Here is a 56,697-nt window from a genome sequence, read left to right as displayed (position 1 = left end):
CCCAGAGCCTGATGCGTGTAGTCGTCTTGATTAACTGCTACGCAATAGCGTCACAACGAAGAGAAGCAGCGTAAACCTGGATCAAGCTGCCGAAGTTTTCAGTTTCGGCCACAAGCATCTTGAGGAGTTTTCGCCAGCTTCCCGCCCTTTGTACTGGACGTTCATGCCAGGTCAGTTTCATCAATCTGCCTTGTGGGCAGTACACATCCGGGTTAACAGCTCGGCGGTCAGACGAGCTTGCTCATAACACCTTTGCCACGTCTCCCGATCGGGGAGACGCCTGCATCATGCAAGGGCAAATTCGCCTCGTCAACGGTTTTGTAGTGAAAATTTTCAAGCACTACATATTGTCCGACAAAACCTTTCGGCACATGAGCGGAACGGGCTATCGCGACCGAGGACAGGTAGAATCGAGGCCTTGAAACAGGTGCTTGAGGTTGCAGTGGTGGATTTACAGCAGGGCTTCGTCCTGACCCGGCATTGGCGTGACACGCCGGCAGGCACGGAAGTCGAGTTCTGGTTGGCGACCGATGCCGGGCCGCGCCAGATCCGCTTGCCGGTGCAGACCTCCGTGGCCTTCATTCCCGCCGAACAGCAGGAACAGGCCCGGCGCCTGCTGGCCGACGATCGCGATGTGCAATTGCGCCCCCTGGACCTGTGCGACTTCCAGCACCGCCCGGTGCTCGGCCTGTACTGCCCGCAGCACAATCAATTGATCCGCCTCGACAAGACCCTGCGCCGCGCCGGGGTCGAGGTGCTCGAGGCCGATGTGCGGCCGCCCGAGCGCTACCTGATGGAGCGTTTCATCACCGCGCCGGTGTGGTTTGGCGGCACCCAGGGCGAGGGCGGGGTACTGCTGGAGGCGCAGATGAAACCGGCGCCGGACTACCGGCCGGCGTTGAAGCTGGTGTCGCTGGATATCGAGACCAGCGAGACCGGCGAGCTGTATTCCATCGCTCTGGAAGGCTGCGGGCAGCGCCAGGTGTACATGCTCGGCCGCGCTCGCGAGGACGACAGCGCGGTGGATTTCGACCTGGAGTTCTGCGCCAGCCGCGAGCAGTTGCTCGAACGCCTCAACCAGTGGCTGGCGCGGCACGATCCGGATGCGATCATCGGCTGGAACCTGGTGCAGTTCGATCTGCGGGTGCTGCACGAGCACGCGCGGCGCCTGGCGGTGCCCTTGCGCCTGGGGCGCGGCGGCGAAGAGATGCAGTGGCGCGAACACGGCAGCCGTACCCATTATTTCGCTGCGGCCGCCGGGCGCCTGATCATCGACGGCATCGAGGCCCTGCGCTCGGCGACCTGGAGCTTCCCGTCGTTCAGCCTGGAAAACGTCGCCCAGACCCTGCTTGGCGAAGGCAAGTCGATCGACAACCCTTACCAGCGCATGGACGAAATCAACCGCATGTTCGCCGAGGACAAGCCCGCCCTGGCGCGTTACAACCTCAAGGACTGCGAGCTGGTGACGCGGATTTTCGCCAAGACCGAGCTGCTCACCTTTCTTCTCGAACGGGCCACCGTCACCGGGCTGCCGGCCGACCGCAACGGCGGCTCGGTGGCGGCCTTCACCCACCTGTACATGCCGCTGATGCACCGCCAGGGTTTCGTCGCGCCGAACCTGGGCGAGAAGCCGCCGCAAGCCAGCCCCGGCGGCTTTGTCATGGACTCGCGGCCCGGTCTCTACGAGTCGGTGCTGGTGCTGGACTACAAGAGCCTGTACCCGTCGATCATCCGCAGCTTCCTGATCGATCCGGTGGGGCTGGTGGAAGGCTTGCGCCACCCAACGGACGAGCAATCGGTGCCGGGCTTTCGCGGCGCGCGGTTTTCCCGCACCCGGCATTGCCTGCCCTCGATCGTCGCCCGGGTCGCCGAGAGCCGCGAAGTGGCGAAACGCGAACACAACGCGCCGCTGTCCCAGGCGCTGAAGATCATCATGAACGCCTTCTACGGTGTGCTCGGTTCCAGCGGCTGCCGCTTCTTCGATCCGCGCCTGGCGTCGTCGATCACTATGCGCGGCCACGAAATCATGCGCCGCACCCGCCAACTGATCGAGGCGCAGGGGCACAAGGTGATCTACGGCGACACCGACTCGACCTTCGTCTGGCTCGGCAGCGCCCACGCCGAGGCGGACGCCACGCGCATCGGCCGCGCGCTGGTGGCGCACGTCAACCAGTGGTGGCGCGATCACCTGCGCGATGAGTACGGCCTGGAAAGCGCCCTGGAGCTGCAATTCGAAACCCACTTCTGCCGCTTCCTGATGCCGACCATTCGTGGCGCGGAGGAGGGCAGCAAGAAGCGCTACGCCGGCCTGGTGACCCGCGCCGACGGCACCCAGGACATGGTCTACAAGGGCCTGGAAGCGGTGCGCACCGACTGGTCGCCGCTGGCACAGCAGTTCCAGCAGGAGCTGTACCAGCGGATCTTCCACCGCCAGCCGTACCAGGACTATGTGCGCGACTACGTGCGGCGCACCCTGGCCGGCGAACTGGACGAGCAACTGGTGTACCGCAAGCGCCTGCGCCGCCAACTGGACGATTACGAACGCAACGTGCCGCCCCATGTGCGCGCCGCGCGCCTGGCCGACGAATACAACCAGCGGCAGGGCCGGCCCCAGCGCTATCAGAACGGTGGCTGGATCAGCTACGTGATCACCCTGGCCGGTCCCGAACCCCTGGAAAACCGTACCGCGGCCATCGATTACGATCACTACGTGACCCGCCAATTGCAGCCGGTGGCGGATGCCATCCTGCCGTTCGTGCAGGACGACTTCAGCACCCTGGTGGGTGGGCAGATGGGGTTGTTCTAGGAGGCGTCTCGTCGTAGCCGCTGCCGAGCACGCGAGGCTGCGATCGGCAGCGCAGCGGCCGCAGCAGGGGCATCGCGGTTACCCTGACTCAATGCATTCTCAGGTTTTGCGCCTGCTGCGTCGGAATGCCGCCCAAGTCGTTCGCAGCCTCGCGTGCTCGGCAGCGGCTACAGGGAAGGGCTCAGTCGTCGACCGAGGTGCAAATGCCGCTGGCACCCTGTTTGCCGCTGTAGGTCACGACCACCGAGTCGTCGTCCTCCACGCTGATGTCCACCGTGATGCCCGAGCCCTTGGCCTCGAAATAACGCTCGTTGACGGTCTTGGTCTGGGCCTCTTTGCCGTTGATGAACACCGGTCCCCCTTCCTCCGCGCTGACCGGAATATTGCCCGGACAGTCGACGTTGAACAGCGGGATGCCTTCGGCGTGGGCGGCACTGGCAATGATCGACAGGGCGCAGCTCAGGAGGATTTTTTTCATTGTGGACTCCTTCGGGAAACAGGCAGAAGCACGAGTGTGGCAGTGGTTCCATTAGCGCTGAAGCTTAGCGTATGGCACGCCGGGGCAGGGGCTGGGTAGCGATTTTAATGAGGCGCAAAGTCGCCCGGGCATATTGTCGGACAATAAAAATCGTGGACGCCACGCCAGGGTCTGTGTCAGTTTTTCCCCGCCTTGAATAGGGCGAGTGATAGGACGATCTCGCTAACAGGTCGCCGTGGTCTATCGGAAATTTTCAGCGTTGAACAAGGACGTAAATGATGTCAAAAGCCAAAGAAAATGCCGGTTTTTCGGCAGCTCCGGGCAGCGATGCCTACCAACTGATCACTGCCTTCAGCCATGCCTATGACCGTGGTGGCGCGGAGCTGGTGAATGGCAAGCCGTCGTACACCGCGGACCAGGCCGCCGAGCAGATCCTGCGCAAGGGCCTGTCCTGGCACGACCAGAACGGCGACGGCAAGGTCGAGCTCAGCTACAGCTTCCTCACCAGCAAGCCGGCCAACTACAACCCGAACCTGGGCAGCTTCAGCGAGTTCAGCGCCTTGCAGAAAGCCCAGGCGTTCCTGGCCCTGCAATCCTGGTCGGACGTGGCCAATGTGCGCTTCAACGAAGCCGCGAGCGGCGGCGACGGGCACCTGAGTTTCGGCAACTACAGCGTCAGCACCGGTGGCGCGGCCTTCGCCTACCTGCCTTCGGGCGGCAGCTATGACGGCCAGTCCTGGTACCTGATCAACGATCAGTACCGGGTCAACGAAACCCCGGGCAACGGCAACTATGGCCGCCAGACCCTGACCCACGAAATCGGCCACAGCCTGGGCCTGTCCCATCCGGGCACCTACAACGCCGGCAACGGCAACCCGACCTACAACGATGCCACCTACGCCCAGGACACGCGCGGCTACAGCCTGATGAGCTACTGGAGCGAGAGCAACACCGGGCAGGACTTCAGTAAGGACGGCGGTGGCGCCTACGCCTCGGCGCCGCTGATGGACGATATCGTCGCGGTGCAGAAACTCTACGGCGCCAACCACGAGACCCGCGCCGACGACACCGTGTACGGCTTCAACTCCAACACCGGGCGCGACTTCTACAGCGCCAGCTCATCTGCCTCCAAGCTGGTGTTCTCGGTGTGGGACGGCGGCGGCAACGACACCCTGGACTTCTCCGGCTTCACCCAGAACCAGAAGATCAACCTCAACGAGGGCTCGTTCTCCGACGTCGGCGGCCTGGTGGGCAACGTATCCGTGGCCCATGGTGTGACCCTGGAAAATGCCATCGGTGGTGCGGGCAACGACCTGCTGATCGGCAACGCCGCGGCCAACATCCTCGAAGGCGGTGCCGGCAACGACATCCTCTACGGTGGCGGCGGTCGCGACACGCTATGGGGCGGGGCGGGGGCGGACACCTTCGTGTTCGGCGCGGCATCCGATTCGACCTTCGACGAGCCCGACTGGATCATGGATTTCACCAGTGGCCAGGACAAGATCGACCTCAGCGGCCTGGCGCCGTTCGCCTCGGGGCAGGCGACCCTGAACTTCGTCAGCGGCTTCACCGGCCATGCCGGCGACGCGATCCTGACCTACTACGCCGAGACCGACCAGACCAGCCTGCTGGTCGACCTCACCGGTCTGGGCGCGGTGGACTTCGCCGTGGGCACCGTTGGCCAGGCGGCGACCACCGATATCGTGGCCTGATCGACAACAACGGAAGCGGCGCGCCATGGCGCGCCGTTTTTTTTGCCAGGTGCCCTTGGCTGACGCCTTGGGCCCCAAGGCCTGCAACCCTGCTTGGGGCGCTACCGTCAGCCGGGCTTTTCAGTTCTTGTCGATATCGACGTTGCGGGTCTCGCGCAGGCAGATCAGGCCGACGAGCAGGCTGACCCCGGTGATCACCACTGGGTACCACAGGCCGTAGAAGATATCGCCGGTGTACACCACCAGGGCGAAGGACACGGTGGGCAGGAAGCCGCCGAACCAGCCGTTGCCGATGTGGTAGGGCAGGGACATGGAGGTGTAGCGGATGCGGGTCGGGAACAGCTCGACCATCAGCGCCGCCAGCGGGCCGTAGCACATGGCGGCGATCAGGATCAGCGCGACGATCAGCACCACCACCATGGTTTTGTTGACGTTCTGGGTGTCGGCCTGTTGCGGGTAGCCGGCCAGGGTCACGGCACCGCGCAGGGCCGCTTCGTCGAAACCGTCGATCTGCACGTCGCCGACGCTGACCTGCACCGGGCTGCCGGCGGGCGCGGCGACGCTGGTGTAGGGCAGGCCCTGCTTGACCAGGAAGGTCTTGACCTTGTCGCACGGGCTGTCGAAACGCGCCTTGCCCACCGGGTCGAACTGGAAGGTACAGGTGGCGGGGTCGGCCAGCACGCTGATCGGCGCCTGGCGGCTGGCCTGGTCGATGGCCGGGTTGGCGTAGTGGGCCAGGGACTTGAAGATCGGGAAGTACAGCGCGGTGGCCAACAGCAGGCCGACCATCAGCACCGGCTTGCGGCCGATCTTGTCCGACAGCCAGCCGAAGAAGATGAAGAACGGCGCGCCGATCACCACGCTGATGATCAGCAGCATATTGGCCAGGGCCGGGTCCATCTTGAGGAACTGGGTGAGGAAAAACAGCACGTAGAACTGCGCGGCGTAGAAGGTCACCGCCTGCCCGGCGTTGATGCTGAACAGGGCGATCAGCACCACCTTGAGGTTTTCCCATTTGCCGAAGGACTCGCGGATCGGCGCCTTGCTGGCGCGGCCTTCTTCTTTCATCTTCAGGAAGGCCGGCGACTCGTGCAGGCTCAGGCGGATCCAGGTGGAAATGCCCAGCAGCACGATCGACAGCAGGAACGGCAGGCGCCAGCCCCAGACTTCGAACTGATCGCCGGTGAAGTAGCGGCAGCCCAGCACCACCAGCAGCGACAGCAGCAGGCCGAGGGTCGCGGTGGACTGGATCCAGCTGGTATGGAAACCGCGCTTGCCCTGGGGGGCGTGCTCGGCGACGTAGGTCGCGGCGCCACCGTATTCACCGCCCAGGGCCAGGCCCTGGAGCATGCGCAGGGCGACCAGGATGATCGGCGCGGCGATGCCGATGCTCGAGTAGGTCGGCAGCAGGCCCACGGCGAAGGTCGCCAGGCCCATGAGGACGATGGTGGCGAGGAAGGTGTACTTGCGCCCGATCATGTCCCCCAGGCGGCCGAACACCAGCGCGCCGAAGGGCCGCACCACGAAGCCGGCGGCGAATGCCATCAGGGCGAAGATAAAGGCGGTGGTGTCGTTGACCCCGGCGAAGAACTGCTTGCTGATGACCGCCGCGAGGGCGCCGTAGAGGAAAAAGTCGTACCACTCGAACACCGTCCCCAGGGACGAGGCGAAGATGACTTTCTGGCTTTCCTGGCTGGTGGGCGCGGCGACCGCCGTGTCCATCGATTGAGCATGTTCCGACATATCGATATCCCTCACAGTGATTGTTTTTGTTGTTCCACTGTCGGCGCCAGCGTGGCGTCGCTATCTGCATCTTGTCGCTGTGCATCTGTAGGTGTAGGAGCGAGCTTGCTCGCGATAATTCCTTGAGCCTTGCACCGCCCTTCAGGTCGTTATCGCCAGCAAGCTGGCTCCTACATGGATCTCATCGTTGCTGCTCCTGTGCGGATCAGGCCGGGGTGACGCTTGGTTTTTCGGCCGCAGGGCTCCTGGTCGAGGTGGCGAGAATCAGCTCGGCGGCCTTCTCGGCGATCATCAGCGTCGGCGAACAGGTATTGCCGGAGGTGATGTACGGCATGATCGAGGCATCGGCGATGCGCAGGCCGGGGATACCATGCACCCGCAGCTCGGCATCGACCACCGCCTCCGGCCCCTGGCCCATGCGGCAGGTGCCCACCGGATGGAAGATGGTGGTGCCGATACGCGCGGCGGCTTCGTGCAGCTGTTCTTCGCTGCGCAACTCGGCCCCGGGCAGGTACTCGGTCGGCTTGAAAGCTTGCAGGGCTGGCGCGGCGACGATGCGCCGGGTCAGGCGAATGGCGTCGGCGGCAACCCGCAGATCCTCCGGGTGGCTCAGGTAGTTGGGCTGGATCAGCGGCGCCGCCTGCGGGTCGGCGGAGCGGATTTGCACCCGGCCACGGCTTTGCGGGCGCAGGTCGCAGACCGACGCGGTAAAGGCCGGGAAGGCGTGCAGCGGTTCGCCGAAGCGCTCCAGCGACAGCGGCTGCACGTGATATTCGAGGTTGGCCGAAGTCTGTTCCGGTCCGGAGCGGGCAAACGCCCCCAGCTGGCTCGGCGCCATGGACAGCGGGCCGCTGCGGTCGTACAGGTAGCGCAGGCCCATGCCCAGCTTGCCCCACAGACTGCCGGCGATCTGGTTCAGGGTGCGGGCGTTTTCCAGTTTGTAGATCAGCCGCAGTTGCAGGTGGTCCTGCAGGTTGCCGCCGACCCCCGGCAGTTCGTGGGCGACGCCTATGCCCAAGCGTTGCAGCAGGGCGGCGGGGCCGATTCCCGAACGCTGCAGGATGCTCGGCGAGCCGATGGAACCGGCGCTGAGGATGATTTCGCGACGCGCCTTGAAGGTCTGCGGCTGGCCCTGGTAGCGGGCGCTGAGCGCCGCCGCGCGGCCGTTTTCCAGGAGCACCCGATCGACCTCGACCCCGGTCAGCACCGTGAGGTTGGGCCGCTGGCGAATCGGCTTGAGGAAGGCCTTGGCGGCATTCCAGCGCACCCCGGCTTTCTGGTTGACTTGGAAGTAACCGCAGCCTTCGTTGTCGCCGCCGTTGAAGTCGTCGACGCTGGCGATGCCGCTCTGTTCGGCGGCGCTGCGGAAGGCATCGAGGATCGGCCACGACAGGCGTTGGCGCTCGACCCGCCATTCGCCGGCGGCGCCATGGAATTGCGAGTCGCCGGCAAAGTGGTTTTCGCTTTTGCGAAACAGCGGCAGCACATCCTGCCAGTTCCAGCCGGGGTTGCCGGCGGCGGCCCAGCGCTGATAGTCGCCGGCCTGGCCGCGCATGTAGATCATGCCGTTGATCGACGAGCAGCCGCCCAGCACCTTGCCGCGCGGGTAGCTCAGGCTGCGGCCTTGCAGGCCGGGTTCGGCTTCGGTCTTGAAGCACCAGTCGGTGCGCGGGTTGCCGATGCAGAACAGGTAGCCGACGGGGATGTGGATCCAGGGGTAGTTGTCGCGGCCTCCGGCTTCCAGCAGCAGGACGCGGTGGGCCGGGTTGGCGGACAGCCGATTGGCCAGCAGGCACCCGGCGGGACCGGCACCGACCACTATGTAGTCGTAGGGATCAAAGGCAGGCAGCATCCATGACCTCGTTTTATCGTTCTTGTTGCGGCTCATCCTAGTTGTTAGCTTTCGTTAAAAGAATGTTAGTTTTTGCTCAGCCGCTGTGCGTTTTTAAACAGCGGCTTCCCCCCGGCATCTGCGAGGAAGAGTCATGTTCGACTGGAACGACCTGCGGTTTTTTCTCGAGCTGCAACGCAGCGGCCGCCTGCTGACCGCGGCCCAGCGGTTGAAGACCACCCACGCCACGGTGGCCCGGCATATCGAGGCGATCGAGAAAAGCCTGGGCACCGCGCTGTTCGTCCAGCATGCCCAGGGCTATGAATTGACGCCGGCCGGGGAGGCCTTGCTCAAGCACGCCGAAGCCATGGAGAACGTGGCCTTGCTGGCCCAGGAGGAAATCACCCAGTCCACGGCGCCCCTGGGCAAGATCCGCGTGGGCGTCACCGAGGGCCTGGGCATCATGTTTCTCGCCAGCCGCATGCGCGGCCTGTTCGAGCGTTATCCGGGGCTGGAGGTGGAGCTGGTGGCGGTGCCGCGTTTTGTCAGCATCCTCAACCGCGAGGCGGAAATCAGCATCCACCTGGAGCGGCCCAACGCTGACATGCTGGTGACCCGCAAGCTCACCGACTACCGCCTGGCCCTGTACGCCAGCCAGGATTACCTGGACCGCGCACCGCCCTTGCGCAGCCGCGAGGACCTGGGGCGGCATGCCTGGATCGGCTATGTCGACGACCTGCTGTTCAGCCAGGAGCTGATCTTCCTCACCAGCTTCTGCCGCAACCCTCAGGTGGTGTTCCACAGCACCAGCGTGATCGCCCAGCAACAGGCCGCGCGCTCCGGCCTGGGGATTGCCGTGCTGCCGTGCTACATGGCCGCCGGCGATCCGCAGCTGGTGCCCTTGCTGCCCAGCGAGAGCATCCAGCGCGCCTACTGGATCAGCACCCGCCGCGAGCTGCACAAGTCCGTGCGCCTGCGGGTGGTGTGGGATTACGTGGTCGAGCTGTGCGCGGCCGAGCAGGGCTTGCTGCTCGCCGAGCCGGCCTGATCGCAGCAAACACTGGCGTGCCTTTGTAGGAGCGAGCTTGCTCGCGATGGCCGCGAGAACGACGCGTTCATCCAGGCGATAGGCGTCATCGTTGACGTTTATCGCGAGCAAGCTGCGCTCCTACATGGACTGCGCCGAACTTGCAGGAGCCCAGCTTGCTGGCGGTGCAGGCGCCGCTGTGGCTCAGGCTTTCTTTGTGCCCTTGAGCTGGACCAGTTGCCGCGTTTGCTCGGCGCACGCCTTGGCCTGGCTGACCATGGCGTCGAACGGCGCGCTGACGATATCGTCATGGCTCAGCCAGCGTTTTTTCTGGCTCAGGCGGTAGTGATAGCGGTACTCGCCCTTGACCCGTTCGCTGCTCAGGTCCATGTCGAACCAGGGCGAGCGCACGTTGCAGGCCTTGATGTCCTTGTCCAGCCGGGCACCGGAGAGGGTGAAGGTGTAGCGCAGGGTGTTGGCGTCGCCGATGTACAGGTCCGCCAACTGGCCGTTGCGGCGGTAGTTGACCAGGAAGTCCCAGTCGCCCTCCAGGGCCGGGGCCTTGTAGAAGTAGTTGCCGGAGATGTTTTCCAGGGGCTTGAGGTCGGTCAGGGAGGCCTTGATCCGGTAGGTCGCGGGCGCGACGAAGGCGGTCGGCTCGCGGCTGATCTGGCAGTCGCGCAGTTCCCGGGTGAAACGCTCGCACAGGCCCTGGTCGTTGCTGGCGATACCGTTCTGGTTGTCGGAGACCATCAGCCGCATCAGCTCCATATGGCTGAACTCGATACGCGCGTTGACCCGGGCCTGGCCGTTGCTGTCGAAGTGCTCCTGCTTGTCCAGCACGAGGCTGGTGTCCGGGGTTTCCAGGGGGATGTAGTCCTTGCGCACCTGGCCCTTGGCGTCGCTGACAAAGGCCCAGCGCTCCTGGATGTCGGGCATGCTGCGGCCCGGGTCGAACACCGGGTTGGTCGGGTCCAGCCACCACACTTTGCCATCGACCTCGGCCCGCACGATGGCGTGGTTCGGCGCGTGGGTGCCGGGGATCAACAGCGGCGCGACGACGTTCTCGCGGCTGACCCAGGCCGTCTCGGCCTTGATCCCGCTGGCCTTGAGCATGGCGGCCAGGAGCACTGCCAGGTCCTTGCAGTCGCCATAGCCGCGCTGCTCGATCTGCTTGAGCTCGAAGGGCAGGTAACCGCGCTCGGTGGCGCGCCAGTCGCCCAGGTAGCGGTAGTTGTCGTTGATGTGCTGCATCAGCCCGGCCACTTTCCGGGCTGGCGGCAGGTCGCGCAGGCCGGCCACGGCCTTGGCGCTGGCCGGCGGCAGGGGCGCGGCGAGGATCTGCTGGTAGCGCTGGGCCAGGGGGCCGAAGTAGTCCTGCACCTCGGTGCTGCTGCCCAGCTCGACCCGCGGCACCCGCTGGATAAAGCCGATCGAGGGTTCATTGATGTAGTTGAGGAAGACCGGCGCCTTCTGCTCGATGGTCAGTTTTTTGCGGTCGCTGCTGGCGGTAAAACGGTAGTCGTCCATCTGCTCGCTGCGCCAGACGATCGGGCGCGTGGCGCGGTAGGTGATCTTGAAGCTGTCCTGGCGCACCGGCTTGGGACCGAACTGCAGCACCGAGTGGAACTGCCCCAGCAGCGGTTTGGCCGCGTAGTGCTGCTGCACGGTGTAGCTGAGCCGGGTGCCGACCCGCAGGTTGGGGAAGGCCAGGGACGTCTGTTTCTCGCGCAGGAAACCCTGTTCCGGATTCGGCGCGGTGCGCGTATCGATCTGCGCCGGCGCCAGCGCCACGGGCTTGCCGCCCGGCTGGGTGAATTCGGCCTTGCGCAGTTCGAAGCTGTCGGTTTCGGCATAGCTGAAGTCGATGCGCGAAAGCATGTCCCGGCCCGCCGGGGTGAGGATGGTGTAGTGCTGGCTGGTGGTGCAGTCGCTGCTGTGGTCGGCGTTGAACTGGCATTCCATTTCGGAATCGGCGGCCAGGGCGGCTTCCGATTGCGGTTGATAGGCAGCAAAGGCTTGCCAGGAGAGCAGTCCGAGACCGGCGCAGATCAGGGGACGGTAAAGCGGAAAACGGTACATGAGCGCCTCGGGTGAATCATTGAAATCAGCCACGTCGCACCGGTCGAATCACCTGTGCCAGGGGCGTGGCTGGCGGGGGAGGCGCCAAATGATAATTTATCGCAATACGGATTTATACCATTGTCTGACAATTTGTCTTGGCTGAAAGGTCCGAGATAGAGCGGTTTCTTTGGATTGGTCGAGATTGTTGGACGGCTGGGGAGGGTGTCCGCAGTGCTGGGATTTTTCCTCGAAATAGCGTTTTGTCCCCGTAGATATGGCGCAACGCCATATCTGCGGGCTGAACAGTTCCAGGCGGCTTTCCGTTGTTTCTGCAAGAAGTGGCTTGGCTGATTTTGAGAAACAATTTGTTACGAGATCGCCGCCCGCTGGCTCAGTCGTCGAGCAGGTCGGTGCCGTAGGAATTGTCGATCACACAGCGCCAGCCATCCGCCGGCTCATGGCGAAAAACATAAGTGGCGCGCCGTTCGAGGGTGCTGGCGATGCCGTCCCGATCCAGGGTGTCGAGCAGGGTATGCATGATCACCAGTGCAGTGCCGGCGCCTTCGATGACCTGCATCGCGCCTTGCCGGACCACCATGCTGTGGTTGAAGTGCTCGGCGATGGCCACGAAGGCCCGGCGGATCTGTTCCTTGCCCCGGGCTTCCAGGCCCGGCTTGACCACCAGCGTGGCGTCCTCGGCGTAGAAATCCATCAGGCTGTCGAAGTCTTCGGCGGTGATGGCGCGGTCGGCGGCTTCGATCAGAATTTTCAGCGGATGGGCCGGCATGTTCGCTCCTTGCGGTTTCAGTTATGGATATCGAACGCCGTGCTGCCCAGGCGTTCGCCGTTGACCAGGATATGCAGCTCATGGCGCCCGGGATAGTGACGGCGGGTGCTCAGTTCGCGGATGTGCTGGGCGCGGCCAAGTTGCTCCCGGGCCTTGGCCGGCAGGGTGAAGGCCTTGAGCTTGAACACCTTGGCGCGGGTGCCGCCCGAAGCCTTGACGTAGTCGATGGCGTAATCCACCACCAGGCGCTGGCTGGCGTCGGCAGTGGACTCCAGGGCAAAGGACAGGTTGATCCGTTCGCCCAGGCGAATCACCGCCGGCTCGACCCGCAGGCCATGCAACTTCACCTGCGGCACATGGCCGGCGCCGACGATCGCCAGCGCCCGGCGATGGCCCTGCTTGATCAGGCTGCGCAGGGCGTGGCGGGCGATCCAGGCGGTGTGCGGGTGGTCCAGCGGCCAGCCTTCGAGCAACCCCAGCAGCCAGTCGGGGTGGTCCTTGCTGATGTCGTTGAGGTGGTTGGCCACCGACTTGCGCACGTACAGGCTGGGGTCGGCCTTGAGGCATTCGAGGATAGGCACAGCCAGGGTCGGGTCGGCCTGGATCCGTTCCAGGCGGAACGACCAGGGCAGGCGCGAGCGGCTGCCTTCGCTGGCCAGGCGGCGCACATGCTCGTTGTCGTCCCGGGCCCAGTCCTGCAGCACCGCCAGGGTGCGCGACAGGTCGCTGGCGAGGAACGGGCGGATGGCGAATTCCGAGGAGCCGAAGGCGGTGAAATACTTGAGCGCCGCCATCGAGCGCTCGAAGGCATGGCCGCCATAACTGGCCACGTAGTGCGGCAGGAACATGCAGACGAAGCGGCTGTCCAGGCGCGGCGCGAGATCGTACAGCCGTGCGAGGTTGGCATCGTAGTCCGCCGGCAGCACCGCGTGCAGGCTCTCGCTGACCCGCGCCAGGCGCTGCATCACCGACAACTCGGCGAGGCCCTTGTTCGCGTGGTCGAGAAAGCCGCGGTGGTCGAACGCCGGGTACACCGCGAGCATTTCTTCAGCGATGTGTTCCAGGCGTTCGGCGTTGAAGATTTCCTTGAGGGCAGGGGTGTTGCTGGTGGCGGTCATCGGCGTATCCATTCGGGACGGGGCGCCGGGCACTGTAGCGCAGCGAGCTGACAGATTGTGTCAGGAGCGCCCCGGCAAGCCCCGCTTCTGTAGGAGCGAGGCTTGCCCGCGAAAGGCCGCAGCGCGCGGCCCGAGGTTCAGCGCGGCGCCGGCAACACGCCTTCGGCCTGCTCGTCCTCGGCGTCCGCCTCGAACAGCCGCGCCAGCTCGGCCCGGGCTTCCTGGGCCGATTGCAGGATCTTGGCGTGGTCGTCGTAGATCGCGTGCTGGGCTTCGAGCACCTGTTCGTCGTGGGCGGTGAAGCGCTTGATCCGCGAGTCGGCCTGGGCGTGGGTCAGGCCCAGGCCGATCAGCGCCTTGCGGCTCATTTCCAGGCTGGAGTAGTAGGTTTCCCGCACCGCTTCGGCCCCCAGGTCCACCAGCTTGTGCACGTGCTGGCGGTTACGGGCGCGGGCGATGATCTTGATGTGCGGGTAGAGCTTGCGCACCACCGCCGCGGTGTTGATGTTGGTCTGCGGGTCGTCGGTGGCGATCACGAAGTACTCCGCCTCGCCGACCTTGGCCGCCTTGAGGATCTCCGCGCGCATCGGGTCGCCGTAGAACACCGGCATGCCGCCGAAGCTGCGGGTCAGCTCGATGGTGTCGACCGAGGTGTCGAGGGCCACGAAGGGGATGTTCTGCGCCCGCAGGATCCGCGCGACGATCTGGCCCATCCGGCCCATGCCGGCGATCACCACCCGTGGCGCGTCGGTTTCGATCTCACGGTATTCGGCGGGCATCTCCACGGGCTTGGCCTTGGGCTGCAAGAAGCGCGCGCAGGCCAGGAGCAGCAGCGGGGTCACGGCCATGGACAGGGTGATGGTCAGCACCAGCAGGTCATACAGGCGCGCCTCGAACAGGCCCTGGTCGCGGCCGATCTTGAACACCACGAAGGCGAATTCGCCGCCGGCCGCCAGCACCACGCCCAGGCGCACCGCGCTCAAGCGCCCCAGGCCACCGGCCAGGCGCCCGACCACGAACAACAGCGGCAACTTGATGGCGATCAGCAGCAGGGTCAGGCCCAGCACCGCGATCGGCGCGCTGAACAGCAGGCCGATATTGGCGCCCATGCCGACGCTGATGAAAAACAGCCCCAGCAGCAGGCCCTTGAAGGGTTCGATCTGCGCTTCCAGTTCGTGGCGATATTCCGAGTCCGCCAGCAGCAGGCCGGCGAGGAAGGCGCCGAGGGCCATGGACACGCCAACCATGTCCATCAGCCAGGCGGTGCCGATCACCACCAGCAAGGCAGTGGCGGTGGACACTTCCGGCAGGCCGGTGCGCGCCACCACCCGGAACACCGGGCGCAACAGGTAGCGCCCGCCGATCACCACCACGGCGATGCTGCCCAGCACTTGCAGGCCATGGCGCAGGTCTTCGGCGCTGCTGGTGTTGTGGTCGGCCCCGGCCAATACCGGGACCATGGCGATCAACGGAATCGCCGCGATGTCCTGGAACAGCAGGATGGCGAACGCCAGGCGCCCGTGGGGGCTGGTCAGCTCCTTGCGTTCGGCCAGGCTTTGCAGGCCGAAGGCGGTGGACGACAACGCCAGGCCCAGGCCCAGCACGATCGCGCTGTTGAGCGGCTGGCCAAACAGGAACAGGGCCACGCAGCCGATCACCACCCCGGTCAGCAGCACCTGGGCCAGGCCGACGCCGAACACCGCTTTGCGCATCACCCACAAGCGCCGTGGCGACAGCTCCAGGCCGATGATGAACAGCAGCAACACCACGCCCAGCTCCGACACATGGCTGATGCTCTGCGGGTTGCCCACCAGCCCCAGCACCGCCGGGCCGATGATCACTCCGGCCAGCAGATAACCGAGCACGGCTCCCAGTTGCAGGCGCTTGGCCAGGGGAACGGTCAGCACCGCCGCGAACAGGAACACGACAGCGGCTTGCAACAGGTTGCCTTCATGGGGCATGGGCTTACTCCTGGGAAAACGGGTATTGGGTGGTGCGCGGAAAACAACGGCTGCGCCTCAGGCAACCGTTTGGCCCGCAGGTTCCATGGGGGGATGGCTGTGCAGCATAAAGTCTGGGGCTGGCGCAGTCAGCCGTTAATGGCCGATACGCCGCAGGTTGTCAGGCGCAGGTTGCAGGCGTTCGTGCTCTTCGATACTGGCGTGCCTGCACCATCGACCGTCAATGCGGCCATTGCTCGAGCAGGATCGACACGAACTTTTCCGCGGCCGGCGACAGCGAGGCGCCGCGCCGGTAGACCAGGCCCAGGGTGCGGTTGACCACCGGTTCGCTCAGCGGAATGCTCACCAGGGTCGGATGGTCGGCCGCGGGCATGGCCAGGCTGGGCATGGCCGACACCCCGAGCCCGGCCTCGACCATGCCCAGTGAGGTGGACAGGTGCTGCACCTCGTAGAACCACTGGGGACGCCAGCTCAGGCCGGACAGGGCGTGGTCCAGCAGCATCCGGTTGCCGCTCAGGCGGCCGACGCCGATCAGTCGGTAATCGCTGAGTTCCGACCAGGTGACCGAGGCCTTTTTCGCCAGTTCATGGTCACGCCGGCACGCCAGTACGAAAGGTTCGTTGACCAGGGGCACGAACTCGATGTCCGGGTGCTGCCCGCTCATCATGTTGATGCCGAAATCCGCTTCGCCGCGCAGCACGGCTTCCAGCCCTTCATTGGCGCTGAGGTCGAGCAGGCGGATACGGATTTTCGGATAGCGCTCGTTGTAGAGACGGATCACCGACGGCAGGAAGTAGAAGGCCGCGGTGGGAATGCAGGCCAGGGTCACCTGGCCGATCTGCCGTTCCGCCAGTTCGCGGATATTGAGGATCGAGTCGTCGAAGTCATCCAGCAGGCGCCGGGCCTTGGGCAGGAAGTCCCGGCCGACGCTGGTCAGGCTGACCTTGCGCGTGGTGCGGTCGAGCAGGGCGGTGCCCAGGCCTTCCTCCAGCTTCTTGATCCGGCGGCTCAGGGCCGGCTGGGACAAGTGCAGGGCATCGGCCGCCTCGTGGAAACTTCCAAGTTCGGCGATTTTCACGAAGGATCTTATGTCCTGGAGCTCATATTCCATGTTTTTCGTCTCAAGCGGGGGCGGGAAGGCAGGCGCTGTTCACCTTAAATTTTTCATGTGTGAAACGCAATAATCGCTACGATCTTTGCATTGGAAACATGATTTATTCCCTGACACTCTTGTGCCCAGAACATCAATTAACCCGATTGATTAACAAGAGTCTGTGTCCATGCAACGAATTCCTTGTGTGCTCATGCGCGGCGGTACCTCCAAGGGGCCGGTGTTTCTCGCCTGGGATCTGCCGGTGTCCATCGAACAGCGTGATGAGCTGCTGCTCGACCTGATGGGCTCGGGACATGAACTGGAGATCGACGGCATTGGCGGTGGCAGCCCGCAGACCAGCAAGGTCGCGATCGTCAGCCCGTCGCTGCACCCCGAGGCCGATGTCGATTACCTGTTCGTGCAGGTGATGGTGTCCCAGCGCCGGGTCGATACGGCGCCCAACTGCGGCAACATGCTGTGCGCGGTCGGCCCCTTCGCCGTCGAGCAAGGCCTGGTCAAGGCCACGGGCGAGCAGACCCAGGTGCGGATCCGCAATCTCAATACCGGCACCTTCGTCAATTCCCTGGTGCAGACGCCGGCGGGCAAGGTCAGCTACGAAGGCGATACCGCCATCGATGGCGTGCCCGGCACCGCCGCTCCGGTGCAACTGACGTTCCTCGACGCCGCCGGCAGCAAGACCGGCAAACTCTTCCCCACCGGGAACACCCGGGACCTGATCGATGGCGTACCGGTGACCTGCATCGACATGGCCATGCCGCTGCTGATCGTCGAGGCCGGTCAATTGGGCAAGCGCGGGGATGAAACCCCAGCCGAGCTGGACGCCGACAAGGACTTCCTGCGGCGGCTGGAGGCCTTGCGCTTGCAGGCGGGCCTGGCCATGGGCCTGGGTGACGTCAGCGACAAGGTGATTCCCAAGCCGGTGTTGATTTCCCCGGCCAAGGCGGGCGGTACCTTGCAGGCGCGTTACTTCATGCCGCACAGCTGCCATCGCGCGCTGGCCATCACCGGCGCCATCGGCCTGGCCACCGCCTGTGTCAGCGAGGGCAGCGTCGCCGCGCAACTGCTGGGCGACATCGGCCCCGCACGTTTGCAGCAGGTGCGCCTGGAACACCCCAGTGGCGCAATCGATATCGTATTGTCCTACTCCGGCAACCAGGGGCAGACCATTCGCGCCTCGGTGGTGCGCACCGCGCGACGGCTGTTCTCCGGTTTTGTCTACGCCCCGGCTGCACAACGCCTGGCCGGCTAATGCCGGACTCGCAGTGACGGTCGCTTGCATCAGAACAATTCTAAAAATGGGTGATGCCATGAAAGTCGTTAAATCGCTCTACTTCCAGATCATCTGTGCCGTGCTGCTGGGCGTGGTGGTCGGGCACTTCTGGGCCCAGCAGGCCATCGCCCTCAAGCCCCTGGGTGATGCCTTCATCAAGCTGGTCAAGATGATGATCGCGCCGGTGGTGTTCTGCACCATCGTCACCGGGATCGCCGGGATGAACGACAAGCGTTCCCTGGGCCGCCTGCTGAGCAAGACCCTGCTGTTGTTCCTGGCGCTGACGGTGGTCAGCCTGATCATCGGCCTGGTGGCGGTCTACCTGTTCAAGCCCGGCGCGGGCATGAACATCGACCCCACTCACCTGAGTACCCAGGGCTTGTCGCAGTACACCGAGTCGGCGGCGAAGCTGGGGGTGGTGGAGTTCTTCATGCACATCATTCCCGAGACCTTTATCGGCGCCTTCACCAAGGGCGAAGTGCTGCCGGTGCTGTTCATCGCGGTGCTCTGCGGTTTTGCCCTGTCGTCCCTGGGCGAGCGCGGCAAGCCCGTGCTGGATGTGCTGGAAGCCGCCTCGCACATGGTGTTCAAGATCTTTTCCTACCTGATGCGCTTTGCCCCGATCGGTGCGTTCGGCGCGCTGGCCTTCACGGTCGGCCAGTACGGCATCACCTCCCTGGGCGCCCTGGCCAAGCTGATCATGACCCTCTACATCGCCTGCGGATTCTTCGTCTTCGTGGTGCTGGGGGGGATTTGTCGCGCCCATGGGTTCAGCCTGTGGAAGCTGTTGCGCTACCTGCGTGAAGAGTTCCTGGTGGTGCTGGGCACCTCATCCACCGAGCCGGTGATGCCGCGCATGCTGGAGAAGCTCCAGGCCCTGGGTTGCAAGAAAGGCGTGGTGGGCCTGGTGCTGCCCACCGGCTATTCGTTCAACCTCGACGGCACGGCCATCTACCTGTCGCTGGCGGCGATTTTCATTGCTCAGGCCTGCAACATCGACTTGAGCCTGGGGCAGGTGATGACGATGCTGGCGATCATGCTGTTGTCGTCCAAGGGCGCGGCGGGAGTGACTGGCAGCGGCTTCGTCGCCCTGGCCTCGACCCTGACGGTGATCCACGACATCCCCTTGGCGGGGCTGGCGCTGTTGATCGGCATCGACCGCTTCATGTCCGAGGCCCGTGCGCTCACCAGCCTGGCCAGCAATGCCGTGGCCACGGTGGTGATCTCGCTGTCGGAAAACGCCTGCGATCGCCAGGTGCTGCTACAGACCCTGGATGGCAAGGCGACGCCCAACGCCCAGGCCAGTGACCCAGCCTGGGAGCCGGCGCAGGCCGGCAAACACCTCTAGCCGCTTGCGGCTCCCTCCACCTTCCGTTTCTGACCCCGGTTGAAACCCTCGCCAGGCCCCGCCTGGCGGGTAGGGGGCCGTGCGCCTGGGCGTCGGCCATGCTTGTCCATAACAACAAGAGAATCCCTCATGCTTGCATTACTCGGCCTGGCCATGGTGGTCGTGTTCACCTTCCTGATCATGACCAAACGCTTGTCCCCGATCGTTGCCCTGACCCTGGTGCCGATTGTCTTCGCGGTGATCGGCGGGTTTGCCGGCAGCACCGGAAAAATGATGCTCGACGGCCTGAAAATGGTCGCCCCCTCCGCGGCGCTGCTGCTGTTCGCGATTCTGTTCTTCGGCCTGATGATCGACGCGGGCCTGTTCGACCCGTTGATCCGCAAGATCCTCAAGCGGGTCAACGGCGACCCGGTGAAGATCGCCGTCGGCACCGCGTTGCTGTCGCTGCTGGTGGCCCTGGACGGCGACGGCACCACCACCTACATGATCACTTGCGCGGCGATGCTGCCGCTGTACAAGCGCATCGGCATGAACCCGATGATCCTCGCCACCATCGCCATGCTGTCCCTGAGCATCATGAGCGGCATGACCCCCTGGGGCGGGCCGGCCACCCGGGCTATCGCCGCCCTGGGGCTGGATGCCGGCGAGTACTTCGTGCCGTTGCTGCCAACCATGATCGGCGGTGCGGTCTGGGTGGTGTTCAGCGCTTTCCTGCTGGGCCGCGCCGAGCGCAAGCGTATCGGCAACACCCAGCTGCAGAGCGGTGGCGGCAACTGCTACATCAAGGCCATTGTCGAAGACACGCCCTGCAAGCGACCGAAGCTGGCCTACGTCAATCTGTTGCTGGTGGTGGCGGTGATGGTGGCGCTGGTGATGGGCCTGATGCATTCGGCGATCCTGTTCCTGATCGGCTTCGTGCTGGCACTGATGATCAACTACCCGCAACTGGAGATGCAGAAAGAGCGGATCCTCGCCCATTCGGGCAATGCCATGACCGTGGTGCTGCTGGTGTTCGCCGCCGGCATCTTTGCCGGGATCTTCTCCGGTACCAAGATGGTCGATGCCCTGGCGCAGACCCTGGTGGACTGGATTCCGCCGTCGTGGGGGCATTTGTTCCCGCTGGTGGTGGCCATCACCAGCATGCCGCTGACCTTCGTACTGTCCAACGATGCCTACTACTTCGGCGTGGTGCCGATCCTCGCCAATGCCGCGGCGGCCTATGGCATCGATCCGCTGGAGATCGCCCGGGCCTCGATCCTCGGCCAGCCGGTGCACCTGATGAGCCCGCTGGTGGCCTCGACCCTGCTGCTGGTGGGGATGGTCGACCGCGACATCGGCGACTTCCAGAAAGCCACCGTCAAATGGGCGGTCCTGACCTCCCTGGTAATTACCGCCCTGGCCCTGCTGACCGGCGCGCTGACCCTGTTTTCCTGAGCCTGTTCTCCTGAGTCATCCCTCTGAACCATCAGGTGTTCCCTGGCGCGCCGGGTCCATGGCGCGCGGCACCTGCACCTTGAATAACGGCACCTCGAATAGCTGCACCTTAAAAAAACAACAACTCGAATAACAACAACTTGAATAACAACAATGAGTAGTCCGATATGAGCCGTTCGATCACCCCTGGGGCGTGGTTTCCTCTGGTCGCCCTGTTGCCGCTGACGACCGTCGGCGCGGCAGGCTTTGGCGACGACAGCACGCTCAAGCTGCAACTGCGCAATGTCTACTTCAATGAGAACTTCCGTGACGAGCATGGCCTGAGCGCCCGGGCGGCACGCACGGCCAAGAGCGAGCGTACGGAGTGGGCCCAGGGCCTGCTGCTGGATTTCCAGTCGGGTTTCACCCCCGGCACCCTCGGCCTGGGTATCGACGGGCTGGCCCTGGTCGGGGTCAAGCTCGACTCGGGGCGGGGCCGCAGCGGTACCGGCTTGCTGCCGGTGCATGACGACGGTCGCGCCGCCGACGCGTTCGCCAGTGCCGGTGTCACGGCCAAGGCCAGGCTGGCCGGGACCACGTTCAAGCACGGCACCTTGCTGCCGAGGAACCCGGTGCTGATCTACAACGACGCACGACTGTTGCCGCAGACCTACCAGGGCACGCAGCTCACCAGCAGCGACATCGACAACCTGACGCTCACCGCTGGCCGGCTGGATCGCTTCAAACTGCGCGATTCCAGCGACAGCGTGCCGATCGTGGCGGACGGTTATGCCGGCGACAAGTCCGGGGACTTCACCTATGCCGGGGGCGACTACAAGCTCGGCAAAAACCTGCGCCTGAGCTACTTCTACGGCGAGCTCGAGCACTTCTACCGGCAGCACTTCGCCGGTATCCAGCACGACCTGAAGCTGGGCGCCGGCGTGCTGACCAGTGACCTGCGTTACTTCCACAGCAGCGACAGCGGTTCGGCCTACGGCGGCAACATCGATAACGATATGCTCAGCGGCCTGCTGTCCTATGCCGTGGCCGGCCATACCCTGAGTGGCGGCTATCAGGTGCTCAGCGGTGATGCCGGCTTGCCTTATATCAGCGGCGCCACGGTGTACTCGTTCAGCAACGTGGGCATTGGCAAGTTCATCGAGGAGGACGAGAAAACCTGGATGCTCGGCTACGGCTATAACTTCGCCGCCCTCGGGTTGCCGGGGCTGGCGTTTTCCACTCGCTACCTGAGCGGCAACGACGGCCGCTCGAACACGGCGATCAAGGAATGGGAGCGCGATGCCGAACTGGCCTATGTGGTGCAGCAAGGCCGCTTCAAGGGCCTGGGGGTGAAGCTGCGCAACTATGTGTACCGCTCCGACTTCGCCCGGGGGCGCGACAGCAACCGCCTCTATTTCACCTACGAGGTCGCGCTCTGGTAAGGATGCGGTGCCTACCCAGGCTGGTGCTGGGCAGGAATGGTTGACCGGTACTCAGAGCGTGGCGGCCTGGGGGGCGCTGGCCGATGCCTGGGAAGGCGCGGGCTCGGCGACTGCCGGGGGCAGCAGCGGCGGCATCGGGCAATCCAGCACATCGGCCACGGCGCGCATCAGCTCGGCTTCGGCCACGGTGACCTGGCCGTCGTAGCAGACGCAGCGGGCCATGGCCTGCAGCAGCGTCGGCCGTTCCTCGGGCATCAACTGGCGCAGGCGCACCAGGGCGGCATCCAGGTGTTCGAGGTCGACCTCCGCCGGTTGCGGCTGGGCGAAGGGCAGGCCGCTCCAGGCATGGGCCAGGGCCAGCTGGGCCTGCTGCGCGGTCTTTTGCCCGGCACTGGCCAGGGCGCCGAGCAGGACCGCCAGTTCTTCGCTGCGCTGGAACAGCCCCCATTTGTACTCGGGCGCCGGCAGGCCTTCGACATTGCGTTGCACGATGCGCAGCAGCGTCCACTCCAGCAGCTCGACCTGATCGTCGGCGTCGATCAGTTGCCGCAGGTTGTCCATGAACAGCTTGCAGGCTTGCTTGTCCAGCTGCTGCAGGGCCGGTATCGACAGGTCCAGCAGCGGCAGGCGCAGGTTCGGGTCGAGGGCCGCCAGTTGTTTTTGCAGGGCTTGCAGGCAACCGAAGACCTCGGCGGGGCTGTTGGTGTCCAGCTGCGCGAGTTGCCGGCGGCGCATCGAGTCGTTGGCGGACAGCAGCAGGCCATAGACCAGCGCCTGGGCACCGGTGGTGCTGTGGGCGCTGCGCTGGAGCGCCGGGTCGAGGCTGACCAGCGTTGCCTGGGCCGCCAGCAGATGTTGCGCGTTCGGGCTGCCGATGCTGGCAATCGACTGCTTGATCGCATTCAGGTCGAACACCAGGGCGCTGGTCGCTTGCGACTGGCGGCTGAACACCCCGGAGCTGTCCAGGCCGGAGCGGGCGGGTTCGGCCGGCAGTTCGATGGCTTCGATGGTGGGCAAGCGGCCGTCCCAGCCGGGTTCCAGGCGCCGGATCCGTGCCGAGAGGGGCGGATGGGTCGCGGACTGGCCATAGACGGAGAGGGTGGCCCCTTCACTGAAATACAGGTGGCTGTATTCAGCGCTGAAGGCGCTGTCGAGTTTCGAACTGGCGGCGTAACCGCCGATCTTTTTCAGCGCGCCGGCTAGGCCCACCGGGTTGCGGGTGAACTGCACCGCCGAGGCATCGGCGAGGAACTCGCGCTCGCGACTGATGGCGCCCTTGATCAGGTTGCCGAAAAAAGTCCCGACCGAGCCCAGCAGGATCAGCGCCAGGCCACTCCACATCGCCAACCCGCCGACCCGGTTTTGCGCCAGCCGGCCAGCCTGGTTGACCCCGTTGGCCATCGCCTCGCCGGTCAGGCCGATGACCAGGATGCCGTGGACAATCGCCACCAGCCGGGTGTTGAGGCGCATGTCGCCGTTGTAGATGTGGCTGAACTCATGGGCGATCACCGCCTGCAGTTCCTCGCGGTTGAGCACCATGATGGCGCCGCGGGTGACCCCGATCACCGCCTCTTGTGGCGTGAAGCCGGCGGCGAACGCATTGATCCCGGCATCGGGCAGCACGTACACCTGTGGCACCGGCGTGCCCGAGGCCAGGGCCATTTCCTCGACCACATTGAGCAGCCGTTGTTCTTCCAGGCCGTCCGGGTGCAGGTTGATCAGCCGGCCACCCAGGCGCTTGGCGACTACCTTGCCGCCGGCTTTGAGTTCGGCGTGCTTGCCCATGCTGCTGCCGATCACCACCAGGAACACCACCGCGGCGATCATCGCCGTCAGGTGCCAGTCGAAGCTCGGCGACTGCTTCATCTCCTTGAGAAATTGCAGCCAGAGCAGGTTCAGCGCCAGGCTGGTGACGGCCACCAGACACAGCACGGCCAGGATCATCAGCAGCACCAGGGTGCCGGTACGCCGCTTGGCCCGGGCCTGGTGTTCAAAAAAATTCATCGGACCATCCAGGGTGACAGAGGGTTAGAACGCGACCTTGGGGGCTTCCTGGATCAGGGCGCTGTCGGCGAATTGCAGCAGGCTGGCATCGGCGCCATGGCCGAACAGGCCGGCCAGGATCACCGGCGGGAAACTCTGCTTGTAGCTGTTGTAATCCATCACCGTGTCGTTGAAGGCCTGGCGGGCAAAGGACACTTTGTTTTCGGTGCTGGTCAGCTCTTCGCTCAGCTGTTGCATGTTCTGCGACGCCTTGAGGTCCGGGTAGGCCTCCATGCTCAGGTTCAGCCGGCCCATGGCGCTGGACAGTACGCCTTCGGCCTGGCCCAGTTGCGCCATGTGCTGCGGGTTGCCGGGCTCGGCCGCGACGGCCTTGAGACCCGCCAGTGCGGCATTGCGCGCCGCGGTCACGGCTTCGAGGGTGTCGCGCTCGTGCTTGAGGTAGGCCTTGGCGGTTTCCACCAGGTTGGGGATCAGGTCGTAACGGCGCTTGAGCTGGACTTCGATCTGCGCGAAGGCGTTCTTGAAGCGGTTCTGGCGGGCCACCAGGCCGTTGTAGACGGTGATGACGTAGATCACCAGCAGGGCCAGAACGAGCAGAACCACAATAGTTGAAACAGCCATACGGATGTCCTTATCGGCGTGCGGATTTCAGGGGGGCGCCATGGTAACCGAATTCATGGCGGGCACAGCCATGGGCAACCGTCGGCATGCGCTCTTCGGCAGCGCCTCGCATGCGCAGGCGCAATCGGCGCCAGCGCGTTGTGAATGATTGCCGGCTGCTGTGGTCGGACCTTGCATGGCGTGTCGTCGATCCCGGAGTCCGCGGCAGGCGCGCCACCCAACCCTGGGCCCGCCAGCCACGCCGCGGGCGTCACCTTGTGAAGGATCATCCCGACCATGCTCGAACCCACCTGGACGGCTCTCAAACACCATAAGCGGGTGCACCAGATTGTCGCCGTGCTGGTGGCCTTCGGTGCCCAGGACGTTTTACTGCGCCTGGGGTTGGGGCGCCTGTTGGGCGAGTCGTCAGCCGCTGGTGAAGCGCAGCCGCAGGACTCTACGCCGCAACGGGTGCGCCTGGCCCTGGAGAAACTTGGGCCGACCTTTATCAAGCTCGGGCAGATCCTCGCCAGCCGCAGCGACATCCTGCCGCCGCACTGGATCAGCGAGCTGGAGGCGTTGCACAGCAGTGCCGCGACCTTGCCCTGGAGCGAGCTGGAAGATCAGGTGCGCGAGGACCTGGGCTGCGAACTGGAGCAGGTGTTCGCCGAGTTCGACAGCGAGCCCCTGGCCGCGGCCTCCATCGCCCAGGTTTATCGCGCGCGCCTGCTCAGTGGCGAGGCGGTGGTGGTCAAGGTCCAGCGCCCCGGCCTGCGGCGCAAGATGAGCGCCGACCTGCAATTGCTGGAAGGCGTGGCGATGCTGGTGGAAGAGAACGCCTCCCTGGCCCATTACCAGCCGCGGCAGATGGTCCGGCAACTGGCCCGGGCGATGCTCGAAGAACTGGACTTCACCCAGGAGGGGCAGCACTGCGACGCAGTGGCGGCGAATTTCGCCGAGCATCCGCAGATCGCCATTGCGCGTATCCACTGGCTGCACAGCAGCGAGCGTCTGCTGGTCCAGGAATTTTTACCCAGTCACACGCCGCTGGAACGCCAGGCCCTGATCGAGCAGGGCCTGGACCCGAGCCTGCTGGCGCAGCGCGGGGCCCAGGCGTTCATCAAGATGCTGCTGGAGGACGGCCTGTTCCACGGCGACCCGCACCCCGGCAACCTGCGGGCCATGGACGACAATCGGGTCGGCTTCATCGACTTCGGCATGGTCGGGCGCCTCGACGAACGCCGGCGCCTGGAGGTCATGAGCTTCATGCGGGCCATGACCGAAGGCAGTACCGAAGCGCTGGTGGCGGTGCTGATCGACTGGAGCGGCGAGCAGGTGCGCGACCTGTCCGCCATCGAACAGGCCGCCCGGGAATTCATGGGCCGACACGGCGGCAAGGCACTGAACATGAGTGCGATGATCGAGGACTTCCTCGGCCTGATGCGCGAATACCAACTGCTGTTGCCGGCCGACCTGCTGGTGCTGTTCAAGGCGCTGATCACCGCCGATGGCGTACTCACCCGGCTCGACCCGCAACTGGACCTGATAGCCACCGCGCGCCCGGCCATCAGCAAGATGCTCAAGCAGCAGTTCAGCTGGAAACTCGCCCGCCGCCTGGGCCTCGACGGCCTGGAGCTGGGCCGCGGCGTCGCCGTCGAACTGCCGCAACTGACCCGCCTGCTGATCAACCGCCTGAAACACGGCGTGGTCGACCTGCGCCTCGATATGCCGGGCATCGAGCGCCTGGAAAAATCCCTGCGCCTGGCCTCCACCCGCTTATCCCTGGCCCTGCTGATCAGTGCGCTGCTGATCGCCTTCGGCCCGCAGATCGCCGCGGCCGGGCCCACCTGGCAGGGGTTGTCGGTGGTGGGCTGGCTGGCGGTAGTGGCGACTGTGGGTGGGGTGGTGGCGTTTGTCTGGAGTTTGTTCAAGCGGTCTTGAGGGGGGAGTGGGGGATCAGGGCTTTGCCAGATCCCATTGGCACTCTTTCAACCGATCGACATTGGTGCCGCTGTCTTTCATTTGGGTGTGGCCCTTGTTTACATGCTGCGTATTGTCTCGTTTTCATCAAGCACGAACTCTAGTCCAATACCAACCTCTTTCAGCACCTCAGTAGCACGATCAATGAAGAGCTCACCTTGCTCTGGTAGTTCATGCAGTCCATTGATGCGAATGATGGGGGACTTACCAAGTGCACCGGGAATCTCAGTGTAGATTTCCCCGCTCTCAATGAAAGCAACATATGTGTTGATCTTGTCTTGTAGTAGTTGCAGATGTTCGCCTTGTTGGGCTTTATCGCCCCATTCAAGGTGGTCAGAGATAATCAGCACAATGTTATTGGGCTCCCAGGTGGGGATGACCCAGATATCGATTACCTGCGGATTCGTAATAGACATGTCTGTTCCCTCAGGGCTTTGGTCGAATAATTTCGACTTTGGTTGGTGGGATTTCAGTACCACCGGGGAACCCCGGCTTCCCTTTGCCTACAACTATTGCACCACTTTCTTGGATTTCAGGGAAAGCAACTTTCTGGTTCTTGGTCAGTGGTGCTGTGTCTGATGATTTGCACTCGATACAGGAAAGTTTGCCATCAGCATCACGCCCCAGCATGTCGAGCCTTGTACGGGCTCCGCTTTTGGTCTTGATCGTCACCTCTCGGCCAAGCTCGGGTTGAGTCTGGCTGAGCTCATCATATTTAGCATCTTCAAACGCCTTGCCCTGCTTCCTGTTCTTCTCCAACTGAATGTTGAACACGATGTACAGAGGCTGAATCCCGGACCCTGGCGGGAAGACCAGAATGAAGTCTTTGTACTCGGGCGGGTAGAGCGGGTTGACGATGATGCTATCCGCCTGTTCGGTGGGCGGATAAATCCAGATGTGGGGAGCCTGTGGTGCTGCCTCTAATGGAGGGATCCCCGAAGCACTGGACGGGTCAATGGCTGGTGTCCAGGTCAGGGTGATCCCGTCTCCGAAATCGGCCACCTGCTGAGAGCCCTGAGTCTCGAGCCGGGCAACAGGGATCATTTCCCAGTCGCTGCGCTTCTCAGTGTTGTATCCGTAGCCTTTCAGCGTACCGTCGGCCTGCTGTTCCACATGCAACCGGACACGTGTGCGGCCTTCCTTGAGCGCTTTGAGCTGTTCGGTTGTGTACAGGCTGCTGTCGCCCAAGCTCGATGGCCAGAGCAACGCGGCTATGCCCGCCAATCCACCTGCAATAACACCCGTGGTAAAAAACGTGGCACCCGCACTCGCGCCCGTTGCCGCAGTACCCGTGCTGATTCCAGCACCGGCTCCAGTGCCAACCCCTGTAGCAGCACCAGCAGTAGCAGCCACTCCACCTAATAGAAGTGTTCCAAGTGCAGCAGGTAACGCGTGACCACTGATTTGCTGGAGAGGGATTTTCCCTGTTGCATCCGCTTCGCGTCCGCCTAGCAAAACGAGCTGCCCGTATTCGCTGATGGCATTGGTGGGGATGACACGAGTTGCGTAGTTGATAACCCCATCTGGGAGCTTGCAGGGCTTGGTAAAAGTGCACCCAGCTGTCTGGGGTTTGGCTTCTGCCTTCGGTGGCAGGTCCGGGTATTGCGCCCAGCGTTGGGCGCCCAGATCGACGGGCTCTATACCCTTGTTGCGATAGCCCTTCGGGGTGTTCGGTACGTAGCCACTCATCCGTGTTCGCGTCCACATTGTCCATAAAGAAGCCCCCGTCAGAGGGGGAGCGAAGAGCATTCGCAGTTGGCTTAGGGACGCTATTGGATTTGGCTATGGAGGGTCTGTAGGGACAATCTGAAAAATGGTGGCTGGGTCAGGAGGCATCTACGAAACAGTTACGACCACAGGCAGGTCGGTGGGAAACACAAGGTGCTGGTACTGGCGCATATAGCTCGCCCTGAGCTTAACGATGCGGAACGCGTCCAGATAATGTGCCCAGCCTCAGCCCCATCCAGGAGCATGCCTTACAAGTCGAGAGGCTGAAAATTTGCTATTTTCCGCACCCTTGGCGGCCACTGCCGGCTGCCGTCAATAGAGAGTGAGTGGATGAGCGATTCGTTGCAGGTGATCGATATCGAAGTGGGCGAGGGCAAGGCGGCGGTCAAGGGCGCCTTGATCACCACCCAGTACCGCGGTTTCCTGGAAGACGGCACGCCCTTCGATTCGTCCTGGGAGCGCGGCAAGCCTTTCCAGTGCGTGATCGGCACCGGACGGGTAATTAAAGGCTGGGACCAGGGCCTGATGGGCATGCAGGTCGGCGGCAAGCGCAAGCTGCTGGTGCCGGCGCATCTGGGTTATGGCGAGCGGTCGATGGGCAAGATCCCGCCGAATGCCAACCTGGTGTTCGAGATCGAGCTGCTGGAAGTCCTGACCCGCGACGATTGATCCCGCGTACTGGCCAGGTCGGGGTGCTGTCTGATCTGGCTGCCTTCACGGTCTTCCTCGGTAAATCCCTCTTTGAAATCGTGTCTCCGTGCTTCGCCTGGCGGGGCTGGGCCGTGGGTGATCGACATGCAGTGGCGGACGACCGGTGTCATCAAGCCCTTGCGTAGGCCCGTGGCATCGGCCAGGATAGGCGCCATATAGGTATAGGGGGTATAGGTATGTCGCACACGCACGCACAGAAAGACGATCTGCTCAAACGGGTCCGGCGCATTCTTGGCCAGGTGCAGGCCGTGGAGCGGGCCCTGGAGTCTGGCGCGGAATGCGCCAAGACCCTGCATCTGGTGGCGGCCACCCGTGGCGCGATCAACGGCCTGATGGGGGAAATCATCGAGGCCCATGCCCTGGAGCATGTGGCCCATCCTGAACTCAGTGATGCCGAACGGGCCAAGGGCGTGAACGAACTGCTCGAAGCCATTCGCCGTTATTCCTGACTGGAGGCCACACCATGCGCCCGACCTTGCCAGCGGCAGGCTTGACCCACGACCACCACTTCCTCGGTGCCGCCCACGATGAAAACGCCCGTCGCACCCTGTGGGTGGTGGTGCTGACCTTCGTCATGATGATTGGCGAAATCGCCGCCGGTTATCTCACCGGTTCCATGGCCTTGCTCGCCGATGGTTTCCATATGGCGACCCACGCCGGGGCCCTGGGCATCGCGGCGGCGGCCTACGGTTTTGCCCGGCGCAATGCCGACAATGCGCGTTTCAGCTTCGGCACCGGCAAGGTCGGCGACCTGGCGGGGTTCGCTTCGGCGCTGATCCTCGGCCTGGTGGCCATCGGCATTGCCGGCGAGTCGTTGCTGCGGCTGTTGCAGCCGACCCAGGTGGCCTTCACCGAGGCGACCGTGATCGCCGTGGCCGGGCTGCTGGTGAACATCGTCAGTGCCTTGCTGCTTTCCGGCGGTCACGCCCATCACGGCCACGGCCACGTTCATCAGCAGGCTCATGAGCATCCGCACGAGCACTCACACGGGCATGGCCATCACCACGACAACAACCTGCGCTCGGCCTATGTCCATGTACTGGCCGATGCCCTGACCTCGGTCCTGGCTATCGCCGCGTTGCTGGCGGGGCGTTACCTGGGATGGGTCTGGCTCGACCCGGTGATGGGCATCGTTGGCGCGGTGGTGATCGCCCGTTGGGCGTATAGCCTGATGAAGTCCAGCGCGGCGGTGCTGCTCGACACCACGGACGAACAGCTGGCCGGCGAGATTCGCCAGTCGGTGGAAGCCGCCGGCGATGCGCGCATCACCGACCTGCATGTGTGGCAGGTCGGCCCGCAGGCGCGGGCGGCGATCGTCAGCGTGGTGGCGGCCGCTGGTGTCAGCGCCGAGACCATCCGCCAGCGCCTGGCGCCGGTCCACGAACTGTCGCACCTCACCCTCGAATATCGCAGCCTGTAACACTAGGCCCCTGTCTGCACCGTAGGCGGGCAGGGGTAGTTTCTCCCAAGAAAATCCAGCAACCGCAGATTGACCTCTGCGGCCTGTTCGCTCTGGATCCAGTGCCCGCAATCCGCCAGCCGATGCTGTTCCAGGCGCGGCACCTTGCCGGGCATACGCTCCATCGTGCGGGCTTCCAGCTGGCCCACCGGGTCGCGGTCGCCGATCATGAACAGAGTGGGTTGGCTCACCTGGCATTCGCCCAGGTGTTCGGTCCGTTGCCAGTTGCGCTCGAAGTTGCGGTACCAGTTCAAGGCGCCGCGAAAACCTCGCCCTGCAAAGGTGCGCCGGTACACCGCAAAATCCTCCGGCGTGCACCAGGCGGGCGGTGCGTGGCGCGCAGGCATGCCCTCGAACAGCAGGGCCGACGGGCTTTTTTCATCCAGCAGGCGTTCGCAATCGTGCATGAAATGCAGCAGGCTGCGGTCGATGTCGGCGTCCAGTTCCCGCTCGGCGATGCCGGGTTCCTGGAAGTACAGGATGTAGTTGAAACGCTCGGCGAACAGCTCGCGCATGATCTCCACGGCCGGGCGTTTCGGGCGGCCGGCGAACGGCACCGACAGAGCCACCAGGGCCTTGACCCGCTGCGGCTCCAGCAGCGCCAGGTGCCAGGCCACCACCGCGCCCCAGTCGTGACCGACGATGCAGGCCTGCTCCTGGCCCAGGGCATCCATCGCCTGCTGGATATCGGCGCACAGGGTCAGCACGTCATAGGCCGCCACCTCCTCGGGGGCACTGCTGTCGCCGTAGCCGCGCATCTGCGGGATCAGCACCCGGTAGCCGGCGGCCGTCAGCGGCGCGACCTGCCGGCGCCACGAGTACCAGCACTCGGGAAACCCATGCAGCAGCCACACCGGCGGGCCGTCCAGCGGGCCAGCGGCATGCAGGTGCAATTCGATGCCATTGAGCTTCAGGGCATGTTGGGTGATCTGGCTCATGAGCGTATCCTCCCGGGTCCAGGCATGACCCTAGCAGAAGCCCGATGACCCTCTGACCACCATTCATTGTTCGAATAGGCGCCCAGCAGTGTTACCCGGCATGGGCCCGGCGGCTGTCCGCCGGCGCCTGCTCGCGCTGGGTCAGCCCGTAGTCGCGCGCCACCTCGGCGACCCGCAGCCGGTAGTCGGCGAACACCTGGGTCCGCCCCAGGGCCTGGGCCGTGCGATGGCGTTCCAGGGTGCGCCAGGCTTCGACCGCTTGCTCGTCGCGCCAGAACGACAGGGACAGCAGCTTGTCCGGCTCGCTCAGGCTCTGGAAACGTTCGATGGAAATGAAGCCGTCGATCTCCAGCAGCAGCGGTTTCAACGCGGCGGCGAGGTCCAGGTAACGCTGGTGATGTTCCGGGCGGGGCAGGGCTTCGAATATCACGGCGATCATCAGTGCGACTCCGGCAGGCTAGTGAACAAGGGGATACGCCCGTTGAGCGAGAGTTTGTAGGTCCAGGCGATGGGCTGGTCGAGGGTCGATTGCCGCAGCAGCGCCCCGACCACCGCGCCGGCGATGGCCAGGGCCAACTCTTGGCCGGGGCATTGGTGGCGTCCGCTGCCAAAGCTGAAACTGCGCCGGTCCTCGCGTTCGAGCAGCAGGCGATCCGGCTGCGGGTTCAGTTGCGGGTCGCGGTTGGCCGAGGCCAGCAGTACCAGCACCACGGCGCCGCGCTCCAGCGTCACCCCGGCGATGCTGCAGGGGGCGGCGACGAAGCGGCGGGTGTTCTGTACCGAGGGATCATGGCGTTGCACTTCGGCCAGCAGGTCGGCGACCCGGGCGGGCGCCGCCTGCAGTTCCGCGAGCAACCGGCGATCGCCCAGCAGGGCGCAGAGGGTATTGCCGATCAGGCCAGCGCTGGCCTCGAAGGTCTGGGACAACAGGCCGATCAGGTTGGCGATCAGGCTGTCGCGATCTTGAGCGTCGAAGCCTGCGACGATCCGTTGCAACAGCGGGCTGACGGGCGGCTGATCGAGCAGAGCTTCAAAGCGTCGAGTCAGTTGTCCGGCTGCCCGGTGGGCGGCATCCCGTTGCGCCCGATCGCTGGCCGGCGACAGGCAGGCGACAAAGTCCCGGGTCAGCCCGGCAATCGCCGGCAACGTGTGCGCGGCAAAGCCCAGCAGCCCGGCGACCACCGCCACCGGCAGGTGGAACTGGCAGTCATGCAGCCTGGCCGCGGTATCGCTTGGCAGGCCCAGCAGCAGGGCGGCGACCCGCTGGCTGGCTTCCTCGGCATGCACCTGTTGCAGGCCCGGCTCGATGGCGGCCCGGGGGCAACGCTGGCGCTCACCGTCGTTCATCCGCATCAGGCGGCCGAATACTTGACCGGCAGCGCCGTCGACTATCGTCCGCGGTACTGGCTCGTGCGCAGGACGTACCCGACACTCGGGATGGGCCAGCACCGCGGCCACCGCTGCGGCGCTGCTGGCCAGCCACATCCCCAGTCCGGGGTCGAAGGCCAGCCCGCCCCGGGCCCGCAGGCTGGCGTAGTAAGGGTAGGGATCGACGTGGGTGACGGCGGTGATCGGGTCCATGGCGTGCGGCCTTATTCGCGGGGGAGAAGTGTTGCTACTATCGGCAACCTGCGAGGGGCACGATTCGTTCGGGAGCGAAATATGAATGCACAGCAGCACGACAACGCCGTATCCCAGGTCGCCGCGGCCATTGCCGAGCCGGCGCGGACGAAAATGCTCTGCGCGCTGATGGACGGCCACGCGCGCACCAGCACCGAGCTGGCGGCGATCGCCGATGTCAGCGCCTCCACCGCCAGCGCGCACCTGGGCAAGCTCAAGGAACTGGCCCTGGTGCGCCTGCATGTGCAGGGCCGCCATCGTTACTACAGCCTGGCCGACAAGCGCGTGGCACAGGCCCTGGAAGCGCTGATGGTGATCGGCCGCAACGCCACGCCCGGGTTCAGCCCACGGACTCCGGACCGCCTGCAGTTCGCCCGCACCTGCTACGACCATATGGCCGGCACCCTGGCGGTGCAGCTGCATGACCGCCTGCTTGAGGCCGGTTGGTTGCAGGAGCCGCAGGAGGGCGCTCAGGAGTACGTTCTGAGCCCGGCTGGCGAAGGTTTTTTTGTTGGGCTGGGCATCGATGTGCAAGCTCTGGCCAGCCTGCGCCGGCGCTTTGCCTGCCCGTGCCTGGACTGGAGCATGCGCCGCCCGCACCTGGGCGGGGCGCTGGGGGCGGCGTTGTTGCAGGAGGTGATCCGGCGCAAATGGCTGACCCAGGACCTGGACAGCCGGGCGCTGGGCTTGACCGCCCTGGGGCGCAAGGAGCTTGCCAGTCGGTTCGACGTCCAGCTCGAAGAGCCGGACAGCCCGGCCCCGCGTGCCAGGAGCGTTGCCAAACCGGGTCGCCCGGCCGTTACCCAGGCTTCGTAGGCCGGTCCACAAACCCATGGCTGGCGTTGTCGTCAGCCTCCGAATGCATCGCTTTGCCTGGAGTTCTGCCTATGCTCATCGTCTTCAGTGGCCTGCCCGGCAGCGGCAAGACCACCATCGCCCGGGCCCTGGCCAGCCATCTGCGGGCCACCTATCTGCGCATCGACAACATCGAGCAGGCACTGCGCAACGGCGGGCTGGCGGAAGTCGGCAAGGCCGGGTACGACATCGCCAATGCCCTGGCCCGCAGCAACCTGGCCCTGGGCAACCGAGTGGTGGCCGATTGCGTCAATCCGGTCGCCGAGAGCCGCCAGGCCTGGCAGGGCATCGCCGAGGCCGAGCAGAGCCCGCTGCTCAATATCGAGGTGGTGTGCACCGATGTCGCCGAGCACCGGCGGCGGGTGGAAAACCGTGAGGCGGATGTACCCGGGTTGCGCCGACCCAGCTGGCAGTCGGTGCTCGATCACGATTACCAGGCCTGGAGCGGCGAGCGCTTGACGCTGGACAGTTCGCTGTTGTCGCCGGCGGAGGCGGTGCGGATCATCGTTGGGCGTCTGGAAGCACTGTAGTGCCGCGGCGCCTGCATGACCGGCCGGGTTCTGGCGCTGGACAGCGATAAATCCCGTTCGCCTGCGCCGAATCAATAAACAAAGGAATGGCGAAGGCTTTTTTTGCCGGGGCTGTGCATTGATGTGCGGGCCCTGGCCAGCCGCGCCGACGCTTTGCCTACCCGTGCCTGGACTGGAGCATGCGCCGCTTTTATCTGGGGGGTGCGTAGGGGGGGCGCGCTGTTGCAGGAGCGCAAATGGCTGCCCCAGGACCTGGACAGCAGGGCGTCGACCTTGACGACGAGCGGACGTAAGGCGTTCGTCAGCCGTTTCGGCATCGAGATTGTCCTGACTGAACACCCACCGATTTTACATTGAGTGGGGCCGCCAAGCCGTCCAGGGGCTATTTGAGGCTTCTGCCGCAGCTTCTATGTCGAATGGCACGTAATGGCAAGTCGCCCTGTTTTTCCTGGTTTATCTTCTCACTTGCCTGGCCGAGATACTTTGTCGCGGTCCTCGCGACTACAAGGATCAAGGTTGTGCGGCACCACCTCTGCAGGTAAGCGCGTGGAGTCGACAGAGGGCACGTCCGACGCTTGCGTCGAAACCTTACAAGGAGTTCTCACATGGCAATTCCTACCACCAGTTGTGAAGTCCAGGTGCAAATCTGGGTCGATGACAATGCAGTGACCAGTGGCTCCAGCGCGGGGGTCTATCTGGTCGATAACCGTAGCTCCGCTGGCACTACCCATGAAGGCACCGCCAACCTCAATACCGCGGCATCCAAGGGCAGCAATATCTGCTGGGAGGTGTTCCTGATTAACCCCAAGTCGACCTCGCACGTCTCCATTGCTGCTATCGGCAACTCGAACGCCTGGGGCTACAGCGGCCAACCGCAAGCTGCTTCGGATAACCCGAGGGCGTTTACCGGCTCCGTGCAGAACGCCGGCAACGCGAGTTATCCGGTATCCCTCAACGTACAGGTGGCGGGCGGCTCCGGTATCACCGTGAAGCTCAACCCCAGCGTGACTGTCAAGTAAGGAGCATGACAATGAGTAGCCAAAAAAGTACTGCCCAGGTCTGGGCTGCTGATGCGCAGGTGCTTGCCGGCATCGCCAACCCACAAACTGCAATCACCATTGCCATCGATACCTCGTCTGTATTGGGGACCGGCGGCGGAAATATTTACAGCGGTGTGTACATGTTCGACAACCGTCTGAGCAACGACAGCAGCGGCGAAGGATCGCTGGAGCTGCGTACTCACTGCAACGTCGGGGATTACATCGGCTTCGAGGTGGTTCCGATCGATCAGAGTACTGGCGACACGGTGGCCATCACCGGCTTCCAGGTTTCCCAAGGCAGCGTGTTCGGCAGCGATGGCTACCCGATGCAAGTCAGCGCCAGTGGTAACTACTGGGTAGGCCTGGCACGTAATGCATCGCAGCAGACCACCTATCAGATCCAGGTCAAGGTGACCTCTGGAGGATTGCGCCCATCGGTACGTTTCATCCAATGGGACCCCTACATCGGGACGAACTGATTAGCCGCTGAACTCACGGAAGGAGCTTGCCTCCTTCCGTGACTCTCCCTTCGACCGCAGCCATTACCAGAGCGAGCCTATTCGCGATGGCGGTGTGCCTGACCACCGCGGTGCCTGGGTCACGCGTAAACTGCCCTCCTGCAGTCCCGGTGCAAATCCCACTCGCTGGCGCCCAATCAATAAACACTGGAATGAAGACTTTGGCGGATAACGTCGGCGAACGTTATTCCTTCGGGCGCGAACCGTGCACAGTCGGAAATGCCCGGTTCAATCCTGTCCGACACTTTTACAAACTAGCGCTGGCGAAAAGCTGAAATTGCGCCAATAGTTGGCGCTATTGGGTGTTTCGTTCGCCGTTGGTGCGTTTTCCGGACCGCTAATGGTGCGCTGTTCTTTCTCTCGGCAGGCCGCGTCAACTCTTGCTTTGTGCAAAGCGATAACAGCTGCTTTGCCAAAAATCCCCGTGTCAGGGCAAAAAAACCTTCCTCGACAGTTTCTGCACTTTTTTCGTTCGCGCCAGTGTTGTGCAAAGCCGTTCAGGCGGCTTTCCGGATAAAACGTTTCAGCGTCAACCGGGGGTGGGGCCCCGTGGTTGAGTGAAAAATGCCGTCAAGCGGGTGTTTTTTCACCCTTGGGGACTTTATTCGCAAGGAGGCGGGGTTTGGGCACAGCGATTGCTACAGCAGATAAACAGCCTTCGGGTTCCATTGAAGTGTGCTGTCGAAGTTTCGGAAAACTTTCAGATTGAAAGTTCACATTAAAACGAAAAAGGAGGTGACGAGTTCCACAACCAATGGACGTCATCGCGGGCGCTCCATTGCCGAAAATCCATACGGGAAGTTTCGCCAGACGACTGGCGTCAATAAGTGGGGGTATTTCCGCCAGCATCGAGCGGAAAATTCAAGCCGCACAATGAGGTGCTCAACAGAACAGTTTCTATCGCACAGCGTAAGGCCCGATTTATTGAAACAGAGAGTTTAAATAAAAAAGCCGTTTAAACCACGGCGAGGAGTTGGGGTATGTCCCGTGCTTTTTTTAACGAAATGTATGATGCGAGTGGTGGCTGCCGCCCACATTACCAGGAGTTCGCCCGCTGGCTGGCGGACACTCCAGTGGAGCTGCTGGACCAGCGTCGGCGCGAAGCCGACCTGCTGTTCCACCGCGCTGGCATCACCTTCACGTTGTACGGTGACGAGCAAGGCACTGAACGGCTGATTCCCTTCGACATCATCCCGCGCAGCATCAAGGCCAGCGAATGGCGGAACGTTGAGCGCGGCTGCATCCAGCGGGTCCAGGCCCTGAATATGTTCCTGGCCGATATCTACCACGGGCAACGCATTCTCAAGGAGGGCATCATCCCGGCCGAGCAGGTGCTGGCCAACGAGGGTTACCAGGTGGCGATGCGCGGCCTGGATTTGCACCGCAATATCTATTCGCACATCTCCGGCGTCGACCTGGTGCGTGACGGCGACGGCAGCTACTACGTGCTGGAAGACAACCTGCGCACTCCCAGCGGCGTGAGCTACATGCTCGAAGACCGCAAGATGATGATGCGCCTGTTCCCCGAACTCTTCGCCGCGCAGCGCGTGGCGCCCATCGACCACTACCCGAACCTGCTGCTCGATACCCTGAAAAGCTCCAGCCCGCTGGACAACCCGACGGTGGTGGTACTGACCCCGGGGCGCTTCAACAGCGCCTATTTCGAGCATGCGTTCCTGGCCCGGGAGATGGGCGTGGAACTGGTGGAAGGCGCCGACCTGTTCGTGCGCGACGACCGCGTATTCATGCGCACCACCTCCGGCGCCCAGGCGGTGGACGTGATCTACCGCCGCCTCGACGACGCCTTCCTCGACCCCTTGTCGTTCAACCCCGATTCCATGCTCGGCGTGCCCGGGCTGATCGCCGCCTACCGTTCCGGCAACGTGGTGCTGGCCAACGCGGTGGGCACCGGGGTGGCGGACGACAAGTCGATCTACCCCTATGTCGACGAGATGATCCGCTTCTACCTGAGCGAGGAACCGATCCTGAAGAACGTGCCGACCTGGCAATGTCGCAAACCCGAGGAACTGTCCCACGTACTGGCCAACCTGCCGGACCTGGTGGTCAAGGAAACCCAGGGTTCCGGCGGCTACGGCATGCTGGTGGGGCCGGCGGCCACCGCGGCGGAGATCGAAGACTTCCGCGCCCGGCTCAAGGCCCGCCCCGAGGCCTATATCGCCCAACCCACCCTGTGCCTGTCGACCTGCCCGACCTTTGTCGAGAACGGCATCGCGCCGCGGCATATCGACCTGCGTCCGTTCGTCCTGTCGGGCAGCGAAACCCGCCTGGTGCCGGGCGGCCTGACCCGCGTGGCCTTGCGCGAAGGCTCGCTGGTGGTGAACTCGTCGCAGGGCGGCGGCACCAAAGACACCTGGGTCGTGGAGGATTGACCGATGCTTTCAAGAACCGCTGCAGACCTCTACTGGATGTCCCGTTACCTGGAGCGCGCCGAGAACCTGGCGCGCATGCTCGAAGTCAGTTACTCGCTGTCGCTGATGCCCCAGGCGGGGCGTAGCGACGGCCATGCCGAGCTGGCGATGTCGCTGCTGGCCGCCGGCACCCTGGACGACTACAACCAGCGTTATGGCGAGCTGAACACCGAACGCATGCTGCATTTCTTCGCCCTCGACGAGACCAACCCCGGCAGTATCTATTGCTGCCTGCGGGCGGCGCGGACCAACGCCCACGCGGTGCGCGGGCGCATCACCGCCGACATGTGGGAAAACATCAACGCCACCTGGCTGGAGATGCGCAACATCGCCAAGAGCGGCCTGGGGCGCTACGGCATCAGCCATTTCTGCGAGTGGGTCAAGGAGCGTTCGCACCTGTTCCGTGGCGCGACCTCGGGCACCATCATGCGCAACGACGCCTATTGCTTCATTCGCCTGGGCACCTTTATCGAGCGGGCCGACAACACCCTGCGCCTGCTGGACGCGCGCTACGAAATGTTCGGCGAGGAGTCGGAGGAGGTCAGCGACAACTCGGCCCGCGGCTACTACCAGTGGAGCGCCTTGCTCCGCGCCCTGTCCTCGTTCGAGGCGTTCAACGAGATCTACCGCAACGCGCCGGGGGCCGAGCAGGTGTCCGAGATGCTGCTGTTGCGCGCCGACGTACCACGCTCGCTGCATGCCTGCGTCGAGGAACTGGACCAGATCCTCGCCAGCCTGCCGGGCAACAACGGCCGTCCGGCCCAGCGTCTGGCCGCCGAACTGAACGCGCGCCTGCGCTACACCGGGATCGACGAGATCCTCGCGTCGGGCTTGCACCTGTGGCTGAGTGACTTCATCGCGCAGATCCGTCACCTGGGGCAGACCGTCCACGAATCCTATCTGGAGGTTGTATGAAACTTTCCATACGCCACGACACCACCTACAGCTACGCCGACGAAGTCTGCACCAGCATCCAGTTCCTGCGCCTGACCCCGCAGAACAGTGAGCGCCAGCACATCCTCGAGTGGCACCTGGAACTGCCGCGCCTGGTGCGCAGCCAGGTCGATCCCTACGGCAATATCCTGCACGTGCTGACCATGGACGAACCCCATGGCGCCCTGGTCCTGAGCGCCTATGGCCAGGTGGAAATCGACCAGGCCCGGGAGGTGGAACACGACAGCCAGTCGCCGCTGCCGTTCCTGCGCAGCAGCCCGCTGACCAAGGCCGACGCGGCTCTCGGCGCCTTTGCCGCGCAGCATTGCGGCACCCGGCGCGACCGCGCGGCGCTGATCGAGCTGATGCATGCCCTGGCCGCGCACATGGTCTACAGCCCGGGCGCGACCACGGTGGACACCACCGCGGCCGAGGCTTTCGCCGGCCGGGTCGGGGTCTGCCAGGACCACACCCATGCGTTCCTGGCCTGCGCCCGCGGCCTGGGGATTCCCGCGCGTTATGTCTCCGGCTACCTGTGCACCGAAGACGAAAGCCACCTGGCCAGCCACGCCTGGGCGGAGGCCTGGATCGACGGCGGCTGGTACAGCTTCGACGTGACCAACCGCCTCGCGCGGCCGGAACGGCACCTGAAGCTGGCGGTCGGCCTCGACTACCTCGACGCCTGCCCGGTGCGCGGCATGCGTCGCGGCGGTGGTGCCGAGCACATGCTGGCACAGGTCCAGGTGAACTCGATGTTCCAGGTCCAGCACCAGTAGCCGCGACCTTTCCCGCACTATCGGGCATGCCGGCCCCGGCATGCCCACCCCTTGGGGCGTAGTAGCCCTGCGTGGCCCATCATCCGCGCTCTCTGTTGTCGGACTTTCTCAGCGACTTTCGGACTTTTCCTAAAGACAGTCTTTCCTCCCGGTCCCTAGCATGCGCCGCTCCGCAGGCCTGCAACGCAGCAAGCCAGGCGGGGAAAGGAAAGCAACGTTCAAGGGCAAGTCATGAAGAAATACACCACGGTCTTAAGCCTCTTGCTGGCGATGACCGGTTGTACCAGCAGCAACCAAGACACCTCCGAGGCCAGGCTTACGGAGAAAGAGGGCTACGTCCTTTCGAAAGGCGAAAGGGCGGTGGCGAAGAACCATCGGATCCGTTTCCTGGTCCTGCACTACACCGCGCTCGATCAGGCGCAGTCCTTCGAAACGCTGACGCGATCGGAACACGTCAGCGCCAACTACCTGATTCCCGACCGGCCGAAGACCTACAAGGGCCTGCCGGTGGCCGACCAGTTGGTCGATGACCACGACCGGTCCTGGCATGCGGGAGTGAGCCAGTGGAAGAACCGCAGCAACCTGAATGACACCTCGCTCGGGATCGAGATCGTCAACGCGGGCTGGGACCAGGACACCGGCCAGTTGCTGGGCGAGCCCTACAACGAGCGCCAGATAGAACTGCTGATCAGCCTGACCCGGGACCTGGTCAGGAAGTACGACATACAGCCGACGGACATCGTCGGGCACTCGGATATCGCCCCCGGGCGCAAGATCGATCCGGGGCCGTTCTTTCCCTGGAAACGGCTTGCCGAAGCCGGCATTGGCGCCTGGCCCGACGAGCGCACCATTGACGACTACCTGACTCGCTTCAGCGTGGCGCCGCCGAGCATGGTCCAGGTCACGAAGGCGCTGCAAACCTATGGTTATGGCTATCTGGACCAACAACCGGAAAGGGTGGTGGAAGCCTTTCAGATGCGCTTTAACCAGGAGAATGTCAGCGGGATCGTGGATATCCGCACGGCTGCCATTCTGTTTTCCCTGATCGACAAATATCACGGCAAGGACAAGGCAAGCGCCATTCTGCTGCCGCCGGAAGTGGCGGCTCTCGGCTAGGGGCACAGGTTTCGGCGCCCATGAAAAAAGCCCGCCGATCACGCAAGTGAAAGGCGGGCTTTTTGCTGCCGGGGGGCGTCAGATCAAACCTTGACGATCCAGCCGGCTGGCGCTTCGACGTCGCCGGTCTGTACGCCGGTCAGCTCTTTGTAGAGCTTCTGGGTGATCGGGCCGACTTCTTTTTCGCTGTAGAACACGTGCAGCTTGTCCTGGTACTCGATGCCGCCGATCGGCGTGATCACCGCGGCGGTACCGCAGGCGCCGGCTTCCTTGAAGTCCGACAGCTTGTCGATCAGCACGTCGCCTTCGATCACTTCCAGGCCCAGGCGGGTCTTGGCCAGTTCGATCAGCGACAGGCGGGTGATGCCCGGCAGTACCGACGGCGACTTCGGCGTGACGAATTTGTTATCAACGGTGATGCCGAAGAAGTTGGCCGAACCGACTTCCTCGATCTTCGAGTGGGTCAAAGGGTCCAGGTAGATGCAGTCGGCGAAGTGCTTCTTCTTGGCTTCCGAACCTGGCATCAGGCTGGCGGCGTAGTTGCCACCGACCTTGGCCGCGCCGGTGCCTTGTGGCGCCGCGCGATCGTAGGTGGAGATCAGGAAGTTGTGCGGGGTCAGGCCGCCCTTGAAGTAGGCGCCGACCGGAATGGCGAAGATCGAGAAGATGAACTCGGGGGCGGTGCGCACGCCGATGTTGTCACCCACGCCGATCACGAACGGGCGCAGGTACAGCGCGCCGCCGGTGCCGTAAGGCGGGATGAAGCGTTCGTTGGCGCGTACCACTTGCTTGCACGCTTCGACAAACTGCTCGGTGGACACCTGCGGCATCAGCAGGCGCGCGCAGCTACGCTGCATGCGGGCGGCGTTCTGGTCCGGGCGGAACAGGTTGATCGAACCGTCCTTGCAGCGGTAGGCCTTCAGGCCTTCGAAGCACTGCTGGCCATAGTGAAGGGCGGTGGAGCCTTCGCTGATGTGCAGCACGTTGTCTTCGGTCAGGGTGCCTTTGTCCCACTCGCCGTTCCGCCAGTGCGACAGATAGCGCTTGTCTGTCTTGATGTAGTCAAAACCCAGCTTGTCCCAATTGATGCTTTCGTTACCCATGACACCCTCTATCGCTTAACAACCGTCGCAACGGCTCAAGGCTTCTGACGTTTTTTGGATGGGCACAACAATACTGCATTCCGGGGGGGCACCGCATCCCGGGCGATGGGAGGGGCAGCAAAAAAACCTGGCCTGCTCATGAACCCTCCTGTCGCCCCGCGGCGAGCTGTTTCTGTAGGAGCGGAGCTTGCTCGCGATGGCGCCGGCACAGACGGCTCGATTTCCCCGCCGTGCTCACTGGCCCTATCGCAGGCAAGCCTCGCGCCTACGAATATTGCTGTTCCCTGTAGCCGCTGCCGCAGGCTGCGATCGGCCTCGAAGAGGACGTGCTCTTGAGATCCTGGAAGGCCCTGGGGGCCTTATCGCAGCCTGCGGCAGCGGCTACAGGGGTTGCCTCCCGGTGTGGCGTTTACAGATGCAAGGCGTGGCCCAGGGCCCGCAATGCCGCTTCCTGCACCGCCTCGCCCAGGGTCGGGTGGGCGTGGATGGTGCCGGCGATATCTTCCAGGCGCGCGCCCATTTCCAGGGACTGGCCGAAGGCCGTGGACAGCTCGGACACGCCGACGCCCACCGCCTGCCAGCCGACAATCAGGTGATTGTCACGGCGTGCCACCACCCGCACGAAACCGCTTTTCGATTCCAGGGTCATGGCGCGGCCGTTGGCGGCGAACGGGAAGCTCGACACGATGCAGTCCAGGCCGGCGGCCTTGGCTTCGTCCGGGGTCTTGCCGACCACTACCAGTTCCGGGTCGGTGAAGCACACCGCTGCAATGGCCGTCGGGTTGAATTCCCGGTGCTGGCCGGCGATCAGCTCGGCGACCATCTCGCCCTGGGCCATGGCCCGGTGCGCGAGCATCGGTTCGCCGGCGAGGTCGCCGATGGCCCAGACATTGCGCATGCTGGTCTGGCAGCGCTGGTCGATGCGCAGGGCCGAGCCGTTCATCTCCAGGTTCAGCGCTTCGAGGTTCCAGCCCTGGGTGTTTGGCTTGCGCCCGACCGCCACCAGCACCTGGTCGGTTTCCAGCTGCAGGCTGTCGCCGTTCGGGTCACGCACCTGCAGGCTGTGGGTTGCAGCATCGAAACCTTCGACGCTGTGCTTGAGGTAGAGCTTGATCCCCAGTTGCTTCACCGATTCGAGCACCGGCTGGGTCAGCTCGGCGTCGTAGGCCGGCAGGATGCGTTCCTGGGCCTCGACCACGCTGACCTCGGCGCCGAGCTTGCGGTAGGCGATGCCCAGCTCCAGGCCGATATAGCCGCCGCCGACCACGATCAAACGCTTGGGCAGGGCCTTGGGCGCCAGGGCTTCGGTGGAGGAGATAATCGGCCCGCCAAGCGGCAGCATCGGCAGGTTGACGCTTTTCGAACCGGTGGCCAGCAGCAGGTGCTCGCACTGGATGCGGGTGTCGGCGCCTTCGATGTCCACGGTCTTGCCATCGACGACCTTGGCCCAGCCATGGATCACCTGGACCTTGTGCTTTTTCAGCAGGGCGGCGACGCCGGTGGTCAGGCGGTCGACGATGCCATCCTTCCATTCCACGCTCTTGCCGATGTCCAGGGTCGGCGCCGAGACGTTGATGCCCAGGGCCGAGCCCTGGCTGTGATGGCGGGTCTGCTGGAACTGTTCGGCGACATGGATCAGCGCCTTGGACGGGATGCAGCCGATGTTCAGGCAGGTGCCGCCCAGCGCCTGGCCTTCCACCAGGATGGTCGAGATGCCCAGCTGGCCCGCGCGGATCGCCGCCACATAACCGCCAGGGCCACCGCCGATGATCAGCAAGGTAGTGTTCAGAGTCTGTTGCATGAGTTACTCCAGAAACAGGCTGGCGGGTTGTTCGAGCAGGCCGCGAATGGCCTGGATGAAGAGCGCCGCGTCCATGCCGTCGACCACCCGGTGATCGAAGGAGCTGGAGAGGTTCATCATCTTGCGGACCACGATCTGGCCTTTGATCACCATCGGCCGTTCGACGATCTTGTTCACCCCGACGATCGCCACTTCCGGCAGGTTCAGCACCGGCGTGCTGACGATGCCGCCCAGGGCGCCGAGGCTGGTGAGGGTGATGGTCGAGCCGGACAGTTCGTCGCGGGCCGCCTTGCCGCTGCGCGCGGCTGTAGCCAGGCGCGCGATCTCCGCGGCGCTGTCCCACAGGCTGCGGGCTTCGGCGTGGCGCACCACCGGCACCATCAGGCCGACGTCGCTTTGTGTGGCCACCCCGACATGCACCGCGCCGTGGCGGGTGATGACCTGGGCTTCGTCGTCGTAACGCGCGTTGATCTGTGGGAAGTCGCGCAGGGCCACGACCAGGGCCCGCACCAGGAATGGCAACAGGGTCAGCTTGCCGCGGGTGGCGCCGTGTTTTTCATTGAGGTGCGCGCGCAGTTCTTCCACGGCGGTGACGTCGATTTCCTCGACGTAACTGAAGTGGGCGGCGCGTTGGGTGGCTTCCTGCATGCGCTGGGCGATCTTGCGGCGCATGCCGATCACCGGGATCTGCTCCTCGTCATGACGCTGGGCATAGCCGGACGGCGCCGAGCCGCTCTGGGCGCGCTGATTGCCCTGGGCCAGGTAGGCGTCCAGGTCTTCGTGGAGGATGCGGCCGGCCGGGCCACTGCCCTGCACCAGGCGCAGCTGGATGCCCAGGTCCAGCGCATGCTTGCGCACGGCCGGGGAGGCCAGCGGGCGCTCGTCGGCCTCGCGGGCTACCGGTGCCTGTGGCGCGGGGCGGCAAGCGGCGGCGGGTTTGCTTTCGACCACTGGCGCGGCTTCGACCTTGGGCGCTGCTACTGCGGGTGCTGCTTCTTTAATAGCCGCGGGTTCCTTGACCAGCTGATCGGAGGCCTTGAGGTTGCCGGCACCTTCGACCTCGATGCTGATCAACACACTGCCCACCGCCATTACTTCGCCGGGCTGGCCGCCCAGGGATAGGACCTTGCCGTGCACCGGGGAGGGGATATCGACCATGGCCTTGTCGGTCATGACGTCGGCCAGCACTTGGTCCTCGACCACCAGGTCGCCGACCTTGACGTGCCACTGCGCCAGTTCTACTTCTGCGATGCCTTCGCCGATGTCCGGCATCTTGATTACGTGCGTGCCCATTCAGACCTCCATGACCCGTTGCAAAGCCGCGCCCACTCGGGACGGGCCAGGGAAATACGCCCACTCCTGCGCGTGCGGGTAGGGGGTGTCCCAACCGGTCACGCGCTCGATAGGCGCTTCCAGGTGGTGGAAGCAGTGTTCTTGCACCAGCGACACCAGCTCGGCGCCGAACCCGCAGGTGCGGGTGGCTTCGTGGACCACCACGCAGCGGCCGGTCTTCTTCACCGACTTGACGATGGTTTCCAGGTCCAGCGGCCACAGGCTGCGCAGGTCGATGACTTCGGCGTCGATCCCGGTTTCCTCGGCGGCCACTTGCGAGACATACACCGTGGTGCCGTAGGTCAGCACGGTGACGTCCTTGCCCGGCCGGGCGATGGCGGCGACGTCCAGCGGCACCTTGTAGTAGCCGTCCGGCACCTGGGCCGAGGGGTGTTTCGACCAGGGGGTTACCGGGCGGTCGTGGTGGCCGTCGAACGGGCCGTTGTACAGGCGCTTGGGCTCGAGGAAGATCACCGGATCATCGTTTTCGATGGAGGCGATCAGCAGGCCCTTGGCGTCGTAGGGGTTGGACGGCATCACGGTGCGCAGGCCGCAGACCTGGGTGAACATCGCCTCGATGCTCTGGCTGTGGGTCTGGCCGCCGTAGATGCCGCCGCCGCAGGGCATGCGCAGGGTCATGGGGGCGGTGAACTGGCCGGCGGAGCGATACCGCAGGCGCGCGGCTTCGGAAATGATCTGGTCCGAGGCCGGGTAGACGTAGTCGGCGAACTGGATTTCCGCCACCGGGCGCAGGCCGTAGGCGCCCATGCCGACGGCGACGCCGACGATGCCGCTTTCCGAGATCGGTGCGTCGAACACCCGCGAGGTGCCGTACTTGGTCTGCAGGCCCTCGGTGCAACGGAACACGCCGCCGAAATAACCGACGTCCTGGCCGAACACCACCACGTTGTCGTCACGCTCTAGCATCACATCCATGGCCGAGCGCAGGGCCTGGATCATGGTCATGGTGGTCGTGGTCATGGCGGTTTCCAACTGGATATTGTTGTTGTGGTCGTTCATGTCAGATTCCCAGTTGCTGGCGTTGGCGCTTGAGGTGCTCGGGCATTTCCTTGTAGACGTCCTCGAACATGGTCGCGGCGCTGGGGATCTGCCCGCCGGCGAGGGTGCCGTACTGCTCGGCCTGTTTCTGCGCGGCGATGACTTCGGCTTCCAGTTCGGCGCTGACCGCGGCGTGTTCCTCTTCGGACCACTGGCCGATCTTGATCAGGTGCTGCTTGAGGCGGGCGATCGGGTCGCCGAGGGGGAAGTGGCTCCAGTCGTCGGCCGGACGGTACTTGGACGGGTCGTCGGAGGTGGAGTGCGGGCCGGCGCGGTAGGTGACCCATTCGATCAGGGTCGGGCCGAGGTTGCGCCGGGCGCGTTCGGCGGCCCAGCGGGACGCGGCGTAGACCGCGATGAAATCGTTGCCGTCCACCCGCAGCGAGGCGATGCCGCAACCGACGCCGCGTCCGGCGAAGGTGGTGGCTTCACCGCCGGCGATGGCCTGGAAGGTGGAGATCGCCCACTGGTTGTTGACCACGTTGAGGATCACCGGCGCGCGGTACACGTGGGCGAAGGTCAGGGCGGTGTGGAAGTCCGACTCGGCGGTGGCGCCGTCGCCGATCCAGGCCGAGGCGATCTTGGTATCGCCCTTGATCGCCGAGGCCATGCCCCAGCCCACGCCTTGCACGAACTGGGTGGCCAGGTTGCCGGAAATGGTGAAGAAACCGGCCTCTTTCACCGAGTACATGATTGGCAGCTGGCGGCCCTTGAGCGGATCGCGCTCGTTGGACAACAGCTGGCAGATCATGTCCACCAGCGGCACGTCGCGGGCCATCAGGATGCTTTGCTGGCGGTAGGTGGGGAAGCACATGTCGTCGATGTTCAGCGCCAGGGCCTGGGCGCTGCCGATGGCTTCCTCGCCGAGGCTCTGCATGTAGAACGACATCTTCTTCTGGCGCTGGGCGACCACCATGCGGTTGTCGAAGGTCCGGGTCTTGAGCATGGCGCGCATGCCCTGGCGCAGGACCTCGGCCGGCACGCCCTCGGCCCATTCGCCCAGGGCGTTGCCCTGGTCGTCAAGCACGCGAATCAGGCCACGGGCCAGGTCGGCGGTGTCGGCGGGTTCTACATCGATTGGGGGTTTGCGCACCGTGCCGGCGTCGGTCAGACGCAGGTAGGAGAAGTCGGTTTTGCAACCGGGACGGCCTGAGGGTTCAGGCACGTGCAGGCGCAGCGGTTCGTACGCTTGGGTCATGGCTTGTCTACGCTCGATCTTGTGAATTTCTTGTAGTGGGCGCGCTTAGCTGACAGTCATTCCCTGGGTAAGGGAAATCTTGTCCTACAACAATCATAGGCCGGGCCAAGGAGAATATTTATCTCTGTTTCGTTGCGCTCAGGATGATTTGCAGATAAAAAATCTGCATAAACATAAAAAACAGGTTGATTTGTCTCATGCGCAAACTGGACCGTACCGACATCGGCATTCTCAACAGCCTCCAGGAGAACGCCCGCATCACCAACGCCGACCTCGCCCGTTCGGTGAACCTTTCGCCCACCCCGTGCTTCAACCGCGTGCGCGCCATGGAGGAGCTGGGGCTGATCCGCGAGCAGGTGACCCTGCTGGATGCCGACCTGCTGGGGCTGCACGTCAACGTGTTCATTCACGTCAGCCTGGAGAAGCAGGTGGAAGAGGCGCTGCAGCATTTCGAAGAGGCCATCGCCGACCGCCCGGAAGTCATGGAGTGCTACCTGATGGCCGGCGATCCGGACTACCTGATCCGCGTGCTGGTGCCGACCATCCAGGCCCTGGAGCGCTTCATGATGGACTTCCTGACCAAGGTCCCCGGCGTGGCCAACATCCGCTCCAGCTTCGCCCTCAAGCAGGTGCGCTACAAGACCGCGCTGCCGCTGCCGGCCAATGGGTTGACCCTGGGCAGTTGATGGGGGAACGGCAGGCCCGGCCTCTCGCGAGCAAGCTCGCTCCTACAAGGGGTGTGTAGGAGCGAGCTTGCTCGCGATGACAATCGACGGGGCGCCATCGAACCTGGCCTTGACCCCCGTCTTTGAGCCCAACCATAAGGCTTCAATCGTTGTAAGCCGCCTCGGTGTTATCGATCAGCGGATTCTTCTCCGTCAGCACGATCTGCGCGATCCGGTCCTTGCGCATAAAGCTGACCTTCGGATGGGACTGGGCGTAGCGGATAAAACGCTCCACCGCTTCGACCATCGCCGGCGTGCCGCCGATCCGGTCGTGCAAGCTCACCGACATCATCCGCCGCCGGCTCGCGCCTTCGGCGTACAGGCGATCGAACTCCAACACCAACTGCTGATAGAACTGTTCGGCGGAGAAGTGCCGGCCCTCGATCAGCACGATGTCGTTGTTGCGCAGGGTGTAAGGCACCACGGCGAATTTCTTGCCACGTACCAGGGTAACGAAAGGTTCGTCACGGCTGACGTCGTCGATGTGGTAGGTGAAGTTCAGCTCCTGCAAGACCTTCAGGGTGTTGGGGCTGCGCCGCAGCCAGTTGGCGTTGTAGCCGACCGAGCGCTGGCCGGTGAGTTTTTGCACCGCGTCCACGCCATCGCCGATGAACTGTTTTTCCTGGGCGTAGCTCATGTTGTAAGAGTCGGCCCAACGCATGCCATGGGCCGCCACCTCGTGGCCACGCTCGGCGATGGCCTTGAGCAGCTCCGGGTGTTTCAGCGCGGCTTCGCCGACCACATGGGAGGTGACCTTGATGCCGGTGCGGTCCCACAGATCGAGCAGGCGCCACAGGCCTTCCTTGTAGCCGTAGTCGAACCAGGTGTTGGCCGGCAGGTCGGGGTAACCCTTGGGCAGCGGGCTTGCGGAAAACGGGCTTTCAGCGCCCTCCGGCTGGCCACCGGTCTCGAACTGCATGGAAAACGACAGCACCAGTTGCGAGCCGTCCGGCCAAGGACGCTCCTGGGCGAACGCCAGGGCCGGCGCCAGCAGGCTGAGGGCGAGCAGGCGCTTGAGCCAGCGCGAGTGTTTGTGGGGGGACATGGTGGCACTCCTTGAGGAAAAAGTGCCGATAGGCTGGCATTAGGCTTTTTCCTGAAACATCCCCTCGAAGCCAGATCACCTTTAAAGAAAATTTACCAATCGAGCCGGGATGGGTCTTCCTGTGCGTGTTCAAGTTCAAGCGCGATGAGCTTGCCCGTTGAGTCGCACACCGAGCCATAGCCGAGGTCTGGTTCTCCGTTCACAATGGGCCGTGGTCGACTCAATTGCGCAAGGAACACGGGTCTGCGTATTGGCGGACTGGGCGTTTGAGAACGCTCCGATTCTTCTGCTGCTACCGACCAGGAAAAACAGGTCCCGTAAAATACAGGCGCTTGCCTCTTTCTCGAGCGAATCATTCAAAGCCCAAGGCACTGATAAAAGCCATGCATAGGCTGTTATTGTCTTCTCATTGAAATCTTCTACTTTGCTGGACATCTTCGCTATGAAGAAAAACACGACCCCCGAGCAACAGGCGCTGATCAGTCAGCTGGAGCAAATTGCAGAAGGCTTGAGCCAGACCTTCAGCCCATTTTGCGAAGTGGTACTGCACGACCTGCGAGATCCCGAGCACGCCATACTGGCTATTCACAATAATCTTTCCGGCAGGATGGTTGGACATCCCGCTACCGAATTGGGACTTGCTCGAATTGCCGACCCCGCTTACCCCCAGGTAATTGCCAATTATCCCAATCATTTCAAAGATGGCCGCCAGGCCAAAAGCACATCGATTGGCATCAAGGATTCCACAGGGCGCTATGTGGCCGCGCTCTGTATGAATATCGACCTGACCCTGTTCAGAAGCCTGCAGGGCATGCTCGATCAGTTCGGGGCCTTCAGCGGCGAACGTCCCCATGAGTCGCTCGAGTCGAGCGGGGCAGAGTCGATTCGAGCGCGCATCGATCAGTTTGCCGCACGCATGGCCACTACTCCCCGTGCCCTGAAGGCAGGCGATCGAAGGGCTCTGCTCCAGGAACTGAAGGAGTGCGGTCTGCTGGACATCAGAAAGGCCATGGAGACGGTGGCTTCACACCTCGGCGTATCGCGCGCAACGGTGTATAGCGATACGAAGTGATTGACACCTCATCCGCTCCTGGCCACACGGGGTAGCATTGACCCGATCGGTAGATTGAAACGATCAGCGTCAGACGTATCGTCCTCAATCCTTTGGGAAGTCGGCGCTTCCCGATCCAGCGATTGGCGCCAGGCATCGAGGTGCCTTCGCACCTCGACTCCGGTGGGTTACATGCGGGCCACAGCCTCAATCTCGACCAGATAGCCATGGTGCAGTTCTGGTACCGGCACTACGGCGCGCGCCGGACGATGGCTGCCCAACATTTCGCAATAGATCTCGTCGAAGGCTGGCCAATGCTTTATGCCCGCCACATACACAGTGACCTTGACCAAGTCAGAGGCAGTGCGGCCTGCGGCATTGAGAATCGCCAACAGATTGCTGAGGGCTATGTGTGCTTGTTCGGTGAACGAGGCTTCGATGTTGTGAGTGCCATCGGGACTGACGGGAAGCTGACCCGAAATGTACAGCGAGTCTTGGTGAATGACCGCTTGCGAGTAATGGCCGGCAGGAGGGGAAGCGGTATCGGTGCTTACAATTTTCATGAGTAACCTTATGTAGAGGGGAGCCGATGCGGTAGGCGATGCAACCCATCCGCTCCCGGTGTTCGATTGAATGGCGGGGTATGGTTTTTTGTAAGGGGCGGTTAAACGGCTTGCAGGCTTTTCTCGGTATCGTTTGCTGTCTCGATCGGGTCCTCATTGCCGTGTCGCCCGATGACAGCGGTAGCGACGCCGCAGCCAAAGACGTTGGTGGCGGTGCGCCCCATGTCCAGGACTGGATCAACGGCGAGGATGAGCAACAGGCCCGCTTCCGGAAGGCCGATCATCGGCAGGCCCGCAGCCAGGACGACCAGCGAGCCACGCGCCACCCCCGCAGTTCCTTTACTGATAACCAGCAGCGTCAACAGCACCATGATCTGGTGGGAGAACGTCATTTCGATGTTGTACGCCTGGGCGATGAACATCACGATGAAGGATTGGTACATCATCGAGCCGTCCAGGTTGAATGAGTAACCTAGCGGCAGGACGAAGCTGCTCACGCGCTTGTTGGCGCCGAACTTGTCCAGGGCGGCAATGGTTTTCGGGTACGCGGCCTCGCTGCTAGCCGTGGAGAACGCGATCAGCAGCGGTTCACGCAGGTGCTTGAACAGGTCCTTGATACGGGGCCCGAGGGCCAGATAGCCGGCAAGCGTGATCAGCGTCCAGAGTAGCGCCAAGCCGAGGAAATACTGTCCCACCATCTTGCCAAAGGTCACGACCATATCCAGGCCATGCACGGTGATAGTGGCGGCGATGGCTGCAAAAACGGCCAGGGGAGCCACATACATCACGTAGTCAGTGACCCTGAACATGACATTGGCCAGCTCTTCGAGGATATCCACGATGAACTGGCCTTTGCCCTTGACGAACGCCAGTGCGGATCCGAAGAACAGGGAAAACACAACGATCTGCAGCACTTCGTTGCTACCCATTGCCTCAATGATGCTTCGAGGGAATACATGGGTGAGAAAGAGCGGCAGGCTAAAGGCGGAAGTGTTCAGGCCGCTATTCACTGCGTCACCGCTAACCGCCAGGTTCAGACCCGTTCCAGGCTGGAAAAAGTTGGCAAGGAGCAAGCCAATGGACAGCGATACCAGGGACGCGATCATGAACCAGGTAATGGCTTTGAAGCCAACGCGGCCCATCGAACCGTTTCCCGACATGCTCGCCACGCCGGTAACCAGTGTGGCCAGTACCAGGGGGGCGATGACCATTTTGATCAGGCGTAAAAACACGTCAGTGACCAGGTTCAGGTATCCGGCAACTTCTTTGGCGGCCGCCGTATCGAGTTGACTATGAAGCATGCCCCCCAGGACGACGCCGGAAATCATCGCAATGACAATTGCTTTAACGAGAAGACGGCTTTTCATGTGCACCTCTTTTTTATTGTGGCTATATCTATAGCCATGTTATTGGGCTGAATATGTTCATTGAATTTCGGCAAGACGATGCCGTCAGGCGCTGTTGAACGCCTGATGTTCTTCAATGGATAAAGCGCGCTGTCTTAAAGCTGGAGAAGCTTTCCAAACTTGTCGATATCAATGTTACCGCCGGTAATGATGATGCCGACACGTTGACCTTGAAGTTCATTCCTTAACTTTCTTGCGGCGGCAAGCCCCAGGCATCCGGTGGGTTCAACCACAGTTTTCATGCGCTGGGCAAAGAACTTCATTGCACAAATAAGCTCTTCGTCGGTAACGGTTACAATCCGGTCAACGCCATTCAGGATAATTGGGAAAGTGTAATTTCCAAGGTGCTGGGTTTGCGCCCCATCAGCGATGGTGTCGGGGGTGTCGATGTGAACAATCTCACCTGAATTGAACGATTGCTGGCCGTCATTACCGGCTTCAGGCTCGACCCCGATCAAGGTACAGCCGGGTGATAGCGCGCGTGTTGCAAGGGTTGTTCCAGACAGCATTCCTCCACCCCCCAGGCCCACAAACAACGTATCCAGTTGGCCCACGCTTTCGAACAGTTCCTTGGCGGCGGTTCCCTGGCCGCAAAGCACGTCGGGATGATCGTAGGAGGGGATCAACGTCATGCCGTGCCTGGCGGCCAGGGCTTTGCCGATAGCCTCGCGGTCTTCGGTGTAACGGTCATAGAAGACCACCTCGGCGCCATAGCCTTTGGTCGCCGCGACCTTGGCGGCAGGCGCATCAGTGGGCATGACAATAGTGGCCGGAATTTTCAACAGGGATGCTGCTAATGCGATGCCTTGCGCGTGATTTCCAGAGGAGAACGCCACAACACCGCCTCGGCGTTGCGCTTCGCTGAATTTCGCGAGGGAGTTGTATGCCCCCCTGAATTTGAAAGAGCCGGTACGTTGGTAGTTTTCACATTTGAAAAAAACCTTGGCACCGATTTCATCATCGATCGTGCGCGAGGTCAGGACTGGCGTAGCGTTTGCTACTCCCTCAAGTCGCGTCGAGGCATCGACTACATCTTGATAAGTGGGCAGAGTGATGTGCATAACAAAATGTCCTCAAAGAATTACCACGGCCAAGAAATATCGTGGCCAATACCTTCGATATTGGCTTGCTTGAACAGCAGTTGAGCACCTGTCAGGTCTTGTAGCGCTAACCCCGTCATAACGAAAAGAGTGATGTCATTCGCCCTGCGGATGAGTTCGACTTGCCCGTCAGCAGGTCACCCATTTCCGCTTGCGTGGCTGGCACTCTAAAGGGTTAAGACAAATTATCCAGTTCTGGACTGTTTGTAAAGTTCTGCTGCGAACCGTCTGTCATCGCGACAGCTCCGTCCAGGCACCATCAGCCGCAGAGCGTCCCACCGAACACCTGCACCACATTGCCGGCCAGCCGCACCTTGCCCTGGCCGTCCCAGCTGACGGTGACCGGGCCGCCGTCGCACAGCACCCGCACCGGGCTGTCCAGCAGGCCGCGGCGGATGCCGTTGACCGCCGCGCCGCAGGAGCATGAGCCGGAGCCCAGAGGGATGGCGCCGTTGCGTTCCCAGATGCGCAGGCGAATGGTCTGGCGGTCGATGACCTGGACGAAATGCACATTGGTCTTCTGCGGGAACAGCGGGTGCGCCTCGATCCGCGGACCGAGTGTGGCCACATCGATGGCTTGCACATCCTCGACGAAGAATGTGCAGTGCGGGTTGCCCATGCTGCACGCCGCCGGCTCGCCGGGCAGGGGCAGGGCCAGGCTGTCGAGGGCCTTCGCCAGCGGAATGTCCTGCCAGGCAAATTGCGCCACGCCCATCTCCACCGCTACCGACTGATCGTCCAGGCGCGTGCAGTGCTGGATGCCGCGCACGGTTTTCACCCATACCGAGTCTGCGCCGCTTTCGCGCATCAGCAGGTCGGCCGCGCCGCGGGTGGCGCTGCCACAGGTGCTCAGGCTGGAACCATCGGCATTCCAGAAAGTCAGTTGCGCCGCCGTCTCGGGGCAATCGCTGAGCACCACCAGTTGATTGAAACCCACGCCGCGATGGCGGTCGCCCAGGGCCCTGGCCAGCTCGGCGGTGATCGGGTTGTCGCGCCCGCGGGCATCGACCAGCATGAAGTCGTCGCCATTGGCATGCAGCTTCTGAAAAGGCAGGGGCATAGAGGTCTCCGCGGCTGGAGCGCAAGGGGAGGTTGATTCTAGAGGGGCAGGGGCGGCAATGGTAAATGCGACGTCACAAGAAATGGTCCGTAGGAGCCAGCTTGCTGGCGATACGGGTACCGCGGCCAGCCAGGCACACCGCTATCGCGAGCAAGCTCGCTCCTACAAAGACGCCTCAGGTTCCGGCAAACTGCCGGGCAACCCGGAACAACTCTGGATCGTCCGCCACTTGGGCGGACATGGGACAAGCTCACGCAATGGCAAGGTCAATAAATGGATAGTTACGCCCCGCGCAACTGGCAACCCCACGAAAAGCCCAGCTTGCCCGGTTCCCCCTCGACGCCGCTGCACCCCACCCACAAGCGCCTGGCCTATGCCCTGGTCGGTTTGCTGGTGGCGATCACCGGCGGCCTCGGCAACTCGCTGGTGATCGCCAACCTGCCGTACCTGCAAGGCGCCCTGGGCGCGACCACCGCGGAAATGGCCTGGCTGCCGGCCGCCTACGTGATGACCAACGTGTCGATGAACCTGCTGCTGGTGAAGTTTCGCCAGCAGTTCGGCCTGCGCGCCTTTACCGAGGTGTTCCTGGTGCTCTATGCGCTGGTGACCTTCGGCCACCTGTTCGTCAACGACCTGAGTTCAGCCATCGCCGTGCGCGCGGCCCACGGCATGGTCGGCGCGGCCCTGAGCTCCCTGGGCCTGTACTACATGGTCCAGGCGTTTCCGGCCAAGTGGCGGATGAAAGCCCTGGTGCTCGGGCTGGGCGCCTCGCAACTGGCCTTGCCCCTGGCCCGGCTGTTTTCCGAAGACCTGCTGCAGATCGCCGAATGGCGCGGCCTGTACCTGTTCGAACTGGGCCTGGCGCTGGCGTCCCTGGGCTGCGTGTTCCTGCTCAAGCTGCCGCCCGGCGACCGTTTCCGCACCTTCGAGAAACTCGACTTCCTGACCTTCGCCATCCTCGCCAGCGGCGTCGCGCTGCTCTGCGCCGTGCTGTCCCTGGGGCGCATCGACTGGTGGCTGGAGGCGCCGTGGATCGGCTACGCGAGCGCCGGTTCGATCGTGCTGATCCTCGCCGGCCTGGCCATCGAACATAACCGCAGCAACCCGATGCTGATGACCCGCTGGCTGGGCAGCGGGGCGATGATCCGCCTGGCCCTGGCGGTAATCCTGATCCGCATGGTGCTGTCCGAGCAGTCCACCGGCGCCGTGGGTTTTCTCCAGGCGCTGAACATGAGCAGCCAGCAGATGCGCCTGCTGTATGGGGTGATGCTGCTGGGCAGCATCGCGGGCCTGGCCACCAGTGCCCTGACCATCAACCCGGCGCACCTGCTGATGCCGCTGATCATCTCCCTGGCGCTGATGGCCGTGGGCTCGGTGATGGACAGCTTCTCCAGTAACCTCACGCGCCCGGCCAACATGTATTTCAGCCAGTTCCTGCTGGCCTTCGGCGGCACCTTCTTTCTCGGCCCGACCATGGTCCTGGGCACACGCAACGTGCTGACCAACCCGCGCAACCTGGTGAGCTTCTCGGTGCTGTTCGGCATCTGCCAGAACCTCGGCGGGTTGATCGGCTCGGCGCTGCTGGGGACCTTCCAGATCGTCCGTGAGAAATACCATTCCAGCCATATCGTCGAGCAACTGGTGCTGATGGACCCGCGGGTACTGGGCCGGGTGCAGAGCGGCGGGGCGGCCGTCGGCCGGGTCATTGCCGACCCGCAGGCGCGCGAGCTGCAAGGCATCCGCAGCCTGGCCAGCGCCGCCACCCGCGAGGCCAACGTGCTGGCCTACAACGATGTGTTCATGCTGATCGCGGTGATCGCCGTGCTGACCATGATCTGGATCTTCATTCGCAGCCTGTGGCTGATGAGCACGACCAAGGCGGTCGCGCCCGCAACCCCAACCC

At 63.5% G+C, this 56,697-nt stretch carries 47 protein-coding genes and 1 pseudogene; 23 read left to right on the top strand and 25 right to left on the bottom strand.

Features of this window, described 5'->3' with window-relative positions; all coding sequences use genetic code 11:
* The first annotated feature begins 445 nt into the window (after positions 1-445).
* Entirely contained in the window at positions 446-2,806 is a 2,361-nt protein-coding gene (locus tag AC07Y9_RS25965; protein WP_173679810.1) for a DNA polymerase II, read from the top strand.
* Positions 2,807-2,987: 181 nt separating this feature from the next.
* On the opposite strand, the gene AC07Y9_RS25960 is transcribed toward AC07Y9_RS25965, so the two are convergent.
* The gene (locus tag AC07Y9_RS25960) at positions 2,988-3,284 is read right to left on the bottom strand and encodes a hypothetical protein (RefSeq protein ID WP_102681065.1); all 297 of its coding nucleotides are present in this window, start codon (positions 3,282-3,284) and stop codon (positions 2,988-2,990) included.
* Positions 3,285-3,562: 278 nt separating this feature from the next.
* Between AC07Y9_RS25960 and AC07Y9_RS25955 the strand changes: the two genes are divergently transcribed.
* Positions 3,563-4,996, top strand: coding sequence for a serralysin family metalloprotease (locus AC07Y9_RS25955; RefSeq protein ID WP_007925022.1), 1,434 nt, complete (start codon positions 3,563-3,565; stop codon positions 4,994-4,996).
* Positions 4,997-5,116: 120 nt separating this feature from the next.
* Here the strand turns inward: AC07Y9_RS25955 and AC07Y9_RS25950 are convergent, their stop codons facing one another.
* Both AC07Y9_RS25950 and AC07Y9_RS25945 read right to left on the bottom strand, forming a co-directional pair.
* Positions 5,117-6,739: an MFS transporter gene (locus AC07Y9_RS25950; RefSeq protein ID WP_102681064.1), complete on the bottom strand. Its 1,623-nt coding sequence runs from the start codon at positions 6,737-6,739 to the stop codon at positions 5,117-5,119.
* Positions 6,740-6,944: 205 nt separating this feature from the next.
* Positions 6,945-8,591 carry a GMC family oxidoreductase gene (locus tag AC07Y9_RS25945; protein ID WP_102681063.1) on the bottom strand — a complete coding sequence of 549 codons (1,647 nt, stop codon included), beginning with the start codon at positions 8,589-8,591 and terminating at the stop codon, positions 6,945-6,947.
* Positions 8,592-8,724: 133 nt separating this feature from the next.
* Between AC07Y9_RS25945 and AC07Y9_RS25940 the strand changes: the two genes are divergently transcribed.
* Entirely contained in the window at positions 8,725-9,618 is an 894-nt protein-coding gene (locus AC07Y9_RS25940; protein ID WP_007925029.1) for a LysR family transcriptional regulator, read from the top strand.
* A gap of 183 nt (positions 9,619-9,801) precedes the next feature.
* Here the strand turns inward: AC07Y9_RS25940 and AC07Y9_RS25935 are convergent, their stop codons facing one another.
* From AC07Y9_RS25935 to AC07Y9_RS25915, 5 genes are all read right to left on the bottom strand, one after another.
* Positions 9,802-11,679 (bottom strand): DUF3857 domain-containing transglutaminase family protein, encoded by a 1,878-nt coding sequence (locus AC07Y9_RS25935; RefSeq protein WP_102681062.1) that lies wholly within the window; start codon positions 11,677-11,679, stop codon positions 9,802-9,804.
* Positions 11,680-12,052: 373 nt separating this feature from the next.
* On the bottom strand, positions 12,053-12,448 hold the full coding sequence (locus tag AC07Y9_RS25930) for a YybH family protein (protein ID WP_102681061.1): 396 nt from the start codon (positions 12,446-12,448) through the stop codon (positions 12,053-12,055).
* 17 nt (positions 12,449-12,465) lie between these two features.
* Positions 12,466-13,566, bottom strand: coding sequence for a DNA alkylation repair protein (locus tag AC07Y9_RS25925; RefSeq protein ID WP_102681060.1), 1,101 nt, complete (start codon positions 13,564-13,566; stop codon positions 12,466-12,468).
* A gap of 137 nt (positions 13,567-13,703) precedes the next feature.
* Positions 13,704-15,527 carry a monovalent cation:proton antiporter-2 (CPA2) family protein gene (locus tag AC07Y9_RS25920; protein ID WP_102681059.1) on the bottom strand — a complete coding sequence of 608 codons (1,824 nt, stop codon included), beginning with the start codon at positions 15,525-15,527 and terminating at the stop codon, positions 13,704-13,706.
* A gap of 220 nt (positions 15,528-15,747) precedes the next feature.
* Positions 15,748-16,638 (bottom strand): LysR family transcriptional regulator, encoded by an 891-nt coding sequence (locus AC07Y9_RS25915; protein ID WP_009043295.1) that lies wholly within the window; start codon positions 16,636-16,638, stop codon positions 15,748-15,750.
* Between the two features lie 169 nt (positions 16,639-16,807).
* On the opposite strand from AC07Y9_RS25915, the gene AC07Y9_RS25910 reads away from it, so the two are divergent.
* The 4 genes from AC07Y9_RS25910 (at position 16,808) to AC07Y9_RS25895 (ending at position 22,114) form a co-directional block, all read left to right on the top strand.
* Positions 16,808-17,890 (top strand): 4-oxalomesaconate tautomerase, encoded by a 1,083-nt coding sequence (locus tag AC07Y9_RS25910; protein ID WP_102681058.1) that lies wholly within the window; start codon positions 16,808-16,810, stop codon positions 17,888-17,890.
* Between the two features lie 46 nt (positions 17,891-17,936).
* Entirely contained in the window at positions 17,937-19,259 is a 1,323-nt protein-coding gene (dctA, locus tag AC07Y9_RS25905) for a C4-dicarboxylate transporter DctA (RefSeq protein ID WP_102681057.1), read from the top strand.
* Between the two features lie 129 nt (positions 19,260-19,388).
* Positions 19,389-20,693 (top strand): CitMHS family transporter, encoded by a 1,305-nt coding sequence (locus AC07Y9_RS25900; protein WP_102681056.1) that lies wholly within the window; start codon positions 19,389-19,391, stop codon positions 20,691-20,693.
* Positions 20,694-20,860: 167 nt separating this feature from the next.
* A complete protein-coding gene (locus tag AC07Y9_RS25895) occupies positions 20,861-22,114 on the top strand; it encodes an OprD family porin (protein ID WP_102681055.1) in 1,254 nt (417 codons plus the stop codon).
* Between the two features lie 51 nt (positions 22,115-22,165).
* Here the strand turns inward: AC07Y9_RS25895 and AC07Y9_RS25890 are convergent, their stop codons facing one another.
* Positions 22,166-24,118, bottom strand: a complete 1,953-nt coding sequence (locus AC07Y9_RS25890; RefSeq protein WP_102681054.1) for a M48 family metallopeptidase — start codon at positions 24,116-24,118, stop codon at positions 22,166-22,168.
* A 24-nt stretch (positions 24,119-24,142) separates the two neighbouring features.
* Entirely contained in the window at positions 24,143-24,739 is a 597-nt protein-coding gene (locus tag AC07Y9_RS25885; protein ID WP_102681053.1) for a LemA family protein, read from the bottom strand.
* A gap of 276 nt (positions 24,740-25,015) precedes the next feature.
* On the opposite strand from AC07Y9_RS25885, the gene AC07Y9_RS25880 reads away from it, so the two are divergent.
* Positions 25,016-26,659, top strand: a complete 1,644-nt coding sequence (locus AC07Y9_RS25880; RefSeq protein ID WP_102681052.1) for an ABC1 kinase family protein — start codon at positions 25,016-25,018, stop codon at positions 26,657-26,659.
* 98 nt (positions 26,660-26,757) lie between these two features.
* On the opposite strand, the gene AC07Y9_RS25875 is transcribed toward AC07Y9_RS25880, so the two are convergent.
* Together AC07Y9_RS25875 and AC07Y9_RS25870 are read right to left on the bottom strand one after the other, a co-directional pair.
* The gene (locus AC07Y9_RS25875) at positions 26,758-27,114 is read right to left on the bottom strand and encodes a DUF6572 domain-containing protein (RefSeq protein ID WP_087088076.1); all 357 of its coding nucleotides are present in this window, start codon (positions 27,112-27,114) and stop codon (positions 26,758-26,760) included.
* A gap of 10 nt (positions 27,115-27,124) precedes the next feature.
* Positions 27,125-28,387: an S-type pyocin domain-containing protein gene (locus AC07Y9_RS25870; protein WP_173679809.1), complete on the bottom strand. Its 1,263-nt coding sequence runs from the start codon at positions 28,385-28,387 to the stop codon at positions 27,125-27,127.
* Positions 28,388-28,756: 369 nt separating this feature from the next.
* On the opposite strand from AC07Y9_RS25870, the gene AC07Y9_RS25865 reads away from it, so the two are divergent.
* From AC07Y9_RS25865 to dmeF, 3 genes are all read left to right on the top strand, one after another.
* Positions 28,757-29,095: an FKBP-type peptidyl-prolyl cis-trans isomerase gene (locus AC07Y9_RS25865; protein WP_102681050.1), complete on the top strand. Its 339-nt coding sequence runs from the start codon at positions 28,757-28,759 to the stop codon at positions 29,093-29,095.
* Positions 29,096-29,313: 218 nt separating this feature from the next.
* Positions 29,314-29,586: a metal/formaldehyde-sensitive transcriptional repressor gene (locus tag AC07Y9_RS25860; RefSeq protein WP_023968875.1), complete on the top strand. Its 273-nt coding sequence runs from the start codon at positions 29,314-29,316 to the stop codon at positions 29,584-29,586.
* A 14-nt stretch (positions 29,587-29,600) separates the two neighbouring features.
* On the top strand, positions 29,601-30,557 hold the full coding sequence (gene dmeF / locus AC07Y9_RS25855) for a CDF family Co(II)/Ni(II) efflux transporter DmeF (RefSeq protein ID WP_102681049.1): 957 nt from the start codon (positions 29,601-29,603) through the stop codon (positions 30,555-30,557).
* Between the two features lie 2 nt (positions 30,558-30,559).
* On the opposite strand, the gene AC07Y9_RS25850 is transcribed toward dmeF, so the two are convergent.
* The 3 genes from AC07Y9_RS25850 to AC07Y9_RS25840 form a co-directional block, all read right to left on the bottom strand.
* A complete protein-coding gene (locus AC07Y9_RS25850) occupies positions 30,560-31,534 on the bottom strand; it encodes an alpha/beta fold hydrolase (RefSeq protein ID WP_102681048.1) in 975 nt (324 codons plus the stop codon).
* Between the two features lie 91 nt (positions 31,535-31,625).
* Complete coding sequence (locus AC07Y9_RS25845) at positions 31,626-31,973, bottom strand: antibiotic biosynthesis monooxygenase family protein (RefSeq protein WP_102681047.1); 348 nt, start codon at positions 31,971-31,973, stop codon at positions 31,626-31,628.
* Positions 31,973-33,115, bottom strand: a complete 1,143-nt coding sequence (locus tag AC07Y9_RS25840; RefSeq protein WP_102681046.1) for a cytochrome P450 — start codon at positions 33,113-33,115, stop codon at positions 31,973-31,975. Before AC07Y9_RS25840 ends, AC07Y9_RS25845 begins: the two co-directional genes overlap by 1 nt.
* Before the next feature lie 81 nt (positions 33,116-33,196).
* Here AC07Y9_RS25840 and AC07Y9_RS25835 point away from each other — a divergent pair, with 81 nt between their 5' ends.
* From AC07Y9_RS25835 to AC07Y9_RS25795, 9 genes and pseudogenes are all read left to right on the top strand, one after another.
* The gene (locus AC07Y9_RS25835) at positions 33,197-33,970 is read left to right on the top strand and encodes an ArsR/SmtB family transcription factor (RefSeq protein ID WP_102681045.1); all 774 of its coding nucleotides are present in this window, start codon (positions 33,197-33,199) and stop codon (positions 33,968-33,970) included.
* Between the two features lie 71 nt (positions 33,971-34,041).
* A complete protein-coding gene (locus tag AC07Y9_RS25830) occupies positions 34,042-34,539 on the top strand; it encodes a P-loop nucleotide/nucleoside kinase family protein (RefSeq protein WP_102681044.1) in 498 nt (165 codons plus the stop codon).
* A gap of 108 nt (positions 34,540-34,647) precedes the next feature.
* Positions 34,648-34,896, top strand: a pseudogene (locus AC07Y9_RS25825) (transcriptional regulator); the annotation flags it as partial.
* A 248-nt stretch (positions 34,897-35,144) separates the two neighbouring features.
* Positions 35,145-35,558 (top strand): DUF8788 domain-containing protein, encoded by a 414-nt coding sequence (locus AC07Y9_RS25820; protein WP_102681043.1) that lies wholly within the window; start codon positions 35,145-35,147, stop codon positions 35,556-35,558.
* An 11-nt stretch (positions 35,559-35,569) separates the two neighbouring features.
* Complete coding sequence (locus AC07Y9_RS25815; RefSeq protein WP_102681042.1) at positions 35,570-36,058, top strand: DUF8788 domain-containing protein; 489 nt, start codon at positions 35,570-35,572, stop codon at positions 36,056-36,058.
* 1,019 nt (positions 36,059-37,077) lie between these two features.
* Positions 37,078-38,487: a circularly permuted type 2 ATP-grasp protein gene (locus AC07Y9_RS25810; RefSeq protein WP_009043313.1), complete on the top strand. Its 1,410-nt coding sequence runs from the start codon at positions 37,078-37,080 to the stop codon at positions 38,485-38,487.
* A gap of 3 nt (positions 38,488-38,490) precedes the next feature.
* Positions 38,491-39,441 (top strand): alpha-E domain-containing protein, encoded by a 951-nt coding sequence (locus AC07Y9_RS25805; RefSeq protein WP_007925069.1) that lies wholly within the window; start codon positions 38,491-38,493, stop codon positions 39,439-39,441.
* Positions 39,438-40,235 (top strand): transglutaminase family protein, encoded by a 798-nt coding sequence (locus AC07Y9_RS25800; RefSeq protein WP_102681041.1) that lies wholly within the window; start codon positions 39,438-39,440, stop codon positions 40,233-40,235. The genes AC07Y9_RS25805 and AC07Y9_RS25800 overlap by 4 nt, the downstream gene beginning before the upstream one ends.
* Before the next feature lie 231 nt (positions 40,236-40,466).
* Positions 40,467-41,351: an N-acetylmuramoyl-L-alanine amidase gene (locus AC07Y9_RS25795; protein WP_102681040.1), complete on the top strand. Its 885-nt coding sequence runs from the start codon at positions 40,467-40,469 to the stop codon at positions 41,349-41,351.
* A gap of 83 nt (positions 41,352-41,434) precedes the next feature.
* Here AC07Y9_RS25795 and AC07Y9_RS25790 read toward each other — a convergent pair whose 3' ends face one another.
* The 5 genes from AC07Y9_RS25790 to AC07Y9_RS25770 form a co-directional block, all read right to left on the bottom strand.
* Positions 41,435-42,454: a branched-chain amino acid aminotransferase gene (locus tag AC07Y9_RS25790; protein WP_102681039.1), complete on the bottom strand. Its 1,020-nt coding sequence runs from the start codon at positions 42,452-42,454 to the stop codon at positions 41,435-41,437.
* 409 nt (positions 42,455-42,863) lie between these two features.
* Complete coding sequence (gene lpdA / locus AC07Y9_RS25785) at positions 42,864-44,255, bottom strand: dihydrolipoyl dehydrogenase (protein ID WP_102681038.1); 1,392 nt, start codon at positions 44,253-44,255, stop codon at positions 42,864-42,866.
* A gap of 3 nt (positions 44,256-44,258) precedes the next feature.
* Positions 44,259-45,548: a dihydrolipoamide acetyltransferase family protein gene (locus AC07Y9_RS25780; RefSeq protein WP_102681037.1), complete on the bottom strand. Its 1,290-nt coding sequence runs from the start codon at positions 45,546-45,548 to the stop codon at positions 44,259-44,261.
* Entirely contained in the window at positions 45,549-46,607 is a 1,059-nt protein-coding gene (locus AC07Y9_RS25775) for an alpha-ketoacid dehydrogenase subunit beta (RefSeq protein ID WP_007923101.1), read from the bottom strand.
* Between the two features lies 1 nt (position 46,608).
* A complete protein-coding gene (locus tag AC07Y9_RS25770; protein WP_007923100.1) occupies positions 46,609-47,844 on the bottom strand; it encodes a 3-methyl-2-oxobutanoate dehydrogenase (2-methylpropanoyl-transferring) subunit alpha in 1,236 nt (411 codons plus the stop codon).
* 197 nt (positions 47,845-48,041) lie between these two features.
* Here AC07Y9_RS25770 and bkdR point away from each other — a divergent pair, with 197 nt between their 5' ends.
* Positions 48,042-48,530, top strand: a complete 489-nt coding sequence (bkdR, locus tag AC07Y9_RS25765) for a Bkd operon transcriptional regulator BkdR (RefSeq protein WP_007923098.1) — start codon at positions 48,042-48,044, stop codon at positions 48,528-48,530.
* Positions 48,531-48,672: 142 nt separating this feature from the next.
* Here the strand turns inward: bkdR and AC07Y9_RS25760 are convergent, their stop codons facing one another.
* Complete coding sequence (locus tag AC07Y9_RS25760; RefSeq protein ID WP_102681036.1) at positions 48,673-49,614, bottom strand: polysaccharide deacetylase family protein; 942 nt, start codon at positions 49,612-49,614, stop codon at positions 48,673-48,675.
* A 442-nt stretch (positions 49,615-50,056) separates the two neighbouring features.
* Between AC07Y9_RS25760 and AC07Y9_RS25755 the strand changes: the two genes are divergently transcribed.
* Entirely contained in the window at positions 50,057-50,686 is a 630-nt protein-coding gene (locus tag AC07Y9_RS25755) for a helix-turn-helix transcriptional regulator (RefSeq protein ID WP_053260966.1), read from the top strand.
* Positions 50,687-50,853: 167 nt separating this feature from the next.
* Here AC07Y9_RS25755 and AC07Y9_RS25750 read toward each other — a convergent pair whose 3' ends face one another.
* The 4 genes from AC07Y9_RS25750 to dapF form a co-directional block, all read right to left on the bottom strand.
* Positions 50,854-51,228: a RidA family protein gene (locus AC07Y9_RS25750; RefSeq protein WP_085531471.1), complete on the bottom strand. Its 375-nt coding sequence runs from the start codon at positions 51,226-51,228 to the stop codon at positions 50,854-50,856.
* A gap of 101 nt (positions 51,229-51,329) precedes the next feature.
* Positions 51,330-52,595 (bottom strand): dicarboxylate/amino acid:cation symporter, encoded by a 1,266-nt coding sequence (locus AC07Y9_RS25745; RefSeq protein WP_102681035.1) that lies wholly within the window; start codon positions 52,593-52,595, stop codon positions 51,330-51,332.
* A 134-nt stretch (positions 52,596-52,729) separates the two neighbouring features.
* Entirely contained in the window at positions 52,730-53,695 is a 966-nt protein-coding gene (locus AC07Y9_RS25740) for a threo-3-hydroxy-L-aspartate ammonia-lyase (RefSeq protein ID WP_102681034.1), read from the bottom strand.
* A gap of 298 nt (positions 53,696-53,993) precedes the next feature.
* Positions 53,994-54,794: a diaminopimelate epimerase gene (gene dapF, locus AC07Y9_RS25735; RefSeq protein ID WP_102681033.1), complete on the bottom strand. Its 801-nt coding sequence runs from the start codon at positions 54,792-54,794 to the stop codon at positions 53,994-53,996.
* Between the two features lie 273 nt (positions 54,795-55,067).
* Here dapF and AC07Y9_RS25730 point away from each other — a divergent pair.
* On the top strand, positions 55,068-56,697 hold a 1,630-nt coding region (locus tag AC07Y9_RS25730; protein ID WP_102690499.1), incomplete at its 3' end, for an MFS transporter.

This window comes from Pseudomonas sp. GW456-L12 (assembly GCF_059424045.1).
Note: the sequence above shows the minus strand (reverse complement) of the source record. Positions and strands in the feature narration are given on the sequence as shown.

Excerpts from the sequence above, each read along its gene's own strand:
- AC07Y9_RS25960 (WP_102681065.1), bottom strand. The coding sequence starts at position 3,284 with ATGAAAAAAATCCTCCTGAGCTGCGCCCTGTCGATCATTGCCAGTGCC.
- AC07Y9_RS25950 (WP_102681064.1), bottom strand. The coding sequence starts at position 6,739 with ATGTCGGAACATGCTCAATCGATGGACACGGCGGTCGCCGCGCCCACC.
- AC07Y9_RS25930 (WP_102681061.1), bottom strand. The coding sequence starts at position 12,448 with ATGCCGGCCCATCCGCTGAAAATTCTGATCGAAGCCGCCGACCGCGCC.
- AC07Y9_RS25820 (WP_102681043.1), top strand. The coding sequence starts at position 35,145 with ATGGCAATTCCTACCACCAGTTGTGAAGTCCAGGTGCAAATCTGGGTC.
- AC07Y9_RS25830 (WP_102681044.1), top strand. The coding sequence starts at position 34,042 with ATGCTCATCGTCTTCAGTGGCCTGCCCGGCAGCGGCAAGACCACCATC.
- AC07Y9_RS25810 (WP_009043313.1), top strand. The coding sequence starts at position 37,078 with ATGTCCCGTGCTTTTTTTAACGAAATGTATGATGCGAGTGGTGGCTGC.
- AC07Y9_RS25850 (WP_102681048.1), bottom strand. The coding sequence starts at position 31,534 with ATGAGCCAGATCACCCAACATGCCCTGAAGCTCAATGGCATCGAATTG.
- AC07Y9_RS25745 (WP_102681035.1), bottom strand. The coding sequence starts at position 52,595 with ATGAAAAGCCGTCTTCTCGTTAAAGCAATTGTCATTGCGATGATTTCC.
- dapF (WP_102681033.1), bottom strand. The coding sequence starts at position 54,794 with ATGCCCCTGCCTTTTCAGAAGCTGCATGCCAATGGCGACGACTTCATG.
- AC07Y9_RS25900 (WP_102681056.1), top strand. The coding sequence starts at position 19,389 with ATGCTTGCATTACTCGGCCTGGCCATGGTGGTCGTGTTCACCTTCCTG.
- AC07Y9_RS25925 (WP_102681060.1), bottom strand. The coding sequence starts at position 13,566 with ATGACCGCCACCAGCAACACCCCTGCCCTCAAGGAAATCTTCAACGCC.
- AC07Y9_RS25805 (WP_007925069.1), top strand. The coding sequence starts at position 38,491 with ATGCTTTCAAGAACCGCTGCAGACCTCTACTGGATGTCCCGTTACCTG.
- AC07Y9_RS25795 (WP_102681040.1), top strand. The coding sequence starts at position 40,467 with ATGAAGAAATACACCACGGTCTTAAGCCTCTTGCTGGCGATGACCGGT.
- AC07Y9_RS25840 (WP_102681046.1), bottom strand. The coding sequence starts at position 33,115 with ATGGACCCGATCACCGCCGTCACCCACGTCGATCCCTACCCTTACTAC.
- AC07Y9_RS25860 (WP_023968875.1), top strand. The coding sequence starts at position 29,314 with ATGTCGCACACGCACGCACAGAAAGACGATCTGCTCAAACGGGTCCGG.
- AC07Y9_RS25910 (WP_102681058.1), top strand. The coding sequence starts at position 16,808 with ATGCAACGAATTCCTTGTGTGCTCATGCGCGGCGGTACCTCCAAGGGG.
- AC07Y9_RS25835 (WP_102681045.1), top strand. The coding sequence starts at position 33,197 with ATGAATGCACAGCAGCACGACAACGCCGTATCCCAGGTCGCCGCGGCC.
- AC07Y9_RS25915 (WP_009043295.1), bottom strand. The coding sequence starts at position 16,638 with ATGGAATATGAGCTCCAGGACATAAGATCCTTCGTGAAAATCGCCGAA.
- AC07Y9_RS25895 (WP_102681055.1), top strand. The coding sequence starts at position 20,861 with ATGAGCCGTTCGATCACCCCTGGGGCGTGGTTTCCTCTGGTCGCCCTG.
- AC07Y9_RS25845 (WP_102681047.1), bottom strand. The coding sequence starts at position 31,973 with ATGATCGCCGTGATATTCGAAGCCCTGCCCCGCCCGGAACATCACCAG.
- AC07Y9_RS25890 (WP_102681054.1), bottom strand. The coding sequence starts at position 24,118 with ATGAATTTTTTTGAACACCAGGCCCGGGCCAAGCGGCGTACCGGCACC.
- AC07Y9_RS25920 (WP_102681059.1), bottom strand. The coding sequence starts at position 15,527 with ATGCCCCATGAAGGCAACCTGTTGCAAGCCGCTGTCGTGTTCCTGTTC.
- dmeF (WP_102681049.1), top strand. The coding sequence starts at position 29,601 with ATGCGCCCGACCTTGCCAGCGGCAGGCTTGACCCACGACCACCACTTC.
- AC07Y9_RS25865 (WP_102681050.1), top strand. The coding sequence starts at position 28,757 with ATGAGCGATTCGTTGCAGGTGATCGATATCGAAGTGGGCGAGGGCAAG.
- AC07Y9_RS25955 (WP_007925022.1), top strand. The coding sequence starts at position 3,563 with ATGTCAAAAGCCAAAGAAAATGCCGGTTTTTCGGCAGCTCCGGGCAGC.
- AC07Y9_RS25885 (WP_102681053.1), bottom strand. The coding sequence starts at position 24,739 with ATGGCTGTTTCAACTATTGTGGTTCTGCTCGTTCTGGCCCTGCTGGTG.
- AC07Y9_RS25940 (WP_007925029.1), top strand. The coding sequence starts at position 8,725 with ATGTTCGACTGGAACGACCTGCGGTTTTTTCTCGAGCTGCAACGCAGC.
- AC07Y9_RS25770 (WP_007923100.1), bottom strand. The coding sequence starts at position 47,844 with ATGACCCAAGCGTACGAACCGCTGCGCCTGCACGTGCCTGAACCCTCA.
- bkdR (WP_007923098.1), top strand. The coding sequence starts at position 48,042 with ATGCGCAAACTGGACCGTACCGACATCGGCATTCTCAACAGCCTCCAG.
- AC07Y9_RS25875 (WP_087088076.1), bottom strand. The coding sequence starts at position 27,114 with ATGTCTATTACGAATCCGCAGGTAATCGATATCTGGGTCATCCCCACC.
- AC07Y9_RS25800 (WP_102681041.1), top strand. The coding sequence starts at position 39,438 with ATGAAACTTTCCATACGCCACGACACCACCTACAGCTACGCCGACGAA.
- AC07Y9_RS25870 (WP_173679809.1), bottom strand. The coding sequence starts at position 28,387 with ATGAGTGGCTACGTACCGAACACCCCGAAGGGCTATCGCAACAAGGGT.
- AC07Y9_RS25880 (WP_102681052.1), top strand. The coding sequence starts at position 25,016 with ATGCTCGAACCCACCTGGACGGCTCTCAAACACCATAAGCGGGTGCAC.
- AC07Y9_RS25775 (WP_007923101.1), bottom strand. The coding sequence starts at position 46,607 with ATGAACGACCACAACAACAATATCCAGTTGGAAACCGCCATGACCACG.
- AC07Y9_RS25935 (WP_102681062.1), bottom strand. The coding sequence starts at position 11,679 with ATGTACCGTTTTCCGCTTTACCGTCCCCTGATCTGCGCCGGTCTCGGA.
- AC07Y9_RS25945 (WP_102681063.1), bottom strand. The coding sequence starts at position 8,591 with ATGCTGCCTGCCTTTGATCCCTACGACTACATAGTGGTCGGTGCCGGT.
- dctA (WP_102681057.1), top strand. The coding sequence starts at position 17,937 with ATGGGTGATGCCATGAAAGTCGTTAAATCGCTCTACTTCCAGATCATC.
- lpdA (WP_102681038.1), bottom strand. The coding sequence starts at position 44,255 with ATGCAACAGACTCTGAACACTACCTTGCTGATCATCGGCGGTGGCCCT.
- AC07Y9_RS25815 (WP_102681042.1), top strand. The coding sequence starts at position 35,570 with ATGAGTAGCCAAAAAAGTACTGCCCAGGTCTGGGCTGCTGATGCGCAG.
- AC07Y9_RS25760 (WP_102681036.1), bottom strand. The coding sequence starts at position 49,614 with ATGTCCCCCCACAAACACTCGCGCTGGCTCAAGCGCCTGCTCGCCCTC.
- AC07Y9_RS25750 (WP_085531471.1), bottom strand. The coding sequence starts at position 51,228 with ATGAAAATTGTAAGCACCGATACCGCTTCCCCTCCTGCCGGCCATTAC.
- AC07Y9_RS25740 (WP_102681034.1), bottom strand. The coding sequence starts at position 53,695 with ATGCACATCACTCTGCCCACTTATCAAGATGTAGTCGATGCCTCGACG.
- AC07Y9_RS25790 (WP_102681039.1), bottom strand. The coding sequence starts at position 42,454 with ATGGGTAACGAAAGCATCAATTGGGACAAGCTGGGTTTTGACTACATC.
- AC07Y9_RS25755 (WP_053260966.1), top strand. The coding sequence starts at position 50,057 with ATGAAGAAAAACACGACCCCCGAGCAACAGGCGCTGATCAGTCAGCTG.
- AC07Y9_RS25780 (WP_102681037.1), bottom strand. The coding sequence starts at position 45,548 with ATGGGCACGCACGTAATCAAGATGCCGGACATCGGCGAAGGCATCGCA.